Source organism: Mesorhizobium sp. AA22 (assembly GCF_001672375.2).
In the GTDB taxonomy this organism is placed as follows: domain Bacteria; phylum Pseudomonadota; class Alphaproteobacteria; order Rhizobiales; family Rhizobiaceae; genus Mesorhizobium; species Mesorhizobium wenxiniae.
The window spans coordinates 6,568,855-6,611,049 of record NZ_CP048406.1; the positions used below are offsets into that span (position 1 = coordinate 6,568,855).

Here is a 42,195-nt window from a genome sequence, read left to right on the forward strand (position 1 = left end):
CACCAGCGCGGTGTTCAGGTCGCGGCGCTCCAGTTCGTCCAGCACCGTTCCGAAGATCATCGCACCTGTCGCGCCGAGCGGATGGCCCATGGCGATGGCGCCGCCATTGACGTTGATCCTATCGTGCGAAATGTCGAAAGCCTGCATGTAGCGCAGCACCACCGAGGCGAACGCCTCGTTGAGCTCGAACAGGTCGATGTCCGACAGCTTCATCCTAGCGCGCTTCAGCAGCTTCTCGGTCACGTCAACCGGACCGGTCAGCATCAGCACCGGTTCCGAGCCGATATTGGCGAATGCACGGATGCGCGCGCGCGGCTTCAGGCCGAGCGACTTTCCAGCCTTCTTGGAGCCGAGCAGAACGGCCGCCGCGCCATCGACGATGCCGGACGAATTGCCGGCGTGGTGGACGTGATTGACCTCCTCCACCTCGGGATGCTTCTGCACCGCGACGGCATCGAAGCCGCCCATTTCGCCGGGCATGACAAAGGACGGGTTGAGTGCGGCCAGCGACTGCATATCGGTCGAAGGCCGCATGTGCTCGTCGTGGTCGAGGATGGTCAGGCCGTTCTGATCCTTGATCGAGATCACCGAATTCTTGAAGCGGCCTTCGCCCCAGGCTTTGGCGGCGCGCTTCTGGCTCTCGACCGCATAGGCGTCGACGTCGTCGCGCGAAAAGCCGTATTTCGTGGCGATCAGATCGGCCGAGATGCCTTGCGGCACAAACCAGCCCGGCAGGCCGACCGAAGGATCCATGAACCAGGCGCCGCCGGATGCGCCCATACCGACGCGCGACATCGATTCGACGCCGCCGGCGATGACGATCTCGTCGGCGCCTTGCGCGATTTTGGCCGCGCCGAAATTGATGGCGTCCAGGCCAGAGGCGCAGAAACGCGAGATCTGCATGCCGGGCGCTTTCGTGTCGTAACCCGCCTCGAAGGCGGCAGCACGCGGAATGACAGAACCCGCCTCGCCGACCGGGTCGACGCAACCGAAGATGATGTCGTCGACGATGCCGGTATCCAGCCCATTGCGGTCGCGGATCGCCTCAAGCACCTTGGCGCCGAGCCGCACCGCCGGCACCTCGTGCAGCGAGCCATCCTTCTTGCCCCTGCCGCGCGGCGTTCGCACTGCGTCATAGACATAAGCTTCGGCCATTTTCCTGCTCCTTGGTTTGCCGAAAAGTCGATCAGAGAGAGCGTCCAATCAGCAATTTCATGATCTCGTTGGTGCCGCCGTAGATACGCTGGACGCGAGCGTCGCGGAACATGCGGGCGATCGGATACTCATTCATGTAGCCATAGCCGCCATGCAATTGAAGGCACTCGTCGACGACTTTTCCCTGGAGGTCTGACAGCCAGTATTTGGCCATCGAGGCCGTCGCCGGGTCGAGGCCACCATTGATATGGCGTGTGACGCAGTCGTTGTAGAAGACCCGGCCGATGGTAGCTTCGGTCTTCAGTTCGGCGAGCTTGAACTGGGTATTCTGGAATTCGATAATCGCCTTGCCGAAGGCTTTGCGCTCCTTGACGTAGTCGATGGTCAACGCCAGCGCCCGCTCGATCATGGCGATGGCGCCAGTGCCGATCTGCAGCCGCTCCTGCGGCAATTGCTGCATCAGCTGGACGAAGCCCTGGCCTTCCTCGTGGCCGAGCAGATTGGAGGTCGGCACGCGCATATCGTTGAAGAACAGTTCCGACGTGTCGTTGGCCTTGAGCCCGATCTTGTCAAGGTTGCGGCCACGCTCGAACCCTTCCACCTCGTCGGTCTCGACGACGATCAGCGAAGTGCCCTTGGCGCCCTTCTCCGGATCGGTCTTGGTGACGACTATGATGAAATTGGCGAGCTGGCCGTTGGTGATGAAGGTCTTCGAGCCGTTGAACTTGTACTGGTTGCCATCTTTCTCGGCTCGCGTCTTGACGCTCTGCAGGTCGGAGCCGGCGCCGGGCTCGGTCATGGCGATGGCGCCGATCAGCTCGCCGGTCGCCAGTTTCGGCAGCCATCTCTTCTTCTGCTCCTCCGAGCCATAATGGAGGATATAAGGGGCGACAATCGAATTGTGCAGGCCGATGCCGAAACCGTCGACGCCGACGTGGCCGATCGCCTCGATGATGGCGCTCTCATGCGCGAATGTCCCGCCCGAACCGCCATATTCCTCCGGCATCGAGGCACAGAGCAGACCGGCCGCGCCCGCCTTCAGCCAGCACTCGCGGTCGACCATCTCGTTCTTCTCGAACTCGTCATAGCGCGGCGCGATCTCTTCCGACATGAAGCGGTGCGCCATGTCGTAGAGCATGCCGACCTCGTCTGCCGCCCAGGCGGGTTTGGGCAAAGCAAGCACTTCGGCGGGATTTGTCGCCACGATTTCCTCCGCGTATCGACAGGTTAAGGCCGGCTGTACCGACGCTGTCGAGCTTAGAACGCTTCCGCCGGCAGTGCCATCAATGTCTCGGCGCCGCTGGAGATGCGGGCGAGATGCGCCGACGTCTCCGGCATAATCCGCTCCATGAAGAAGCGCGCCGTCACCAGCTTGCTGTCGTAGAAGGTCGAAGCCCCATTGGCGCCATTCGCCAATTTCGCCCCGGCTGCCTTGGCCATCTGCGCCCACATGTAGCCCAGCGCCACCAGGCCGAAGAGATGCATGTAGTCGGTCGAGGCGGCGCCGGCGTTGTCGGGCTTGGCCATGCCGTTCTGCATCAGCCACATCGTCGCCGCCTGCAGATCGTTGAGGCCCTTCTTCAGCGCCTTGGTGAAAAGCGCCATCTTCTCGTCGGTGCGGTTCTCCTCGCAGAATTCGCCGACCTCCTTGAAGAAGGCCTGCACGGCGCGGCCGCCATTCAAAGCCAGCTTGCGGCCGACGAGGTCGAGTGCCTGGATGCCGTTGGCGCCTTCGTAAATCATGGCGATGCGGGCATCGCGCACGAACTGGCTCATGCCGTGCTCTTCGATGTAGCCGTGGCCGCCGAACACTTGCTGCGCCATCACCGCATGGTCGAAACCCTTGTCGGTGAGCACGCCCTTGACCACCGGCGTCATCAGGCCGGTGTAGTCGTCGGCAGCCTGGCGGTCCTTGTCGTCACTGGCACGGTGAGCGATGTCCGACTTGATCGCCGTCCACAGCGCCAGCGCGCGGCCGGCCTCGTTGAAGGCCTTCATGGTCATCAGGCTGCGGCGGATGTCGGGATGGACGATGATCGGATCGGCTTTCTTGTCCGGCGCCTTCGGCCCGGACAACGAGCGACCCTGCAGGCGATCCTTGGCATAGGACACAGCGTTCTGGTAGGCGACCTCCGACAGAGAAAGCCCTTGCAGGCCGACGCCGAGCCGGGCCTCGTTCATCATCGTGAACATGGCCTTCAGCCCTCCATTGGCCTCGCCGAGCAGCGCGCCTTGCGCCTCGTCATAGTTCATGACGCAGGTCGAATTGCCATGGATGCCCATCTTCTCCTCGATCGAGCCGCAGGACACGGTGTTCTTCTCGCCAGGATTGCCTGATGCATCGAGCTTGAGCTTCGGCACGATGAACAGCGAAATGCCCTTCACGCCTTCCGGTGCGCCCTCGATGCGGGCCAGAACGAGGTGGACGATGTTGTCCGACATGTCGTGCTCGCCGGCCGATATGAATATCTTCTGGCCTGAGATCCTGTAGGTACCGTCGCCATTGGGAACCGCCTTAGTGCGCAGCAGGCCGAGATCGGTGCCGCAATGCGGCTCGGTCAGGTTCATGGTGCCTGTCCAGGCGCCCTCGACCAGCTTCGGCAGCCAGATCGCCTTCTGCTCGTCGGTGCCGTGAGTAATGATCGCCGCGATCGCGCCCTGCGTCAGGCCGGGATACATCATCAGCGACATGTTGGCCGAAACCATATATTCGGAAACAGCAGTATGCACCGCGTAAGGCAGACCCTGGCCGCCAAATTCGACGGGTGCGGCCAGTCCCATCCAGCCGCCATCGCGATACTGGTCGAAGGCCTCCTTGAAGCCTTTCGGGGTACTCACCGAGCCATTGTCATGGCGCGCGCAACCTTCCATGTCACCGACGCGGTTCAGCGGCTGCATGACGTTTTCGGCGAGCTTGGCGCCCTCGGCGAGGATGGCCTCGACCACATCCGGCGTCGCGTCGGAAAATCCGGGAAGGTTGGAATAGCGTTGGTAGCCCAGTACCTCGTTCAACACAAACAGTGTGTCCTGGACCGGCGCCCTGTAGATCGGCATGCGTTTCCTCCACCATGCGGCCTTGGCCCCGAAATCAAGCCCCAAGATGAAGTCAGGGACAGCATGCGGACCAATGTTCAGGTCGGGGATAGCAAAAGTTGACGTTTGCGTAAACGTCAATTTTTTGATGCGACAAATTTTCCCGAAGTCTCACCCGTGAGCGTAGCGGCGCTACACCGTTGAAGCCAGTGCGGAACAGATTGAAATGTAATCCTCCCGACGCAGCCGGAAGACAGAAAGAGCCGCGCGGCCAAGGCCACACGGCTCTCATTCGTCAGAAGCCCGGTCACCGGATCCGGCGAGATCGAATTATCCGGCGACGCTGGCCTGCGGCGCCGCACGTTCGCTCAGCATCTGACGCACCGCCGCCATCGAGTTGCTCAATTCGTTGATGGCATCGTCGATCAGCGCCCGCTGCTTCTGCAGACGGGCAAGCTGCTTCTGCGACTTGTCGAGCGCCAGTCGCAACTGCTTGGTGTTAGAGCCTGTCGGGTCATACAGATCCATCATCTGCTTGACGTCGCGCAGTGAGAATCCGACCTTGCGGCCGAGCAGGATCAGCTTCAGCCGCGCCTTGTCGCGGCGCGTGTAGAGACGGGTCGAGCCGTCGCGCTGCGGATTGAGAAGGCCCTTGTCCTCATAGAAACGCAGCGTGCGCAGCGTTACTCCGTATTTCTTGGCCATTTCGCCGATGCGGACAAGATCCTCGCCGGCTTTATCAGACATGTCATTAGTATTGGCCGCGGCTGCGCCGGGCGAAACGAGTTTCATGGTCACTGGCTTTCCCCATCTGGTGGCGTCGCAGTCCCGGACCTTGCGTCGCCTGAGTGGAAGCGGGGGCGTGCTTCCACTCGTGGTTTCAACAAACAAATCGCAAAGGGCACAGTCTGTGCACCCTTACGTTTACGTCAATTCTATACCGATAGCCGCCTCACGAAGCAAGGGCGTTGTGGGGAGGAACTTTTTGCCGCATCCGCCAGCGCATGGCCCGGTGGCGCTTTGGGCGGCCCGCCAACACGTTGTAACTTCTTAAGCTTAGTTAACGCGTTGTTTACCACGTTGGGCGAAATGTGCGCATGTCGGTTACCCGTGTTTATCCTGTAGCGAATTTTTCACGGTTTTTCGGAGCGCGGGTGAAACCCGGGAAGTTGGTCTTCCGCCGCAGCAAAGCCGCGCGGCCGCCTTCGTTTCCGGCAGGACTTTGGGACACTGGTCATAAGCCAGCAGTAATTCTGAACGGGCGCATCGATGAACAGCAAGCGGTCCTATCTCGATACACTCAACGCCGGCAGGCAGCGCAGGCCGCACACCACGCTTGAACAGCTCAACCGTTCCCTGGAAACGCTGGAGCAGCGGCTGGAGCGGACGCGCGAGGACATGAGCGAGCGTCTCGATCCGCGCCGGCCGAGCGCGGAGCCGCGCTATGCCAGCGCCCGACCCTATGAGGATCCGCGCCTCGCACAGCCGCCGAAAAGCCCGGCGCCGGCTGGCTTCGACCAAAGTTACCAGGCCATCGCCCGCGATATCGACCGCGTGCGCGGCCAAGAAGACGGCGTCGCCGTGGTCGGCAAGATCGCCGGCGAATTGCGCGGTCTGCGCGAGGAACTGCGCCACCAGATGACCGCCGGCCTGCAGCGCGAATTCGAAGCGCTGCGCAAGGACATCGAGCGGGCTTTCCAGGCAAGCGCCCAGCCGGGTGGCCAATCGGGGGGCGGCAAAGGCAGCGCCGAACTCGGCGTCGAGTTCGAGCGGCTTTCCAGCGCCATCCAGACCCTTGCCGAAAAGAGCGACGACAGAAGCGTCAACATGCTCCGGCTCGAGCTGGAGCAGGTCAAGGCCGCGCTCGACACGTTGGCGCGCGAGGAGAGCGTGCAGGCGGTCGGCCGCCGCTGGGACGATTTCGACCGCCGCTGGACCGCGTTCGAGGATCGTGTCGATGCCGATCAGCGCAAGCGGTCGGACGCACCCGGTCTTTCGATGCTGACCGACCGGCTCGAACAGATCAGCAATGCCGTCAACAATTTGCCGGAATCACTGTCGCTGCGGTCGCTCGAAGAAAAGGTCCGCACGCTTGCCGGTGCGGTAGATCATTTCGCCAGGCAGCAGGACAATCGCGGCAGCAGCACATTCGGTATGATCGACGAGCGGCTGGACGAGATTTCCCGCGCTATCGTCGCATCCACCGTCGCCGCGCAGGCCAATTCATTCGACCCCGAGCCCTTCGAACGAATCGAGAAGCGAATCGCCTCGCTTGCCCAGCAGATCGAGGAAGTCACGCAAGTTCACCCCAGCGGCGAGGTTATCGACCGCCTCAACATGCTGTCGAGCCGGGTCGACGATCTTGCCGGCCGGGCCAATTTGCCGGAGCAGGCGATGGAGCGTCTCGACAAGCAGATCGCGCTCATTGCCGACAAGATCGACAGGGCGCCTGCCATGCCGGATGCCGACTACATCTTCCAGGGGCTGGAGCAACGTTTCGACGTGCTGTCCGGCATGATAGAGCGCCGCCAAGGCGACGCGATCGAACAAGGCAACATGCTGTTTCGTGATCTCGAGCGCCGGCTGGACGAAGTCGTCGACAGGCTGGACCAACGTGTGCCGCAGATCGACGGGGCCGGCATCATGGACGCCATCGACGCCCGCTTCAGCGCGCTGGCCCAGCGCATGGAAACGCGCGTTCGCGATTCCGCAAGCGAAGCGGCGATCCGTGGCCTGGAAGGCCGCCTCGAAGATATTTCAAGCCGGCTGGATTCATCCGCGGCACAAGTCGCCGGCATCGACCCGGCCCTGATCCGCAGCTTGGAGGCGCAAGTCGCGGGTCTGTCGGCGCATCTTTCGAAGCCCGGCACGCCACTGCCGGAATTCGAGGACATCAGCCCTCGTCTCAACGAAATCGAGAAGTCGCTGGCTGGCACCCGCGATTCCATCCTCAGCGCGGCGCGCGAGGCCGCCGAGAGCGCCGTCCGTTCGCTGGCCGGCTCCAGTGCCAACACGGCCGCCGTCTCTGGCCTCGCCCAGGATCTGAAGACGCTCGAAGCACTGACGCGCCGTTCCGACGAGCGCAATTCGAGGACCTTCGAGGCCATTCACGACACGCTGCTCAAGATCGTCGACCGACTGGGCTCGCTGGAAACCGGCGAGGCGACCGAAGCCGCGAGCGAGTTCACGCAGCCTGCTGCGCCGGTGCGCGCGCGGGCGGCACGAGCCTCCAAGATCACGGTCCAGGACGCGCCGTCCATGGATATCGACCAGCCATTACCGCTGACTGGAGACATGGCCGACCTTGACAGCCGTGCCAATGCTATCATGCGCAATGAGCCAGACCCGCGCACGCCGGCCGAAGCCGCTGCGGCCGCGGCCATGGCGGCGCTTGGTGCGGATACGGTGACGGAGAAAAGTGAGCAGCCCGCTGGCCGGAAGTCGATGTTCGGCGGACTGGCGCGCGCCTTCAAGGGTAAGAAGGAGGCAGACGTTCCACCGCTTGCCGGCTTGGCGCCTGATGTCGAGATACCGAGCGCCGATCTCGACGAGCCGCTGGATCCGAAGGTTGCCAACCGGCCGCTGGAGCCCGGCTCGGGCCCCCCCGACCTCAACGCCATCATGAAACGCGTGCGCGACGAACGCGGACCGCCGGTCAGGGCCGGCAATGCCGATGCATCGAAATCCGACTTCATCGCCGCAGCCAGACGCGCGGCGCAAGCGGCCGCTGCCGAGGCCGACGCTCTCAAGCGGCAATCGACGATGAGCGGCCCGGTGAAGGCGCTCAGGATCGGCGACCTGCTCAAGGCGCGGCGCAAGCCGATCCTGATGGCGGCCGCCGCAGTCATGCTAGCGCTCGCCGGCTTACAATTGGGCAAGGCCTTCTTCTCGGATCCCGTTGAAATAGCCAGCAATGATGCGGCGCCGGTCGTGTCCGCGCAGCCGGCGGAAACCGTGTCGGCCGGTACCGCCAGCGAGCCGAAGACGGATGCGCAAACTGCAGCACAGGACAGCGCGCCGGCTCGTGCCGTCCGGCAAGCAGAACCGTCCGAATCGATAGCCGAGGACGACATGCCGGCACCGGCCGCTCGCGCCGCGCTGTCGGACGCCGGAACGACGATGGGCACCGCACCCGAGGCTGAACCCGTTCCTGCGCCCATGACACCAACGGCGCCGCCCGATCCGGCGGCGGCGAACGTGACAGCCTTGGCACCTGCGGGCCCGACGGCTGCGGACACCGAGCCAATGGCCACAGCGCGGGCCGCCACGCCCGCGACCCAAGAGATGACCGGCACGGTCACACCTGCGGATGCTTCGACAGCGGCGGCCACTGCCAACATCGACATCCCAGCCGATGCCGGCTCAGCTGCCTTGCGTGATGCAGCGGCCGGCGGCGACGCCAAGGCGTTGTTCGAGATCGGCTCGCGCTACGCCGAATCGCGCGGCGTCAAGCAAGACATGGCGGCGGCCGCCAAATGGTACGAGAAATCAGCCGAACTCGGCTTCGCACCGGCGGAATACCGGATCGGCAACTTCTATGAGAAAGGCACAGGGGTCGCGCGCGACGTCAAGAAGGCGAAGACCTGGTACCAGCTCGCCGCGGCTCAGGGCAACGCCAGCGCCATGCACAATCTCGCCGTGCTCTTTGCCATGGCTGCGGACGGAGTGACCGACAATGAATCCGCCGCGCACTGGTTCCAGGCCGCCGCCGAGCTCGGCGTCAAGGACAGCCAGTTCAATCTCGGCATCCTGGCGGCGAAGGGCGTCGGCATGAAGCAGAATCTCGAAGAATCCTACAAATGGTTCTCACTCGTCGCCAAGACCGGCGACAAGGATGCGGCGGCAAAGCGCGACGAGATCGCCAAGGCGCTCAGGCCCGAGCAGCTCGAACGCGCACGCGCCGCCGCCGAACTGTGGAAGGCAGAGCCGATCGATCCTGCGGCCAATTCGGCCGACATTCCCGAATCATGGCAGGACGGTACGCCGCAGACGACCGCCAGCGTCGACATGAAGAAGGTCGTTCAGAATATCCAGCGCATTCTCAACAAGAACGGCTATGAGGCCGGCAATGCCGACGGCGTGATGGGCCAGAAAACAAAGGATGCCATCATGGCTTTCCAGACCGACAACGACCTGCAGGCGACGGGCGCGGTCGACGAAAAACTGGTCAAGGCGCTGCTTGCGCGCAAATAACGTCAGATGCGTCGTTTCCGCGACGCCGTTGCCACACATTTGCCTGTTAACTGATTGAGTTGTTTTTTGTTTCGGCGGCGTGGCGAGGTTTGACTTCGCCGCCCGGTCGGCGCAAGAACGAGATAGGCTTTTTGGCGCGAAATGCCCGCAACGGTTGCATTCGCCGAGAGGCAAACTGATCGAGACTGACGGGTGGGCATCTATCTCCCGATCGCGGAACTTTCCGTCAACATTTTCGTGCTGCTGGCCATGGGCGCGGCAGTGGGCTTCCTGTCGGGCATGTTCGGAGTGGGCGGCGGCTTCCTCATAACGCCGCTGCTGATCTTCTACAACATACCGCCGGCGATCGCGGTCGCCACCGGCGCCAACCAAGTCATCGCCTCCTCCTTCTCCGGCGCATTGTCGCATGTGAAGCGCGGCACGCTCGACTTCAAGCTCGGCGGTGTGCTTTTGGCAGGCGGCATCGTCGGCTCAACCGGCGGCATCTTTGTCTTTGGTTTCTTGCGCCGACTCGGCCAGCTCGACCTGTTCATCTCCCTGCTCTATGTCGTGCTGCTTGGCACCGTCGGCGGGCTGATGCTGGTCGAGAGCGTCAATGCGCTGCGCGCCACCCGCAGCGGCGCGGCACCGGTGCTAAAGAAATCCGGCCAGCACAACTGGATCCACCGCTTGCCGCTGAAAATGCGGTTCAGGGCCTCAAAGCTTTTCGTCAGCGTCATCCCGGTGCTCGGCCTCGGCGCTGGCATCGGCTTCCTGTCGTCGATCATGGGCGTCGGCGGCGGTTTCATCATGGTACCGGCGCTGATCTATCTCTTGAAAGTGCCGACCAACGTCGTCATCGGCACGTCGCTATTCCAGATCATCTTCACCTCGGCCTACACGACGCTGGTCCACGCCGCCACCAACCAGACAGTAGACGTTATGCTCGCCTTCCTGTTGATGGCGGGCGGCGTCGCCGGCGCGCAATACGGCGCCAAGGCCGGCCAAAGGCTGCGTGGCGAGCAGCTCAGGGCGCTGCTGGCATTGCTGGTGCTGGCGGTCGCAATCCGGCTCGCGATCGATCTGTTCGTGACGCCGCCCAACCTCTATTCCCTGTCCGGCGTGGATCCGACCTGATGGCGGGCTTGAGGGCGTTCTTGGTCGTTGCCTCGCTGTCGCTGTTGGCAGTCGCGTCACCCGGAAAAGCGCAGACGCCAGCTACCGAAAATATCCAGATCGGCCTGTCCACCGACCATGTCTCGATCACCGCCGGCTTTTCCGGCGCCGATCTCACCATCTTCGGCTCATTGGAAAATGCCGACCCGCTTGTCGCGCGCCAGGGGCGCTACGACATCATCGTCGTGCTTGAGGGTCCGGCCCGGCCGGTCGTCGTGCGCCGTAAGGACCGGGTGCTCGGCATCTGGATCAATCTGGAGTCCGAGACCTTCGAGAATGTGCCGGTGTCCTATTCGGTGGCGACGACGCGCCCGCTACAGGACGTCACCGACCCCAACAGCTACAAGCAACTGTCGCTCGGCGCCGCCAACATCTACATGCAGCCGGCCGACGATGGCGACAGTCCAGCGACAATCCAGGAATTCACCGCGGCGCTGCGCGAGCGCAAAACGGCGACCGGCCTCTACAGCGAGAACGTTGGCGGCGTGCAGTTCCTGTCGCAGAACCTGTTTCGCGCCACCGTCAGGCTCGCCCCCAACGTTCCAGTCGGCACCCACAAGGCCCGTGCGTTTCTGTTCAAGAGCGGCCTGTTCATCAAGGAAAGCTCCGCCCAGCTCGAAATCCGCAAGTCCGGTTTCGAACAGTCGATCTTCCGCGTCGCCCACGATTATTCCTTCCTCTACGGCGTCTTCGCCGTGTCGCTAGCCATGCTGACAGGCTGGCTCGGAAGACTGGTCTTCCGAAAGGACTAGGCCTCTTCCGAAAGGTGGTTCCCCTTTTGGGGTTCATGGGTTAGACCGCGACCCCGGCCCGACTGGACACGAGCTGTCGCTCCCACATCAGAATACAGGACTTACGATGCGATCAGCATTCGGCGGTATCGACTTCGGCACTTCGAATTCCACCGTGGGCGTGGTCAGGAACGGGCAGCCGCGGCTGGTGGCGCTGGAAGACGGCGAAGTGACGCTGCCGAGCGCCGTATTCTTCAACTTCGAGGACAACCGCAACTATTTCGGGCGCCGCGCCATCGCGAACTATACCGACAGCATCGAAGGTCGCCTGATGCGCTCGCTGAAGAGCGTGCTCGGCAGTTCACTTGTCCATGAAAAGACGCGGATCAAGGCCCGATCGATCGCCTTTACCGAGATCATCGGTCTGTTCGTCGGCCATCTCAGGAAAAAGCTGGAGGACAATGCCGGCCATACGGTCGAGAGCGTGGTGCTCGGTCGTCCCGTGCAGTTCGTCGACGATGATGCCGAGGCCGATGCCAAGGCTGAAGGTGAACTCGAGAACGCGGCACGCGCCCAGGGCTTCAAGCATATCGCCTTTCAGTTCGAGCCGATCGCTGCGGCGCTCGATTACGAGCAGAAGGTCACGCGGGAAGAACTGGCGCTGATCGTCGACATGGGTGGCGGCACATCCGACTTCTCGATCGTGCGGGTGTCGCCGCAGCGCGCCCGCTCCCTCGATCGCAAAGACGACATTCTGGCGAGCCGAGGCATCCACATCGGCGGCACCGACTTCGACCGGCTGTTGAGCATCACCCATGTAATGCCGCAGCTCGGCTACCTCTCGCCGACCAAGGACGGCAAGCGCAACTTGCCGGCCAGCTACTTCATCGACCTGGCGACATGGCAGCGCATCAATCTGGTCTACACCCCGAAGGCGATGACGCATCTGCGCCAGATCCGCTACGAGGCGGAACGCGCCGACCTGGTCGACCGTTTCATCCATATCGTCGAGCATCGTTACGGGCACGCGCTGGCTGCTTTGGTTGAAAATGCCAAGATCGCGCTGACGGAGCAACTTTCTGGTGATGTCGTAGTCGCGCTGCCCGGTGCGAAGTTCGCGGCAGAAATTTCGCGCGCCGGGCTCGAAGCCACGATCGTTAGCGAGATCGAACGAGTGGCGGCGACGGTTGGTGAGACCATCCGGGACTCGCAGGTGAAACCTTCCGACATCACCGCGGTGTTCTTGACCGGCGGATCGACCGCCATCCCGCTGGCAAGGCAGCAGATATTAGCCTTGTTGCCGCAGGCGTCCGTCATCCAAGGTGACATGTTCGGCTCGGTCGGGCTTGGGCTGGCGCTCGACGCGCAGCGGAAATTCGGCTGACCCGGCTTATTCCCGGACGGTTTCGTCGGCCCTCGCGCTCAGATGCACCTTGAGTGCCATCTGGGCCAGGCTTGCCTGCCGGTCACGATGCGTGATCATCGCGAAATCGCGCTTCGGCAGTTCGATTGGCACGGACCGCAAGCTGCCTTCGGCAACGGCTCGTTCGACGACGAGCCTCGAAATGATGGTGGCGCCGGCGCCGGCCTCGACCACCTGACGAACCGCCTCGTTGCTCGGCAGTACTAGGAATATCCGCAGGTCCGCGAACGAGATCCCTTCGCGGCGGGCAAGATCTTCCAGCACCTCGCGCGTGCCTGATCCGCCTTCCCTGATGATCCAGCGGAACTCCCTGATATCCGGATGCCCGCGCGAGACTTCAACGATCTCGGGATGCGAATGCGCCACGACCAGCATCAGTCGATCCACATCGACCTTGGCGCGCCGCAATATGTCGGATTCAGTGCGCCCCTCGACCAAGCCAAAATCCGCCGTACCGTCCAGGACATTGGTCTCGACCTGCCTGGTGTTGCCGATGGTCACGCTCAGCCTGACGGCGGGATAGGCCTCGTGGAAGGAGGCCAGGCGGCGCGGCAGCCAGTAGCTGGCAATAGTTTGGCTGGCGGCGATCGAAAGGCTGCCGGTGATCGTCTGGGAAACGTGCTCCAGCACATTGTGAGCGGCCGCCGCCCGCTCGAGCACGGCCTTGGCCTCAGGCAAGAACCGGTGCCCGGTCTGCGCGAGCTCGATGTTGCGGCCGACCCGGTTGAACAGCCGGACGCCGTGCTGCTGTTCGAGCGAGCGGATGGCGGCCGACGCCGCCGACTGGGAAATGCCCAGCAGCTCGGCCGCCTTGGTCATATGCCCTCGCTCGGCGACAGCAACGAAGATCCGCAATTGGTCTAGGGTCATGAGAGAATTAAGAAACAAATTCGATTGAAGTTACAAGAGCAACTTGTTAGACGGATCGATTGCTTTGTTCTAAGTTTCTGAAAGAAATTGGAAAAATATCGCGGCCAAGCCGCAAAGGGTAGAATGTGATCGGGCGGTTAAAATCCCTGTTTGCCCATTGGACCCGCAGCCTACGGCGCCGGCTTGCCGGCGATCGCTATCATCCGGAAGAGCACTACATGCGCGGCCCCGGGCCGAAGACGAGAGCCAAATTCACGGCTTACAAAAGCACCGGATCATGAACCACCGAACGCTGCGCGGCGCCAATTCCGCACCGTCCCAACGGCCCCTTGCCGACACACGCGCGCCCGACGAGGGCGATGGCGTCGATACTTCGCCCGATGTCTCCGACAGCATCGCCAAGACCACCTGCTACATGTGCGCCTGCCGCTGCGGCATCGACGTCCACATCAAGGACGGCAAGGTCCGCTACATCAACGGCAACAAGGACCATCCGGTCAATCGCGGCGTGCTGTGCGGCAAGGGCAGCGCCGGGATCATGCAGCACTACAGTCCGGCCCGGTTGAAGAAGCCATTGCTGCGCACAGGTCCGCGCGGCTCGGGAGAATTCCGTGAGATCGAGTGGGAGGAAGCATTTTCCATCGCGACGGAACGGCTTTCGAGGATACGCCAGACCGATCCGAAGAAACTCGCCTTCTTCACCGGGCGCGATCAGTCGCAATCCTTGACCGGCTGGTGGGCGAGCCAGTTCGGCACGCCGAATTTCGCCGCCCATGGCGGCTTCTGCTCGGTCAATATGGCGGCCGGCGGGCTCTATACCATCGGCGGCTCATTCTGGGAGTTCGGCGAACCCGACTGGGACAACACCAGATACTTCATGCTGTTCGGCGTGGCCGAAGACCATGATTCCAATCCGATCAAGATCGGTCTCGGCAAGCTCAAGGGGCGCGGCGCCAAGGTGGTCTCGATCAACCCGTGCCGCACCGGCTACAACGCCATCGCCGATGACTGGATCGGCATCCGGCCCGGCACCGACGGCCTGTTCGTGTTTGCCCTCGTCCACGAATTGCTGAAGGCCGGCCGCGTCGACCTCGATTATTTGCTGCGTTACACCAACGCCCATGTCCTCGTCATCCAGGAGTCGGGTGCGGCCGATGACGGGCTGTTCGCGCGCGACAGTGACGGCGATCCGCTGGCCTGGGACAGGGCGGCGAAAGTGCCCATCAGCGCCACCGACACTGATGCAAAACCGGCGCTGACCGGCAACTTCCAGGTCGACGGCCACCGCTGCGTGCCGGTCTTTCAGCTCATCGCCGACCGCTATCTGCAGGAGAGCTATTCTCCCGATGCGGTTGCCGAACGCTGCGGCGTTCCCGCCGACACCATCCGCCGGATCGCCGCCGAACTGGCGCATGTCGCTTTCGACCAGGCGATCGAACTGCCGGTGGCGTGGACGGACTGGGCCGGTCGCCGGCACGAGACGATCAAGGGCCGGCCAGTGTCGATGCACGCGATGCGCGGCATCTCGGCCCATTCGAACGGCTTTCACTCTTGCCGCGCCATTCATCTGCTTCAGGTGCTTCTCGGCACAGTGGACGTGCCGGGCGGCTTTCGCTTCAAGCCGCCCTACCCCCGCTCGGCGCCGCCGGAGCTGAAGCCGGCGGGCAAGGACGTCAGGCCGATGACGCCGCTGGAGGGCATGCCGCTCGGCTTCGTCTGCGGGCCGGACGATCTGCTGGTCGATGATGACGGCGCGCCCATCCGTATCGACAAGGCTTACTCCTGGGACTCGCCGCTCGCCGCGCATGGACTCATGCACACCGTCATCCGCAACGCCTGGGCCGGCGATCCCTACAAGATCGATACGCTGATGATGTACATGTCCAACATGGCCTGGAACTCGTCGATGAACACCGTCGAGACCATCGCCATGCTGACCGACAGCGACGAGGCCGGAAACTACAAGATCCCCTTCATCATCTATTCCGACGCCTATTATTCCGAGACCGTGCCGTTCGCCGATCTCGTGCTTCCCGACACCACCTATCTCGAAAGGCATGACTGCATCAGCCTGCTCGACCGGCCGATCAGCCATGCCGACGGCCCGGGCGACGCCATCCGCCATCCCGTCGTCGAGCCGGACCGCGACGTCAGGCCATTCCAGTCGGTGCTGATAGAGCTCGGCGCGCGGCTCGGCTTGCCCGGCTTCGTCGACGACGACGGCTCGGCCAAATACCGCGACTATGCCGATTACATCGTCAATCATGAGCGCTCGCCGGGCATCGGCCCGCTCGCCGGCTGGCGCGGCAAGGACGGCGCCTCGATCGGTAAGGGCGAGGCCAATCCCGACCAGCTTCAGCGCTACATCGACAATGGCGGCTTCTGGCACCATGATTTTGCGGACGACCAGCGCTACTACAAGATGGCCAACCGCTCCTATCTTGATTTCGCCGAGAATATGGGCTTTATCCCGAAGGCCGAGCCGATCGTCTTCCAGCTCTATTCCGAGCCGATGCAGCGCTTTCGCCTCGCCGCGCGCGGCCATGGGAGGGTGCGGCCGCCGGAGGCAGAGCGCAGCCGCATCGAGACCTATATGGATCCGCTGCCGTTCTGGTATGCGCCCTTCGAGGAGGCCGCTGTCGACCTCGAGAAATACCCGCTGCACGCGCTGACACAGCGGCCGATGCATATGTACCACTCCTGGGGTTCGCAGAACGCGTGGCTGCGGCAGATCACCAGCCAGAACCGGCTGTTCGTGCACAACCGGACCGCGGCCGGCCTCGGCCTTGCCGATGAGGACTGGGTGTGGATCGAGAGCATCAACGGCAGGGTCAAGGGGCAGATCAAGCTGGTCGACGGCGTCAACCCGGATACGGTGTGGACCTGGAACGCGATCGGCAAACGGCGCGGCAGCTGGGGGCTGAAGGACGACGCCGCCGAATCGAATCGCGGCTTCCTGCTCAACCATATCATCGGCGACCAGACCTCCGCCGATGCGAACGGCAAGCGCTATTCGAATTCCGATCCGGTGACCGGCCAGGCGGCATGGTTCGACCTGCGCGTCCGCATCGTCAAATGCGCTGAAGAAGCAGGCTTCACCGAGCCGCAGTTCGAGCGCTTCCGGCAGCCGCCGCATTTCGAACCCTCGGCTGACAAGCTCAGTTTCGGGGCCGAGTTCCGCCGGGAAAGAGAGGCTGCCAGACCATGACCTGCCTTCCCGCCCATACCGACAAGAAGCTCGGCCTGGTCATCGATCTCGACATCTGCGTCGGTTGCCAGGCCTGCGTCACCGCCTGCAAGGAATGGAACACCGGCGGTCACATGGCGCCGCTGACCGACATCGATCCCTATGGCGGCGATGTCGACGGGGTCTGGTTCAACCGCGTGCACAGCTATGAGCACATAACGGAGATGGGTGGGCGCACGGTCAATTTCCCACGCTCCTGCCTGCATTGCGAGACACCGGCCTGTGTCACCGTCTGCCCGACCGGCGCCTCCTACAAACGGGCCTCGGACGGCATCGTGCTGGTCGACGAGGACAAGTGCATCGGCTGCAAATTATGCAGCTGGGCCTGCCCCTATGGCGCGCGAGAATTCGACACCGATGTTGGCGTGATGAAGAAATGCACGCTGTGCGTCGACCGCATCTACAACGACAATCTGGCGGAAGAAGACCGTGTGCCGGCCTGCGTCGCCGCCTGCCCGACCAGCGCGCGGCATTTCGGCGATCTCGGCGACCCGGCATCGGCCGTGTCGCAGCTGGTGGCCGAGCGCGGCGGCGTCGACCTGATGCCCGAACTCGGCTATCACCCGACCAACAAATATTTGCCGCCGCGCGCCCATACCACACGCGCCGCATCGGTGCCGGCGCCGGCGCTCGAAGCGGTGCGGGCCAAGGGCGGTTTCCTCGGCTGGGTCGACCGCATGCTTTCGAACTGATCCGCACATCCATGCATCCAGCTTTCTCGGTCGTCTTTTTCACCACCGCTACGGGGGCCGGTTACGGCCTGCTCGCGCTGCTCGGGGTGCTGGCCGGACCAGGGTTCGTCCCGCCTGACTTCTGGCTCGGCCTCGTCGGCATGGGGCTGGCGCTTGGACTGATCTCGGCCGGCCTGTTGTCGTCGGCCGGCCACCTCGGCCGGCCAGATCGTGCCTGGAGGGCATTCTCGCAATGGCGCAGCTCCTGGTTGTCGCGCGAAGGCGTTGCGTCGGTCGCGACCTTCGTGCCGGCGGGGCTGTTCGCCATGGGCTGGGTGGTCCTTGGCCGCACGGACGGCTGGGTGGCCGTAGCCGGGCTGCTGGCTGCGGTCGGCGCGGTCATCACGGTCTGCACCACCGGCATGATCTATGCATCGCTGAAGCCGATCGCCCAGTGGCACAGCCGCTATACCTTGCCCGGTTATCTCATTTTTTCCGCGATGAGCGGCGGCGCGCTTCTCAACGCGCTGCTGCAGGGTTTCGCCATCGGTTCGACTATTCTTCTGGCAGGTTGCATGCTGCTGACCTTGCTCGGCTGGGGCTGGAAGCTGGCAACCTGGCGATACAATGACAAACTGGAAATTGCGACAACCGTCAACACCGCGACCGGGCTTGCCGGCGGTACTGTGCGGTCGCTGGAATGGCCGCACACCGAAGAAAACTACCTGCTCAAGGAGATGGGCTTTCGCATCGCACGCAAGCACAAGGCGCGGCTGCGCCAGATCACGCAAGTGCTGGCCTTCGCTCTGCCCGTCTTGCTGCTGGTTGCCGTGTTCGCCTTGCCATGGCCCTATGCGGCGGTGCTGTCGACACTCGCCGCAATCGTCCAGTTCGCCGGCATGCTGGTCGAGCGCTGGCTGTTCTTCGCCGAAGCCAAGCACACAGTCACCCTCTACTATGGCAGGTAGAGCACCTCAGCCCGGCCTGAGCATCGCGTGGGAAATGGCGAAGATGCGCTCAGCGCCGAGCATATAGGCCATCAGCGTTTCGCGGCGGAACAGCCCGGCATAGGCGCGATCGAGCACATTGAGCGAGCCGGTATAGGCGCCGAAGGCCGGCATGATCATGCGGCCGCCATCGCCGGCAAAGCAGCGGCGCCGCACCGAGCGGCCTTGCTGCACGATGCGGGCGCAAGGGTGCAGATGGCCGGCGACCTCGCCTTCCACTCTCAATGCGGAAGGTTCATGCCGGAATACGAGAGAGCCTATGGCCAGCTCGCGCACCGTCTCGCCGGGCAGGTCGGCCGGCGCGTCCGGGTCATGGTTGCCGGCGACCCAGAACCAGTCGCGGCCGGCCATCAGTCCTTCCAGCCGCTCGCGAAAGCTGGAGTGCATGCGCGCGGCGCCGCCGCCGTCATGAAAGCTGTCGCCGAGGCTGACGACGATCGCCGGCTGATAATCGGCAATCACCGCCTGCAATCGGAGCAATGTCGCGCCGGTATCGTAAGGCGGGATCAACGTACCGCGCCGTGCCAGCGACGATCCCTTTTCCAGATGCAAGTCGGACACGGCCAGAAGCCGAAGCTCGGGAAAATAAAGCACGCCGCGCCGATCGCAGATTGCGCGCTCGCCGGCGATGCCGATACGATCGGCATCCGCCAGGGGCCCAGTCATGGCGAGCGCAAGTGTCATTTCGTCCCCATGGCCTCCTCGACCAGCGTTGCCGCATCCATCAGCAGCGTATCATCGGCCTCGCCATGCACCGGCATCTTGCCGATCTCGAGCATGATCGGCACGGCGAGCGGCGAGATCTGCTCAAGGTTCTTATGCACGATTCGTCCCTGGATGCGCGAGAGCATCTCGGCAAGTCTGCTGACATCCAGCAGACCGGTGGCCGCATCGGCACGCGTCGCCTGCAACAGGATATGGTCGGGCTCATGGCTGCGCAGAACGTCGTAGATGAGATCGGTCGACACGGTGACCTGACGGCCGCTCTTCTCCTGGCCCGGATGACGTTTTTCGATCAGCCCCGAGATCAGCGCGCAATTGCGGAAGGTGCGCTTCAAGAGCCAGCTGCCGGCGAGCCAGGCTTCGAGGTCATCGCCCAGCATGTCCTGGTCGAAAAGTTCGCCGAGCGAAGGTTTCTTCGCCCCGAACATCCTGCCCATATCAGCAAGCGACCATATGGCAAGTGCGTAGTCGGTGGCGACGAAGCCGAGCGGCCTGGCTCCCGCCCTGTCGAGCCGGCGGGTGAGCAGCATGCCGAGCGTCTGGTGCGCCAGCCTGCCCTCGAACGCATAGGCCACCAGATAGTGCCGGTTGCCGCGCGGAAAGGTCTCGATCAGCAGGTCGTCGCGTTTCGGCAGCACCGATTTGTCGGCCTGGAAGCGTAGCCAGTCGGCGACCTGTTCCGGCAGCTTTTTCCATCGCTGCGGGTCGTCCAGCATGATGCGGACCTGTTCGGCGAGGTAGGTCGAAAGCGGAAATTTGCCGCCGCCATAATAGGGCACCTTGGCATCGCTGCCGGGCGCATTGGACACGAAGCACTCGTTCTCGCGGATGCCTTCGAAGCGCAGCACCTTGCCGGCAAACATGAACGTGTCGCCATGCGTCAGTGTTTCGAGGAAGGCCTCCTCGATTTTGCCGAGAACGCGGCCGCCGCGCGACGCGGACCCCTTGCTGCCGGCCTGGACGTAACGCACGTTGAGCGCCGGCACCTCGATGATGGTGCCGACATTCAGGCGGTATTGCTGGGCAACCCGAGGATTGGACACGCGCCACAGCCCGTCCTTGTTCAGGCGGATGCGGGCATAGCGCTCATAGTTCTTCAGCGCATAGCCGCCGGTGGCGACGAAATCGACGACACGGTCGAACGTGGGCCGATCGAGGCTGGTATAAGGTGCAGCCGTTCGCACTTCCTCGAACAGCGCATCTGCAAGGAATGGCGCGCCGCAGGCGCAACCCAGCACATGCTGCGCCAGCACGTCGAGCCCGCCATTGACCAGCGGCGGCGTGTCCTGGGCGCCGAGATAGTTGGCGTCGAGTGCCGCCCGGCATTCCAGCACCTCGAAGCGGTTGGCCGGGATCAGGATGGCCTTCGAAGGCTCATCCATGCGGTGGTTGGCGCGGCCGATACGCTGCGCCAGCCTGCTTGCCCCCTTCGGCGCGCCGACATGCACAACCAGGTCGACGTCACCCCAGTCTATACCGAGGTCGAGCGTCGAAGTGGCGACGATGGCGCGCAAGGCATTCTCGCCCATCGCTTTCTCGACGCGCCGGCGCTGGGCGACATCGAGCGAGCCGTGATGCAACGCGATCGGCAACGTGTCCTCATTGACCCGCCACAACTCCTGGAACAGCAGCTCGGCCTGACTGCGTGTGTTGACGAACAGCAGGGTCGTCTTGTGTCGCTTGATCTCGCTGTAGATCTCCGGTGTCGCGTAGCGAGCCGAATGTCCAGCCCACGGCACGCGCTCCTCCGAATCGAGAATGGAGATCTCCGGCTTGGCGCCGCCGGTGACGACAATAAGTTCGGCCAGGCCGCCTGGTGGATTCTGGCTGACCAGCCAGCGCCGCAGTTCGTCCGGCTCGGCGACCGTCGCCGACAGGCCGATCGTCTGCAAGCCGGGAACAAAGGATCGCAGCCGGGCCAGCCCGAGCGCCAGAAGGTGCCCGCGCTTCGACGTCACCAGCGAATGCAATTCATCGAGCACGACATAGTGCAGATCCTCGAAAAAGCGCCTGGCGTCGGGCGCCGCGATCAGCAACGCCACTTGCTCGGGCGTGGTCAGGAGAATGTCGGGCGGCGCCAGCTTCTGCCGCTGGCGCTTATGCGCGGGCGTGTCGCCGGTGCGCGTCTCGATGGTGACAGGCAGCCCGATCTCTTCGACCGGCTTGCCGAGATTGCGCTCGATGTCGACGGCCAGGGCCTTCAGCGGCGAGATGTAGAGCGTGTGGATGCCGCGACGCGCCTGCCCCGGCTTTCTCTTTGGCCGCTTGGCCAGCTCGGTTAGTGAAGGCAGAAACCCGGCCAGCGTTTTGCCGGCGCCGGTCGGTGCGATCAGCAACACCGACTGCCCGGCTTGGGCGGTCGCCAGCAAGTCGATCTGATGGGCGCGCGGCGACCAGCCCTTTTGCGCGAACCATTTGAGGAATGGCTCGGGCAAGTGCACGGCGGCATTCTGTTCGGCGAGGCGCGGCTGCTCTGTCACGCGCCAGAGGTAACGCGGCGGCGCGCAATCGCCAAGAAGAATTGGAACAAAAGGTGATCGAGCGGTTCCCTTCTCCGCTCTGGCGCTACGGCCGCCGAAACCCTGTCGGCCCGCCATAGAGATAGCCGATGCGGGCGACGGTTTCCTTGAACCCTTCACGCGAGACCAGCATGGTGTGGCCATTGGCGTGGATCATCGTTTCCGGGTCGGTCATGATCGCGACATGGCCTTTCCAGAACACCAGGTCGCCGCGCCGTAGCCCTGCAAAATTTGGTCCGGGCTCGAGCGCCTCACCGATGGTCGCCGCCTGCATGTCGGAATCGCGCAGCACTTGCCTGCCGGCCATGTGCATCGCCAGTTGCACGAGGCCGGAGCAATCGATGCCGAAGCCGGAGGCGCCGCCCCACAGATAGGGTGTGCCGAGAAACATCTCGGCAACCGCGACATAGTCGGGGGCAGCCTCGGCGACAGGCCTGATATGGCCTGATATGACCGCCTCGCCTGACGGCAGCAGCGCATAATGCGTGCCGCGTGTTTCAGCCGCGCCCGTCACCGTTACCGCCGATCCCATCGAGAGTTGCCCGCTCGGCGGAAACCGCAAATCCGGTCCGGGATAAAGGAAGGTGCGCGGCACCGAGACGACATGGGTGGGCGCTTGGCTCCGCGCGCCCAGCACAGTGTCGACGACATAGCCGACATAGCCGTCGCGCTCGGCCTGGATCCAGGCCCAGCCTTCCGCATCCTCGAAGACAAGGACGTCGTCGCCGAACAGAAGCTGGGTGTTGACGCCGGCATCCGGGCGCGGCTCGTTGCGGATATCGGCCACTGCGGCTGAAATCCGGGCTGGCCGCCCGGCGACGAAGCGATCGGCGGCGACCTCGCCTTTCAGCCTGGCATCGGCGAGATCGGAACGGAAGGCGTGAAGGCGGGCATCCCTGGCGGTCAAATCGGCAACTCATTCAGAAGGACAGTTCGGGTCAAATGGGCAATTCCTGGGCCTTGGCGATGATAACATCGCCGAAGCGCTCGACAAAGAGAGCACCTTCGACGGTGCGCTTGACCAACACGTTGCGCTTGTCGAGTTCGTCGCGATGGCGCGAAACCAGCTTCAGTGCGCCCATCGTGTCGAGCGCGCGGGTGATCACCGGCTTGGTAACATTGAGCCGGGCGGCGAGCCCGCGCACCGTGTGCGGCGGCGGGTCGAGATAGATCGTAAACAGGATTGCCGTCTGGCGCATGGTAAGGTCGGGCATATCGTCGCGCACCTGGGACAGCATCACCTGCTGCCACAGTCGCAAGGCCTGGCTCGGGCGCATGGAAATCGACATCCGACCAGAATGACGGCAAATTGTTTCGGTTCCGTTTCAGTCTTGAGATCTTCCTGTAGGACCGGAACCGTCAGGCGTGGCGTTTCGAGATAACCCTTTCCAGCGCTCGGATGCCTTGCGCGTCGCCGCCGGCGAGACCATACGGACGATCGGATGGGTTCCAGGCGAAGATGTCGAAATGCGCCCAGGCGGCGGTCTTCTCGACGAAGCGCTTGAGGAACAGCGCTGCGGTGATCGAGCCGGCGAAACCGTCTGACGTGACGTTGTTGATGTCGGCGATCTTCGACGACAGCTTTGCGTCATAGGGCTTCCACAACGGCATGCGCCATAGCGGATCCTCGACCGCGGCGGACGCAGTCGCCAGTTCGGACGCCAGCGCTTGATCGCCGGTGTAGAAAGGCGGCAGGTCGGGGCCGAGCGCGACGCGAGCAGCCCCCGTCAAGGTCGCCATGTCGATCAGCAGTTGCGGCTCGTCGTCGTCGGCCAGCGCCAAGGCATCCGCCAGCACCAGCCGTCCCTCGGCATCGGTGTTGCCGATCTCGACGGCGATGCCCTTGCGGCTCACCAGCACGTCGCCAGGCCGGAAGGCGTTGCCGGCAATCGAATTCTCGACGGCGGGGATCAGCACACGCAGCCGGATCTTCAGCCCGGCGGCCATGATCATTGAGGCGAGCCCCAGGACGTTGGCGGCGCCACCCATATCCTTCTTCATCAAGAGCATGCCCGAGGACGGCTTGATGTCGAGACCACCGGTGTCGAAGCAGACGCCCTTGCCGACCAGCGTCACCTTCGGGGCGTTCTTCGGCCCCCAAATCATGTCAATCAGACGCGGCGCGCCGACCGATGCGCGGCCGACCGCATGGATCATCGGGAAATTCTTCTTGAGCAGCTCGTCGCCCTTGGTCACCGACATTTCGGCCTTGTGCCTCCCGGCCAGCGTCCGAACCGCCTTCTCCAGCTCGTCCGGTCCCATGTCGCTGGTCGGCGTGTTGACCAGATCGCGCGTCAGGAAGACGCCATCGGCGATGCGGCGAACACGCGCCGCGTCGGTGCCGGACGGCAGCGAAAAACGCAGCGCCTTGCCGGGCTTTTTGCCGTAGCGGGTGAAGACATAGCCGCCGAGCGCCAGTGCGATGGACGCCAGTTCCGGTTCGGCGGGTGCCGAGGCGAAATGCCAGTCGCCTTCGGGCAAGGCTCTCGCCAGCCCGCCGATGGCAAGCGCGCCTTCGCCATCGCCCGTGCCGAACAGTGCTCCGGCAAGCGCGCCGTTTTCGCCGGGTATGAGCAGCGTCCTGCCGGCCTCACCGGAAAAGCCGTTGGCCTTGGCCCAGGCGAGCGTGGACGAGGCAAAATCCGCTGCATCCAGCCTATCCTTCGCCACCAGGTGAACCGGCAGCGCGGTCTTCAGTTTTCTCCCGATGAGTTCGACTGGCATTCGATGGTCTCCGGCTTCCGAGTCGGCGCTTTTTAACTGTCCGTTAGGGTTAACAGAATATTTCTGCGGGAGGGAAGATGGCCACGGAACGGCCACGTTTACGAATGGAGGCCCTGGTGCAGATGCCGACCAACCGCATGACGAACGCCACGGGGAAGCGGCTGATAACCACGGCGTTCATAATAGCGCTCGCTGCAAGCGTTGCAGGCTGCGGGACCAGCAAGCTGACGACCGGCTCGATCGGACGCACCAGCGGAAAGCCACTGGAAACCATGTCTGCCGGCGAGTTGCACAAGGCGACGATCGCGCTCGGTCAGTCCTACGCCAAGAACCCCAACGACAAGCGGATCGCGACGAATTATGCCGCGGCGCTGCAAATGGATGGCGACGTCGACCAATCGCTCGCGGTGATGCGCAAACTGGCGATCGCCCTGCCGAAGGACCGCGACGTGCTCGCCGCCTATGGCAAGGCACTGGCCGCCAACGGGCAGTTCGAGCCGGCGCTCGACGCGGTGCGCCGCGCGCAGACACCGGAATATCCCGACTGGAAGCTGGTATCGGCGGAAGCCGCGATTCTCGACCAGCTTGGCCAGAGAGATGAGGCGCGCCAGAATTACCGCAAGGCGCTTGACCTCAAGCCGAACGAACCTTCAATCCTTTCAAATCTCGGCATGTCCTATGTGCTGGAAGGTGATCTGCGCACTGCCGAAACCTATATGCGCTCGGCCGCCCAGCAGCCGAACGCCGACAGCCGCGTCCGCCAGAACCTGGCGTTGGTCGTCGGCCTGCAGGGCCGCTTCGACGAAGCCGAGAAGATCGCCTCCGAGGAGCTTTCGGCCGAACAGGCGCAGGCGAACGTGACTTACCTTCGCCAGATGCTCGCCCAGCAGAACGCCTGGAGCCAGCTCAAGGACCAAGACAAGGCAAAGCCTGCCACCAATTGACCACGCTGGCTTTGCTCAAACCTGCCAGTTCCCTCAGCTCATCGACATGCTTGAAATACAAAGCCGCGTTGCATCAGCACCGCGGCTTTCGCATGTGTTGTCGCCTGGCGAGGCTATTGGCTGCTCGACGTCGGCTGGTCGCCGAAGATGCCGCGCTGGCTCACCTGGATGCCGGCGGGGCCTAGAATGATGGCAAACAGCACCGGCAGGAAGAACAGTATCATCGGCACGGTGAGCTTCGGCGGCAAAGCCGCGGCTTTCTTCTCGGCGGCGTTCATGCGCATGTCGCGGCTTTCGCCGGCAAGCACGCGCAGCGCATGCGCCACCGGCGTGCCGTAGCGCTCGGCCTGCACCAGCGCCTGTGACACCGACTTGACCGACTCCAGGCCGGTGCGGCTTGCAAGGTTTTCGTAAGCCTGCTTGCGTTCCTGCAAGTAGGAAAGCTCGGCATTGGTCAGGATGAACTCTTCGGCAAGTGCCACCGATTGCGCGCCGATCTCGTCCGCGACCTTACGAAACGCCGCCTCCACGGACATGCCGGATTCGACGCAGATCAGCATCAGATCGAGTGCGTCCGGCCACGCCATCTGGATCGACTGCTTGCGTTTGGTGGCGCGGTTGTTGACATAGAGCACCGGCGCGTAAAAACCCGCATAGGCGACGACGATACAGACGAACAATTTGATGAGAGGCGGCTGCTCCGGCAACCCCCCGAGCACGAACAGATACATCGCGGCCAGCGCAAAGCCGACAAAGGGCAGGACCAGACGGAAGAAAAGAAACCGCGTCAGCGGATTCTGCCCGCGAAAGCCCGCCACCTTGAGTTTCTGCAAGGTGCCTTCATCGGCCAGGGCGCGCCTCAGGTCCAGCCGGTCGACAATGTTGCGCATGCCGATCGACTGTTCCTCGCGCAGGCCCTTGCGGCGGCGATCGGCCTCGATCGCAAGCCGCGCACGCTGCTTGGCGCGCAATTCGTCGCGCTCCAGCGCCACGGATTTCATGCGCGCCTTGAGCTGGTTTCCGCCAAAGGCAGGCAGCAGCGTAAAGACGGTCGCAAACACCGCGATGCCAACCAGCAAGGCAATCAGAAATGCCGGATCGGTAAGGGTTTTGACGACGTTCTCAGTCATGCGCTCGAAATCCTAAACTTCGAAGTTCATCATCTTGCGCATCACCAGGATGCCGATCCCCATCCAGACCGCCGAGCAGCCGAGGATCAGATTGCCGGCGTTGGTGGTAAACAGAGGCATGATGTAGTTCGGGCTTGTCAGGTATACGAGAAAGGCGACGACGAAAGGCAACGCGCCGATTATCACGGCGGACGCCTTCGCTTCCATGGACAGCGCCTGGACCTTGGCCTTCATTTTCTTGCGGTCGCGAAGCACGCGCGAAAGATTGCCCAGCGCCTCGGAAAGATTGCCGCCGGCCTGGGACTGGATCTGGATGACGATGCCGAAGAAGCTCGCTTCCGTGCACGGCATTGTCTCAGCCATGCGCATGCTGGCGTCGGGGATCGACAGGCCCATCTGCTGCGAATCGACGATGCGGCGGAACTCGGTCTTGACCGGTTCAGGGGATTCGTTGGCGATCAGGCGGACGGCGTCGTTCAGCGGCAGACCGGATTTGACCGCACGCACGATGATGTCGAGCGCGTTCGGAAATTCGTTGAGGAACGCCTTGACCCGGCGGGCGCGGCAAAACGAGACGAACCAGCGTGGCAGGCCGAGAGCACCGACCAGCAGCGCACCCGGCAAGACAAACAACGGCGCGCCGATGAAATAGGCAAGAAACGTCAGGGCGACGCCACAAACCGCCGAGTAGAGATAGAAGCGCTCAAGTGAGAACTTCATGCCCGCCTGACGGATCTGAGCCTTCAGTGGCGGCTTTTTGACGATGCTCTGGTTGGTTTTTTGCTTCTGTTCGAGGTCCTTCAGCGAATCCTGGACCGATTTTCGCCGCTTGGCCGCTTCCGCCATGCGATCGCGCGAGGCCTTGACGACGGCACCATCCGTCTCGGCGGTCTTGATCGTTTCAAGCCGCCTGCCGACTTGCTTCTCGGTGCTGATCCGATTGAACAGAAAAGCATAGGCGACCGCGCCGGCGCTGAAGCCGGCGAGCACGATGAATGCCAATACGGTCCCGTCAATTCCGAACATCGATTCCGGCCCCTACGCTTCCAGGCACATCAGTCAGCGCGTTTCTCCATCGCCTCGAGCGCATTGGCGAGGCGCTGTTCCTCGCCATAATAGCGGGCGCGCTCCCAGAAGTGCGGTCGACCAATACCTGTCGACACGTGCTCACCCAGCAGCCTGCCGTTCGCGTCTTCGCCCTTTATGTTGTAGAGGACAATGTCCTGCGTGATGATGACGTCGCCCTCCATTCCAATCACCTCGGTGATGTGGGTGATGCGACGTGATCCGTCGCGCAGGCGTGCAGCCTGGATGATCACGTCCACCGAACCAACCACGATCTCACGCACGGTTTTCTGCGGCAGCGTGTAGCCGCCCATAGCGATCATCGATTCGATACGGTTCAGGCATTCGCGCGGGCTGTTCGAGTGGATCGTGCCCATCGAGCCATCATGGCCGGTGTTCATCGCCTGCAGAAGATCGAACACTTCAGGTCCGCGCACTTCGCCGACGATGATGCGCTCGGGCCGCATGCGCAGGCAGTTCTTGACCAGGTCGCGCATCGTCACCTCGCCCTCGCCCTCGAGGTTGGGCGGGCGGGTTTCCAGACGCACGACATGCGGCTGCTGCAGTTGCAGCTCGGCCGAGTCCTCGCAGGTGATGACGCGCTCCTCGCGGTCGATATAGTTTGTCAGGCAGTTGAGCAGCGTCGTCTTGCCCGAGCCGGTGCCGCCTGAAATGACGATGTTGCAGCGGACGCGGCCGATAATCTTGAGAATCTCGGCGCCGTGCGGCGAAATGGCGCCGAATTTGACCAGCTGATCGAGCGTCAGCTTGTCCTTCTTGAACTTGCGGATGGTGAGCGCTGTGCCGTCGATGGCGAGCGGCGGCGCGATGACGTTGACGCGGGAACCATCGGGAAGACGCGCGTCGCAGATCGGGCTCGATTCATCGACGCGGCGGCCAACCTGGCTGACGATGCGCTGACAGATGTTGAGGAGCTGCTGGTTGTCGCGGAAACGAATGCCGGTCTGCTCGACCTTGCCGTTGACCTCGATGTAGACGTTCTTGGAACCGTTGACCATGATGTCGGCGATGTCGTCGCGAGCGAGCAATGGCTCCAGCGGCCCGTAACCCAGCACGTCATTGCAGATGTCCTCGAGCAGTTCTTCCTGCTCGGCAATCGACATCGCGAAATTCTTGATCGCGATGATGTCGTTGACGATGTCGCGGATTTCCTCGCGTGCGCTTTCGGAATCGAGCTTGGCGAGCTGCGACAGGTCGATGGTGTCGATGAGCGCGGCAAAGACCTGGCTCTTGGTGTCGTAGTAGGTTTCGCTCTTTTGGCGCTGAACCTTTTTCGGCTCCGGCGCCAATGGCGGCGCCTCGACCGCACGGCGCACGGGCGGCAGCGCGGCAGGCGCGCCAAGCGACGGCGGCGGTGCGGGCTTGGCAAGAACCGCCGTTTCCGCAGGGTTTGCCGCCGGCGCGGCAGGCGCAGGTGCCGGCTGACGGAATTCCGGGGTGAACCGGCTGCCGTCGTCGCTGCCTCTTTTACCAAACATGATCGATTACCAATTCCGCTCCGGAAGCATCACTTCTTGCTGCGCGAGAGCTTGCCAAGGAAATTGCCGAGGCCCGCTTTCTTTCTTGCCTTGATTTCGCTGCGCCCGGTCAGCACATGCGCAATCTCGTTGACCGTGCCGACAACCGGGTTCTTGGCATCCATTTCGCCGAGCATGCGCCCGTTGTTGGCGGCGTTTCCGAACAGCAGCGGTTCGAAAGCAATGACCGACATCGGCGACAGGCCGAGCGAATCGGCGAAGTCGGATGACGAAATCTCCGGACGCTTTGGCACGCCGGCCTGATTGATGATCAGCTTCGGCGGGGGATCGTTCGGGCGAAGCCGTTTGAACATGTCGACCAGATTCTTGGTATTGCGCAGATTGGCCAGCTCCGGCGTCGCCGTGATCACGATCTCGTCGGCCTTGACCAGTATGTTCTTGGTCCATCCCGTCCAGACGTGCGGAACATCGAGCACCAGAAGCGGCACGCTGCGCTGCGCCGTGTCGATAAGCTGCGTGAAAGCGTCGGGATCGAAATCATAGACCCGCTCGAGCGTTGAAGGCGCTGCAAGCAGCGACAGATGCTGGGCGCACTGGGCAAGCAGCCGATCAAGATAGACCTCGTCGAGGCGCTCCGGTGAGAAAACGGCTTCGGCAATGCCTTGCGCGGGATCCTGATCGAAATTGATGTTGGCCGTTCCGAAAGCGAGGTCGAGATCGGCGACAACCACTTCGGACTTGAACAGCGACGACATCGCCCAAGCCACATTGTGGGCAATGGTCGAGGAGCCGACGCCACCCTTGGCGCCGATGAAGGCGATCGAGCGGCCGATCGGCTCGGCTTCCGGATCAACGAAAATCGTCGATATCACGCTGACGATATCGGCCATCGACACCGGCGCGATGACATATTCGGAAATGCCGGAGCGGATGAGCTCGCGATAAAGCCCGACGTCATTGTAGTGGCCGATGACCACGACCTTCGAGGTCGGATCGCAATATTCCGAGAGCTGCGTGAGCTGCTCAAGCAATTGCGTCGGCTCGCTGCGCGATTCCAGCAGGATCAGGTTCGGTGTCGGCGCCGATTGGTAGAATTCGATGGCGGTGGCGATGCCGCCCATATGGACCTTCAGATGGGCCTTCGCCATGCGACGATCCTCGCCGGCGCGCTCGACCGGGTTGGCAACGCCCTCGGTCTCGCAAAATGCCTGAATCGAAATGCGCGGAATCGGCCGCAACGCCTGCATCGCGGCGATGTCCTGCTGCGAGGTTTCGCCGCCATCTACAGGAGTGTCGTAGGCAAGATTGCTCATCGTCATTTCTTTCCGTGACTTGCGCGGCTCAAGCTCAATACTCAACTTCCGAATTGCCGAAGAACTCTTCCGAAATGCCTCTCTGGCGGTAGACGTCGATCACCGCGCCGCGATTTTCCGCGTCGATATCGGATTGCTTGCGCGGCCCGATCAGATCGGCCGGATTAGCCATCTGGGCAGCAAGATTGTTCTGATACGAGCAGCCGAAATCGGCGTAGTGCTTGTTTTCCGATGTCTGCAGCAGGTCTTCGGGCCAGCGTCCGCATCTGTCGGTCTGCGCCTTCACCGAGACATAGGCGACGCGGATCGGCGCGGACGCTTCGGCCGAAACCGACTGGTAGGTGGTCATGACGATCCGGTTCCGGCTGATGCCGCTGGCAATCGCAAGTCTGGCGAAATCGCGACCGGCCGCGGTCGCGGCGATCTCGTTGGCTGAACCGCGCGGGATCGAGATCGTCAGGGTCGGAGCGGCGTTCTTGTCGTAGCCATCCAGGAAGCCCAGAAGGGTGTCGCGCTGAGAGCCGGTCATGCCGCGATCGCCGGCGCCGACCGGAAGGTCGATCTTCAGGTTCTTCTCAGCAATTACGATCGGATGGGTGGTGCGATAATCGTCCGGAACAGCGCCGACCGTGATGCTGTCCCGCTTGAGATCGGCGCAGCCCGCCAGCAATGCCGCGACCGCAACCGTCAGGACCGGAATGGCTGGCCTGTAGATACGCGAACGGCCGGACCGCATCGCTGCGGTGTTCGTCCTTGCCTTCAACGCTGACTGAGACATGTCCGCTTCCCCGCTTACTTGTAGATGAAGCCGACAACGCCGTGGTAACGGCCGTTGGGCTTGTCGGTCTGCATGGTGCCGTAGACGCGATTGACACGGCCAAGGAACATGCCGGCGCCATCGCTGGCGGCGTTGAAATTGTCGTCCGGCTTGGCAAGAGCGTTGCGCGTCACCGGCTTCACCAGGTAGGGCGTGATGATGATGACGAGCTCAGTCTCGTTGCGGACGAAGTCCCGGCTACGGAACAGCGTGCCAAGCACTGGGATCTTGGTCAGCCCGGGCAGCCCGGCGACCGCCTGCCGGATGTCGTCCCGAACCAAGCCTGCGATCATCATCGAACCTCCGGAAGGCAGTTCAACGGTGGTGTCGGCCAGCCGCTTGCGGATCGACAGCAAAGTGGTGCCGGGCAAATCACCGGCCGCTTCGAGCACTGTGGCGCCTTCCATCGTAGGCTCCGAAACCGACGTCCTCACTTTAAGGCTGATGCGGCCGGCCGAGAGCACGACAGGCTGGAATTCGAGGCCAATTCCATATTCGAGCTTTTCGTTAGTGTAAGTAACCTGGCCCGTTTGATTGTCACTTGAAACGTTGTTCGTTCGGCTTGTGATTAGATTGAATTCACCGCCGACTTTGAACGTCGCTTTCTCGCCCGAGACCGCGGTCAGTGTCGGTTCGGCCAGCGTCTTCATGACACCGCTTTGCTCCATGGCGTTGATGTACGCTTGAAGCGCCGAGGAGCCGATTGAAAGTCCCGAAAATTGCGACAGGGGTTTTCCCAGTCCGTATGCAGGGCTGGTCAATGCGCTCCAGCTGATGCCATTGCTGTCGCCGTTTCCGATCAGATTGACGCCAAGCTGCTTCATCACCGAGCGGCTGACTTCCGCGACCGTCACCTTTAGCGTCACCTGGTCGTCACCGATGATCTGCAAGAGGTTGACGATCTTGCTGACACGACGCTCGGAATCCGGATTGTCGATGTCGACACCGGCTTCGGCCGAGCCGCCGGAGGCGGTCTGCGAATATTGTCCCGTGGTCGCTTCACCGCCGGACACGAAGATGGTGGCCAGATCGACCGCGCGCTTGGCATCCAGGGGAGTGTCCACGGTTCCGGTCAGGACGACGTTGTCGTTCAGCAATTCGACAGTGATGGTCGATGATGGGATGAAGCGCCTGATATAGTCTTCCAGTCCGGCGACGTCGCGTTCGACTGCCAGATCCAGGCTGACGATCTGTTCGCCATTGGGGCCGAAGACGAAGATGTTGGTGTCGCCCACCGCCTTTCCGAACAGATAGATGCGCCTGGCGGTGCGGGTCACCGCATCGGCGACCGCCGGGTTGGCGACGAGAATATCATAGGCATCGCTCGGCAGGTCGATGACCACCGATTTGTTGAGGCCGAGCTTGACGCGCTGGGTGGCGGTCGTAGCCGACACCTCGGCCTTCCTGCCTGCCGCATTCGCCTCGACAGGGCCTTGCGCATTCGTCCCAAGGAGGAACAGGCCGATAGCCGCAGCCAGGGCGGCGACCGGCAGTCTAGCGTTTAGCCTCATTGCCTTGCCCCCACTTCGGAAACTTCGCCTGACTTGATCAATCGTACTGTTCCGCGCCGCCCATTGCCGGAAACGAGATAATCGGCCTCGCCCAGATTCTTCTCCTGGGTGTCGCTGATCGACCGCAGCGCCAATGTCAGGCGATCCGCCATTTGCTGAGCGACGGTGATGATTTCCGCCTGCTGCGATGTCAGTTCCAGTGTCGCGGTCTGGCCGACCCTGGTCCTCTTGCCTTCCTCGTCCTCCTGAATGGTCTGGTCGATTGCCAGGACGCGAATATTCTTGAGGATGGTTTCGGTCGTAAAACCGCTGCCGCCGCCCGCGGCATCGGCTCTGCGGGTCATGATGACATCGACGAAATCATTGGGAAGAATGAAGCCGCCGGCCGAAGTGTCGGCCGATACGGCTGTGGCGACGGCCCGCATGCCGGAGGGCAGGATCGACGACATGAAGCTCTGTCCCTCGCCGATCAGCTTGGACCGCCGCAGCGGCTCGCCGGCATACATCGCGACACGAGCGACGCCGCCTTTCAGCTTCTCAAGCGCATCGGGCTCCGCGGCGCGGGTGATGAAATTTGCGTTGACGCCGTCGGCCGGCCAGGACTGCCAGCTGATGTTGTTCTCGAGCGGGCTGCCCATCGGAACGTCGCCTGACAGGACAAGCACGTCCTGCAGCGCGATTGCCGGCGCCGTGGGGCCGGAATCGACGATTTGAGGCGGCGGAGCCGCCACCATGTTTTTTGCAACATATCCTGCGCCACCCGCCGCGGCCACCGCCACGCCTAGAATGATCAGTCGGGATGCTGGCATCTGTCCGAACCTCGCCTTGGCAAACCACGTAGCCAAGCCGGACCTTGCAGCGGCAATCGTCAAAACAAGGTTAATTTAATACTTACGATCGTGATTAATTTAACGTTTACATAAATTTGAGGCATCGCTCCGGGCCGCAAAAAAGGCTGCAAAGCTGCCTGCTTCAACGCCAAATTGAAGAATGGCAGGCATGGTCTGACGAGAAAAATGTTGGCGGCGAGAATCAGACCGCCAGCCTTGCAAGTGCCCACGCCATCAAGGGGGAATTCGGAAAGGTGAGCAGGCCGCCAATGCCAAGCGCGATGCCATAGGGAACGCCTGATGTCTCGTCGGCGAAATGGCGTAAAAACGGATTATGGCTTGTAACGGCGGCAAGCGGCGATTTCCGATAGACGAGGATTGCGAGCGTCAGCAGGCCACCGATGAATGTCGAGACCACGAGATATTGGATGAGATGGACGTTGAGCCCCATCCACACGGCAGTGGCGGCCAGCAGCTTGGCGTCGCCGCCTCCCATGCCGCCGAGCGCGAACAGACCGAAGGTCACGACGAGAACCAGGCCACCGGCGGCGAAATGCCAGCCATAGGTTGCCCAGTCCATTCCCGTCAGCGGCGCGACCAGGGCGAAGACGGCCATAAGCAGCACCGGCACGCGATTGGCGATCGTCATCGACAGCATATCGGAGATCGCGGCGAAAAGCATGCAGAACGGAAAGACGACGAGGATCAGGGCTTCAAGCATCTGCGCGGGCCTATGGTCACTGTACCTAGCCCCAGCCTAGATATATCCGATTAACGATTGATGAGGCCGAAATTTCAAAATCCCCTGACCCATTCAAAATCGCCTGACACAATGATCAAGGGCCGCCGATAAGGCGGCCCTTGATCCGAAAAACGACCAGACGCTATTAGCCGGCGGTGTTGAGCGTAGTGGCGATCCCGTTGAACTTCGCGTTCAGCGCGTTGCCCAGCGAGCCGGCGCCGACCATGATGGCGAGCGCGATGAGAGCGGCGATCAGACCGTATTCAATAGCGGTCGCGCCGGATTCGTCCTTCACAAAACGTGCAATGAGATTAGACATTCGAGAGCTCCTACTCCACGTGTTACAGCAGTTCCGTCAACTTCTCTTGGCGGCTGATCGGATACTGCCAATCTACGGAGAAGCTCTTTCGATCGGCTTAATAAACAGCCTTACCGATTCCTTTCCGGCTTCGATGACATTGCGTGGTTAACCGTAAACTAAGTGACGCTATGGCCCGACAGGCACGTCAAGGCCCGCGAACGGTGCAATTTAGCGATTGGGAAAGGGGCGGCCCGCTCCAGGCAATCACGATTCCGATCCCGACATCATCACGGCACTCCTCCGCTTAACCGTTGGTTCACCAATCTCGTTCATGTTCCGTTGAGCAGTTTGCCGCCGTGGAGCGCTTCAATGACCGGGCCGAGATCGTCCTTTCCGATTGCCGCGCTCCTTGCCGCCACGGCCTTAGTTGTGCCGGTCAAGGCTGGCGCCGGCATCGAGGTCACGATGAACCAGGCCAAGATCGTCAAACTGTCGCGCGCCGCCGATACGATCGTTGTCGGCAACCCGGCGATCGCCGACGCCTCCGTGCAGGATGCTTCGACGATCGTGCTGACGGGCAAAGGCTTCGGCGTCACCAACCTCGTCGTCCTCGATCAAGAGGGCCGTCCGATCGTCGACGAGCAGATCACCGTCGTGCGACAGGACGCGTCGTCGGTGCGCATCTACCGGCGTGCCGAAATACAGACCATGTCCTGCACGCCGTATTGCGAAAGCTCGTATAAAAGCGATGCGGAGAAGGCCTCGGAAGCCGAGATGAGCGCCGGCCGGTAACGAGCGGATTGTTCTCACCCCGCTGAAATGCCGCTTCGGTTATCGGCCTGTTAAAATCTCTTCCTCAAATTTAACGATCGTACAAACCGCACTTCAATGGGTTTCCGCTAATATTCCCTCCGACACCCCTTCAGGATCGGCAGACACGGGACATGATCAGAGCAGGACTAGCAGGCTTTTCCGCGCGCTTCCTTTGCGACCGGCGCGGCAGCACGGCTTTGGAGTTCGCGATGCTTGCCGTGCCATTTGCGCTCCTCATCTTTGCCATACTGGAGAGCTGCATTTCATTTGCCGGGCAAGAGGTGATGGCCAACATTACCGACGATGTCGCGCGCCAGCTACGGACGGGCCAGGTAAGGCAGGCCGATGTGACCGAGGCCACGCTGAAGACCATGATCTGCAGCCGGCTGGAGATCATGGTCACCAAGGACTGCCCGGGATTGGAGGTGGACCTGCGCGAATATCCGACCTTCGCCGCCGCGGCCCAGGCGGGCTTCAAGATCCAAGACCGCGAAATCGTGCTGACCGGCACGGACCCCGCGGCTTTTACGGTGTCCCCGGGCCTCGCTGAATCAATAAACATGCTGCGGGTTTTTTACAAATGGCCTGTCATGACCGATTTCATGGCCAAGTCGATGGCCAATCTGAAAGACGGCAACACGCTGCATTTCACATCGGTGACCTGGCAGAACGAGCCGTTCGACAATTGAAAACGCACCGTTGCGTGGGTGGGAAAAGGACGGAGGCATGGGGCGTGCGGGGGCACATATGAGGATCGCTGGGATATGCACGAAAACCATCCGGTTCTGCTCCGATCGCCGCGGTGTCGCGGCCGTTGAGTTTGCCTTCATCGTGCCCGTCCTGCTGATCATGTACTTCATGACCATGGAAGCCTCACAAGCCATCGAGACCAGCAAAAAGGTCAGTCGCATCGGCAGCATGGTGGCGGATCTCGTTACCCAGCAGCAGACCATCACGGCAGCCGATCTCGATGCGATCATGCAGATCGGCAACTCCACCCTTCGACCGTACAACCGATCGACCCCGGAAATCATCATCACCGCAATACAGGTCACGGACGAAACGACGCCGAAGGTGATGGTCGTGTGGTCACGCAAGATGGTCGGTAGCGCCTTCAGCGCCGCCACCGCCAAAAACTCCATAACCAAGGTTCCACCGGCGCTCGAGATCAAGGGCACCTTTCTCATTCGCGTCGAAAGTAATCTCGCATACCAGCCTATCATCACCTGGTCGGTGGACAGTGAGAAGCGGCTCGGATTGAGTTCGGCTTTCGACTCGATATCGATGGGCGAAACCTATTATCTCAGGCCCCGCAGGAGCCCGACGATTCCCTGCAGCACCTGCTGAACGACCGCGCCCGACTCCGGCCGCCATTGCTATCGGCCGTTACCTGACACCAGGCGCACGATGGCTGCAGCCATCGCGTAATCCTTCGGGCCAGCGACGGCGAAGCCGCCGGAATGTTTCGATTCCAGAAGATCGTAGACATCCGGCGACATCGATTTGAGATGATGAGAAACACGGTGAGCCGCCGTTTGGCTTCGGGACCGAGATCGCTGCGGACGGCATGGGAACCATACCGCAGCAGGCCGGACGTCCACATGACCTGAAGTGCTGCTTTCGAAAGCCCTGCCATTTCCAGCCTGGCGACCGTGCCGCCCGCAACATCCGGCTGGCCATCGGCCACCGCCGGCATCCAGCCGAAGATCGCATCGGCCTCGCCATCGACCAGCATCGTTTCAGCCGCCGCAGCCGAATTGGCGTGCGTCAGAAATGGCGCATCCTCGCCGATCTTGACGAATTCGGCGGCCAGCCCGGCAAGCGGCAAGAGAACCGCCGACACTGTCCGGAGGCACCATGGCGACCCGATGTGCCTCCATCGCGGCCAGATCTGGGACCTTGCCGTCCCGCGTCAGCCAGACGGATCGGATGCCGATAACGCCGTCGGAATCGACAGGCGCCACAAGAGGCTCGACGCATTCGCAGCGTTCGGATGCGATGGCGTAGGCGGTCGCCGAATAGACCGCATATTCGATGGGGCGTTGGCTTGCGCCTCGATAATCAGCGCCGCGCAGTTCATGCCGAGCGCCTTGGTGTAGGCGTCGTCAACAGCGCCAGACCCGGAACGGTGTTGCCGGCGCCGGGCTCGGCGACGATGCCGACACGAAACGTGCCGATGTCATCCCGCCAATCGGCGCGCACCGGGTTTGACCAGGCCGCACCCAGCAGCGTCATGATGGCTGCGGAGGCCTTCAAGGCATGCCTGAGTTCCCTGCTGGTTTTCGTCGATCCACGCCGATGCCGGCATTTCGACACATCTCAACTATCGCGCCAAGCCGTCTGCTTCCGAATTGCCAATGGCGGCGCGGCCCCCTATGTCTGGGCGGACAGACAAACGATAATAATGAATCCCTGCAATGGCGCGCGCCTTCCTTTTTGTTCTCGATTCCTTCGGCATCGGCGGCGCGGCCGACGCTGAGCGCTATGGCGACACCGGTTCCAACACGTTTGGGCACATCGCTAGAGCCTGCGCCGAAGGCCGGGCGGATCGCGAGGGGCTGCGCAAAGGCCCGCTTTTCGTACCCAACATGCTCTCGCTCGGCCTGGGCCACGCGGCGAAAACCGCGACAGGATTCAGCATCGACAGCGGCGGCGAGGCCCATCTCGCCTCCGCCTTCCATGGCGCGGCGCAGGAGATTTCGAGCGGCAAGGACACGCCATCGGGCCATTGGGAAATCGCCGCCTTGCCGGTTCGCTTCGACTGGGGCTATTTCCCGGACACGGTTCCCGCCTTTCCAGCCGAACTGACCGAAGCGATCATCCGCGAAGGAGAGGTGCCGGGCATTCTCGGCAATCGCCATGCCCCGGGCACCGAGATCATCGAGCGTTTCGGGGAGGAGCATATCCGCACCGGCAAGCCGATCTGCTACACGTCGGTCGACTCCGTCCTGCAGATCGCCGCGCATGAAGTTCACTTCGGCCTGGAACGGCTCTACGAATTCTGCAAGGTGGTGCGCAGGCTGGTCGATCCGCTGAACATCGGACGGGTGATCGCGCGGCCCTTCATTGGGGAAACCGCCGCCAGCTTCGAACGGACGCACAACCGCCGGGACTATTCGGTCCCGCCGCCTGAACCGACCCTGCTCGACCGGTTGACGGCGCGCGGCAGCCGGGTCATCGCGGTCGGCAAGATCGGCGACATCTTCGCCCATCGCGGCATTTCGGAAGTGCGCAAGGCCGCCGGCAACATGGCGATGTTCGACAAGGCGCTCGGCGCGATGGCTGACGCGGGCGACGGCGATCTCGTCTTCGCCAATTTCGTCGATTTCGACACAGAGTTCGGCCATCGGCGCGATGTTGCCGGCTATGCCGCCGCGCTCGAGGCCTTCGACCGGCGGCTGCCGGAGGCGCTTGCACGGCTGAGGCAAGGCGACCTTCTCATCCTCACGGCAGACCATGGCAACGATCCGACCTGGCACGGCACCGATCATACACGCGAACGCATTCCGGTGATCGGCACGGGACCAGGTTTTGGCGGCAACATTGGGCTCAGAACGACGTTCGCCGACATCGGTGAAACCGTCGCCGAGCATCTTGGTCTGGCACGCGGCCGTCACGGCACCTCCTTCTATGCATCGATAGGCGGCCATGCCTGAGTTGCCTGAGGTCGAAACGGTGCGGCGGGGCCTGCAGCCGGTTCTGGAAGGCGCCCGTATCGCCCGCGTCGAGGCACGCCGGCCCGACCTGCGCTTTCCGTTTCCCGAAAAATTCTTGGAGAGGCTGACCGGCAAGACAATTACAGCGCTCGGCCGCCGGGCCAAATACCTGACGATGCATCTGAAAGGCGGTCCGGTGCTGATCTGCCATCTCGGCATGTCGGGTTCGTTCCGCATCGAAACGTCCGATGACAGCGAAATGCCCGATAGCAGCGAAATGTTGGGCGCGTTTTATCACGAGCGCTCGAAAAGCGCGGTACACGACCATGTGGTCTTCCATATCGTCTCTCCCGAAGGCGCCCGGTCCCGCGTGACCTTCAACGATCCGCGCCGTTTCGGCTTCATGCTATTTTCCGAAGGGGCACCCGACACGCATCCGATGCTCGCGGGGCTGGGCGTCGAGCCGACAGGCAATGCGTTGGACGGCGAGTTGGTCGCCTCGCTGCTGAAAGGCCGGAAGTCGCCGCTGAAGGCAGCACTTCTCGATCAGCGGCTGATCGCCGGGCTCGGCAATATCTATGTGTCGGAGGCCCTGTGGCGCGCCGGTCTGTCGCCGTTGCGCGAGGCGGGCACCATCGCAAATCCTGGAAAGAAGGCCAAACAGCAGCGCGACGCCCTGGCCGAAGCCATCCGCGCGGTGATCGCCGACGCGATCGCCGCCGGCGGATCGTCGTTGCGCGACTATATGCAGACCGACGGGTCTCTGGGCTATTTCCAGCATTCGTTCGCGGTCTACGATCGCGAGGGCGAACCCTGCTCCAAGCACGGCTGCGGCGGCCATATAGAGCGCATCGTGCAAAGCGGGCGTTCCACCTTCTATTGCCGGACCTGTCAGTTGTGAGCTAGGTGCCGGGGTGTGTCCCAGATGCAGAGTATGAGCTGGACGCCAGATGTAAGTTAGATGACCGAGTGAGGAGATTCAGTCATGGCCTATGAAACGATCATCGTAGAAACCCGCGGCAGGGTCGGGCTGATCACGCTGAACCGGCCGAAGGCGCTCAATGCGCTGAACTCACAGGTCCTGGCGGAAATGGTAGCGGCCGTGAATGGCTTCTGCGCGAATGCCGACATAGGCGCGATGGTCATCACCGGCTCCGAAAAAGCCTTCGCGGCAGGTGCGGACATCAAGGAAATGCAGGCGATCTCCTTTGTCGACGCTTATGTGCAGGACTTCTTTGTCGGCTGGGAAGAGTTCACCCGGGCGCGCAAGCCTGTTATCGCGGCGGTGGCCGGCTATGCGCTCGGCGGCGGCTGCGAACTGGCGATGATGTGCGATTTCATCATCGCCGCCGACAACGCCAAGTTCGGCCAGCCCGAGATCACGCTCGGCGTCATGCCGGGCATGGGCGGATCGCAGCGCCTCACCCGCTTCGTCGGCAAATCGAAGGCGATGGACATGTGCCTGACCGGACGGATGATGGATGCGGCGGAAGCCGAGCGTTGCGGTCTGGTGTCGCGTGTGGTGCCCGCCGCCGAGCTGCTTGAGGAGGCGTTGAAGGCGGCGGCCAAGATAGCCGATTTTTCGCTGCCGTCGGTGATGATGGCGAAAGAGGCCGTCAACCGCGCCTATGAAACGACACTGGCCGAAGGGCTGCGGTTCGAGCGGCGGCTGTTTCACTCGCTGTTTGCGCTCGATGACCAGAAGGAAGGCATGGCGGCCTTTGCCGAGAAGCGGAAGCCAAATTTCACGAACGGATAGATCGTGACGACAGCGGCCAGAAGCGAGCGACAGCAGCGGCCAAAAAGAAGACGAAGCAGCGTTGACGCGCCGGAAAAGCTGAACTATAAGCCGCACCAACCGAGGCGGCCCTGTGGCTGCCCGTTTGTTTTTGCGCCCTGCGGCATCCCGCATGCGCCCACCAGATCAGAAGAGAGGCATCATGGCCAATACCTCCTCGGCCAAAAAGGCAACGCGCAAGATCGCCCGTCGCACGGCGATCAACAAGAACCGCCGCTCGCGCGTGCGGACCTACATCCGCCAGGTCGAAGAGGCGCTCGCCTCGGGCGATAAGGCTGCCGCGCAGGCTGCTTTCAAGGTGGCGGAACCGGAATTGATGCGCGCCGCGAGCAAGGGCGTGGTGCACAAGAATACGGCGTCCCGCAAGGTCTCGCGCCTGGCGCAGCGACTCAAGGTGCTGTCGGCCTAATATACCTTTACTGATCTTGTCCTCTTCAAGCCCGGCCGCTCGTGCCGGGTTTTTTCGTTTGCCGGCAAGTACTTAAAAAGAAATCTCGCAAACGGACACTCCGCACGATTTCAATGTTCGAAATGCTTTGCCGGCATATACATGCCTGCTGATAGGCGCAGCCGCTGAAAGCGTTCACGGCGAAGATATCGGCTGTCAAAAATCAGCTATATTTTTCAATAAGTTATTGACGGTCATCCACAGCTTGTTCACATCGGGCGCGGGGGATGGGGAACATTTGCCTGTCAAGAAAATTATTTCAGAAAATTTCGCGCGATGCGGCCTTTTTCATATTCGCCGGAAAAGGGTTTGAATCACAATGGCTTTGTCAAAACATGCCAGTGCAACGCAGGCTCCGAACCCGTCTGCGCTAACCACATTCCTTAAAAATCCGTTAGGCGTGGCCTTGCCCTATCCACAGCGATTTCGTTAATGTCGGTCTATCGAGAGGGACGGGCCGTTGGCCCTTAACCCAGCCTGAATCGGCCAGCAAAAAATGGCAGAATTCGTGACGTGGATCATTTCCGCGTACGGGCTTGGTTTGTCTTTTCGATACGGTAGGGGATTGGCGTAATTGTACATGGCAGATCAATAACGCGCCGGCGTTTTCGCCGGAGGGAGTTGTATGCCCTGACATGACCAAAGCGGGCTGGCTCTGATGAGGCGGCGCCGGTTCCCTGACAATGAGGCGACATCATCTGCCGGCGGCGGCGATGGTGTCGCAGCGAGGACACGGACGCCGGAAACATGGATGCAGGAGGCGCATTCCCGGCGGAAAAGGTACAAAAGGACAAGGAACTCGATCATGCAGAGCGGCATCGAAAGGGAGCTTACGGGCGACCTCCCATTCCCTGGAACCTTAACCGAAGGGGACGAT

The 42,195-nt window shown here is 62.4% G+C and carries 36 protein-coding genes (1 of these 36 only partly in view); 15 read left to right on the forward strand and 21 right to left on the reverse strand.

What is annotated here, in order from left to right; genetic code table 11:
• The 4 genes from A9K68_RS31020 to A9K68_RS31035 form a co-directional block, all read right to left on the reverse strand.
• A protein-coding gene (locus A9K68_RS31020; protein ID WP_029356856.1) for an acetyl-CoA C-acetyltransferase crosses the window boundary here: on the reverse strand, positions 1-1,155 show its 5' portion. The gene continues 54 nt to the left of window position 1, outside the view; the window shows 1,155 of its 1,209 coding nt (coding positions 1-1,155); it begins with the start codon at positions 1,153-1,155; the stop codon falls past the left edge of the window.
• Between the two features lie 31 nt (positions 1,156-1,186).
• Positions 1,187-2,359 (reverse strand): acyl-CoA dehydrogenase family protein, encoded by a 1,173-nt coding sequence (locus A9K68_RS31025; protein WP_082982087.1) that lies wholly within the window; start codon positions 2,357-2,359, stop codon positions 1,187-1,189.
• A gap of 53 nt (positions 2,360-2,412) precedes the next feature.
• Positions 2,413-4,209, reverse strand: coding sequence for an acyl-CoA dehydrogenase (locus A9K68_RS31030; protein WP_065005852.1), 1,797 nt, complete (start codon positions 4,207-4,209; stop codon positions 2,413-2,415).
• 309 nt (positions 4,210-4,518) lie between these two features.
• Positions 4,519-4,980, reverse strand: coding sequence for a MerR family DNA-binding transcriptional regulator (locus A9K68_RS31035; protein WP_082982088.1), 462 nt, complete (start codon positions 4,978-4,980; stop codon positions 4,519-4,521).
• A gap of 477 nt (positions 4,981-5,457) precedes the next feature.
• On the opposite strand from A9K68_RS31035, the gene A9K68_RS31040 reads away from it, so the two are divergent.
• From A9K68_RS31040 to A9K68_RS31055, 4 genes are all read left to right on the forward strand, one after another.
• Positions 5,458-9,381 (forward strand): SEL1-like repeat protein, encoded by a 3,924-nt coding sequence (locus A9K68_RS31040; protein WP_065005854.1) that lies wholly within the window; start codon positions 5,458-5,460, stop codon positions 9,379-9,381.
• A gap of 192 nt (positions 9,382-9,573) precedes the next feature.
• The gene (locus tag A9K68_RS31045) at positions 9,574-10,497 is read left to right on the forward strand and encodes a sulfite exporter TauE/SafE family protein (RefSeq protein WP_065005855.1); all 924 of its coding nucleotides are present in this window, start codon (positions 9,574-9,576) and stop codon (positions 10,495-10,497) included.
• Complete coding sequence (locus A9K68_RS31050; RefSeq protein WP_029356874.1) at positions 10,497-11,288, forward strand: TIGR02186 family protein; 792 nt, start codon at positions 10,497-10,499, stop codon at positions 11,286-11,288. The genes A9K68_RS31045 and A9K68_RS31050 overlap by 1 nt, the downstream gene beginning before the upstream one ends.
• Before the next feature lie 106 nt (positions 11,289-11,394).
• On the forward strand, positions 11,395-12,651 hold the full coding sequence (locus A9K68_RS31055) for an Hsp70 family protein (protein ID WP_065005856.1): 1,257 nt from the start codon (positions 11,395-11,397) through the stop codon (positions 12,649-12,651).
• Positions 12,652-12,657: 6 nt separating this feature from the next.
• On the opposite strand, the gene A9K68_RS31060 is transcribed toward A9K68_RS31055, so the two are convergent.
• Positions 12,658-13,560 carry a LysR substrate-binding domain-containing protein gene (locus tag A9K68_RS31060; protein ID WP_065005857.1) on the reverse strand — a complete coding sequence of 301 codons (903 nt, stop codon included), beginning with the start codon at positions 13,558-13,560 and terminating at the stop codon, positions 12,658-12,660.
• Between the two features lie 277 nt (positions 13,561-13,837).
• On the opposite strand from A9K68_RS31060, the gene A9K68_RS31065 reads away from it, so the two are divergent.
• Genes A9K68_RS31065 through A9K68_RS31075 form a run of 3 tightly spaced genes read left to right on the forward strand, consistent with a single transcriptional unit; the run spans position 13,838 to position 18,446 of the window.
• The gene (locus A9K68_RS31065) at positions 13,838-16,768 is read left to right on the forward strand and encodes a molybdopterin oxidoreductase family protein (protein ID WP_065005858.1); all 2,931 of its coding nucleotides are present in this window, start codon (positions 13,838-13,840) and stop codon (positions 16,766-16,768) included.
• Entirely contained in the window at positions 16,765-17,499 is a 735-nt protein-coding gene (locus A9K68_RS31070; protein ID WP_065005859.1) for a 4Fe-4S dicluster domain-containing protein, read from the forward strand. The genes A9K68_RS31065 and A9K68_RS31070 overlap by 4 nt, the downstream gene beginning before the upstream one ends.
• A gap of 11 nt (positions 17,500-17,510) precedes the next feature.
• Positions 17,511-18,446, forward strand: coding sequence for a DmsC/YnfH family molybdoenzyme membrane anchor subunit (locus A9K68_RS31075; RefSeq protein WP_065005860.1), 936 nt, complete (start codon positions 17,511-17,513; stop codon positions 18,444-18,446).
• Positions 18,447-18,452: 6 nt separating this feature from the next.
• On the opposite strand, the gene pdeM is transcribed toward A9K68_RS31075, so the two are convergent.
• The 5 genes from pdeM to A9K68_RS31100 form a co-directional block, all read right to left on the reverse strand.
• Entirely contained in the window at positions 18,453-19,169 is a 717-nt protein-coding gene (gene pdeM, locus A9K68_RS31080) for a ligase-associated DNA damage response endonuclease PdeM (protein ID WP_065005861.1), read from the reverse strand.
• Positions 19,166-21,688 carry a ligase-associated DNA damage response DEXH box helicase gene (locus tag A9K68_RS31085; protein WP_065005862.1) on the reverse strand — a complete coding sequence of 841 codons (2,523 nt, stop codon included), beginning with the start codon at positions 21,686-21,688 and terminating at the stop codon, positions 19,166-19,168. The genes pdeM and A9K68_RS31085 overlap by 4 nt, the downstream gene beginning before the upstream one ends.
• Positions 21,689-21,773: 85 nt before the next feature.
• Positions 21,774-22,634: an NlpC/P60 family protein gene (locus A9K68_RS31090; protein ID WP_065005863.1), complete on the reverse strand. Its 861-nt coding sequence runs from the start codon at positions 22,632-22,634 to the stop codon at positions 21,774-21,776.
• A gap of 31 nt (positions 22,635-22,665) precedes the next feature.
• A complete protein-coding gene (locus A9K68_RS31095; RefSeq protein WP_065005864.1) occupies positions 22,666-23,016 on the reverse strand; it encodes a MarR family winged helix-turn-helix transcriptional regulator in 351 nt (116 codons plus the stop codon).
• A 70-nt stretch (positions 23,017-23,086) separates the two neighbouring features.
• The gene (locus tag A9K68_RS31100; protein ID WP_082982090.1) at positions 23,087-24,451 is read right to left on the reverse strand and encodes a leucyl aminopeptidase family protein; all 1,365 of its coding nucleotides are present in this window, start codon (positions 24,449-24,451) and stop codon (positions 23,087-23,089) included.
• Positions 24,452-24,573: 122 nt separating this feature from the next.
• Between A9K68_RS31100 and A9K68_RS31105 the strand changes: the two genes are divergently transcribed.
• Complete coding sequence (locus A9K68_RS31105; RefSeq protein WP_065006123.1) at positions 24,574-25,395, forward strand: tetratricopeptide repeat protein; 822 nt, start codon at positions 24,574-24,576, stop codon at positions 25,393-25,395.
• Between the two features lie 113 nt (positions 25,396-25,508).
• Here the strand turns inward: A9K68_RS31105 and A9K68_RS31110 are convergent, their stop codons facing one another.
• The 9 genes from A9K68_RS31110 to A9K68_RS31150 all read right to left on the reverse strand — a co-directional run bounded on the left by A9K68_RS31110 (position 25,509) and on the right by A9K68_RS31150 (position 34,621).
• On the reverse strand, positions 25,509-26,525 hold the full coding sequence (locus A9K68_RS31110) for a type II secretion system F family protein (RefSeq protein ID WP_065005866.1): 1,017 nt from the start codon (positions 26,523-26,525) through the stop codon (positions 25,509-25,511).
• Positions 26,526-26,537: 12 nt separating this feature from the next.
• Positions 26,538-27,551: a type II secretion system F family protein gene (locus A9K68_RS31115; protein WP_029356892.1), complete on the reverse strand. Its 1,014-nt coding sequence runs from the start codon at positions 27,549-27,551 to the stop codon at positions 26,538-26,540.
• Between the two features lie 29 nt (positions 27,552-27,580).
• On the reverse strand, positions 27,581-29,089 hold the full coding sequence (locus A9K68_RS31120) for a CpaF family protein (RefSeq protein ID WP_065005867.1): 1,509 nt from the start codon (positions 29,087-29,089) through the stop codon (positions 27,581-27,583).
• Between the two features lie 29 nt (positions 29,090-29,118).
• Positions 29,119-30,402: a CpaE family protein gene (locus A9K68_RS31125; protein WP_029356896.1), complete on the reverse strand. Its 1,284-nt coding sequence runs from the start codon at positions 30,400-30,402 to the stop codon at positions 29,119-29,121.
• Positions 30,403-30,436: 34 nt separating this feature from the next.
• The gene (locus A9K68_RS31130) at positions 30,437-31,180 is read right to left on the reverse strand and encodes a CpaD family pilus assembly protein (RefSeq protein WP_065005868.1); all 744 of its coding nucleotides are present in this window, start codon (positions 31,178-31,180) and stop codon (positions 30,437-30,439) included.
• A gap of 14 nt (positions 31,181-31,194) precedes the next feature.
• Positions 31,195-32,730, reverse strand: coding sequence for a type II and III secretion system protein family protein (locus A9K68_RS31135; protein ID WP_065005869.1), 1,536 nt, complete (start codon positions 32,728-32,730; stop codon positions 31,195-31,197).
• Positions 32,727-33,539, reverse strand: a complete 813-nt coding sequence (cpaB, locus tag A9K68_RS31140) for a Flp pilus assembly protein CpaB (RefSeq protein ID WP_065006124.1) — start codon at positions 33,537-33,539, stop codon at positions 32,727-32,729. The genes A9K68_RS31135 and cpaB overlap by 4 nt, the downstream gene beginning before the upstream one ends.
• Before the next feature lie 223 nt (positions 33,540-33,762).
• The gene (locus A9K68_RS31145) at positions 33,763-34,281 is read right to left on the reverse strand and encodes a prepilin peptidase (RefSeq protein WP_065005870.1); all 519 of its coding nucleotides are present in this window, start codon (positions 34,279-34,281) and stop codon (positions 33,763-33,765) included.
• A 166-nt stretch (positions 34,282-34,447) separates the two neighbouring features.
• A complete protein-coding gene (locus tag A9K68_RS31150; protein ID WP_029356905.1) occupies positions 34,448-34,621 on the reverse strand; it encodes a Flp family type IVb pilin in 174 nt (57 codons plus the stop codon).
• A gap of 351 nt (positions 34,622-34,972) precedes the next feature.
• Here A9K68_RS31150 and A9K68_RS31155 point away from each other — a divergent pair, with 351 nt between their 5' ends.
• From A9K68_RS31155 to A9K68_RS31165, 3 genes are all read left to right on the forward strand, one after another.
• The gene (locus tag A9K68_RS31155) at positions 34,973-35,395 is read left to right on the forward strand and encodes a pilus assembly protein N-terminal domain-containing protein (RefSeq protein WP_029356907.1); all 423 of its coding nucleotides are present in this window, start codon (positions 34,973-34,975) and stop codon (positions 35,393-35,395) included.
• A 152-nt stretch (positions 35,396-35,547) separates the two neighbouring features.
• Positions 35,548-36,105 carry a TadE/TadG family type IV pilus assembly protein gene (locus A9K68_RS31160; protein WP_065005871.1) on the forward strand — a complete coding sequence of 186 codons (558 nt, stop codon included), beginning with the start codon at positions 35,548-35,550 and terminating at the stop codon, positions 36,103-36,105.
• Positions 36,106-36,142: 37 nt separating this feature from the next.
• Positions 36,143-36,763: a TadE/TadG family type IV pilus assembly protein gene (locus A9K68_RS31165; protein WP_065005872.1), complete on the forward strand. Its 621-nt coding sequence runs from the start codon at positions 36,143-36,145 to the stop codon at positions 36,761-36,763.
• On the opposite strand, the gene A9K68_RS32605 is transcribed toward A9K68_RS31165, so the two are convergent.
• Positions 36,720-37,259 carry a hypothetical protein gene (locus A9K68_RS32605; RefSeq protein ID WP_348640699.1) on the reverse strand — a complete coding sequence of 180 codons (540 nt, stop codon included), beginning with the start codon at positions 37,257-37,259 and terminating at the stop codon, positions 36,720-36,722. The two genes, A9K68_RS31165 and A9K68_RS32605, sit on opposite strands and share 44 nt — an antisense overlap.
• Before the next feature lie 233 nt (positions 37,260-37,492).
• Positions 37,493-37,672 carry a hypothetical protein gene (locus tag A9K68_RS32610; protein WP_348640700.1) on the reverse strand — a complete coding sequence of 60 codons (180 nt, stop codon included), beginning with the start codon at positions 37,670-37,672 and terminating at the stop codon, positions 37,493-37,495.
• A 161-nt stretch (positions 37,673-37,833) separates the two neighbouring features.
• On the opposite strand from A9K68_RS32610, the gene A9K68_RS31175 reads away from it, so the two are divergent.
• The 4 genes from A9K68_RS31175 to rpsT all read left to right on the forward strand — a co-directional run bounded on the left by A9K68_RS31175 (position 37,834) and on the right by rpsT (position 41,279).
• Positions 37,834-39,072 (forward strand): phosphopentomutase, encoded by a 1,239-nt coding sequence (locus tag A9K68_RS31175; RefSeq protein WP_065005873.1) that lies wholly within the window; start codon positions 37,834-37,836, stop codon positions 39,070-39,072.
• Positions 39,065-39,973 (forward strand): bifunctional DNA-formamidopyrimidine glycosylase/DNA-(apurinic or apyrimidinic site) lyase, encoded by a 909-nt coding sequence (gene mutM / locus A9K68_RS31180; protein ID WP_029356917.1) that lies wholly within the window; start codon positions 39,065-39,067, stop codon positions 39,971-39,973. The genes A9K68_RS31175 and mutM overlap by 8 nt, the downstream gene beginning before the upstream one ends.
• An 84-nt stretch (positions 39,974-40,057) precedes the next feature.
• Positions 40,058-40,831 carry an enoyl-CoA hydratase gene (locus tag A9K68_RS31185; protein WP_065005874.1) on the forward strand — a complete coding sequence of 258 codons (774 nt, stop codon included), beginning with the start codon at positions 40,058-40,060 and terminating at the stop codon, positions 40,829-40,831.
• A 181-nt stretch (positions 40,832-41,012) separates the two neighbouring features.
• A complete protein-coding gene (rpsT, locus tag A9K68_RS31190) occupies positions 41,013-41,279 on the forward strand; it encodes a 30S ribosomal protein S20 (RefSeq protein WP_023802137.1) in 267 nt (88 codons plus the stop codon).
• The last annotated feature ends 916 nt before the right edge of the window (positions 41,280-42,195 follow it).

Bases quoted from the DNA above. Each gene is read 5' to 3' on its own strand.
- A9K68_RS31030 (WP_065005852.1), bottom strand. From the start codon at position 4,209: ATGCCGATCTACAGGGCGCCGGTCCAGGACACACTGTTTGTGTTGAAC.
- A9K68_RS31035 (WP_082982088.1), bottom strand. From the start codon at position 4,980: ATGAAACTCGTTTCGCCCGGCGCAGCCGCGGCCAATACTAATGACATG.
- A9K68_RS31040 (WP_065005854.1), top strand. From the start codon at position 5,458: ATGAACAGCAAGCGGTCCTATCTCGATACACTCAACGCCGGCAGGCAG.
- A9K68_RS31050 (WP_029356874.1), top strand. From the start codon at position 10,497: ATGGCGGGCTTGAGGGCGTTCTTGGTCGTTGCCTCGCTGTCGCTGTTG.
- A9K68_RS31055 (WP_065005856.1), top strand. From the start codon at position 11,395: ATGCGATCAGCATTCGGCGGTATCGACTTCGGCACTTCGAATTCCACC.
- A9K68_RS31060 (WP_065005857.1), bottom strand. From the start codon at position 13,560: ATGACCCTAGACCAATTGCGGATCTTCGTTGCTGTCGCCGAGCGAGGG.
- A9K68_RS31065 (WP_065005858.1), top strand. From the start codon at position 13,838: ATGAACCACCGAACGCTGCGCGGCGCCAATTCCGCACCGTCCCAACGG.
- A9K68_RS31070 (WP_065005859.1), top strand. From the start codon at position 16,765: ATGACCTGCCTTCCCGCCCATACCGACAAGAAGCTCGGCCTGGTCATC.
- A9K68_RS31075 (WP_065005860.1), top strand. From the start codon at position 17,511: ATGCATCCAGCTTTCTCGGTCGTCTTTTTCACCACCGCTACGGGGGCC.
- pdeM (WP_065005861.1), bottom strand. From the start codon at position 19,169: ATGACACTTGCGCTCGCCATGACTGGGCCCCTGGCGGATGCCGATCGT.
- A9K68_RS31095 (WP_065005864.1), bottom strand. From the start codon at position 23,016: ATGTCGATTTCCATGCGCCCGAGCCAGGCCTTGCGACTGTGGCAGCAG.
- A9K68_RS31100 (WP_082982090.1), bottom strand. From the start codon at position 24,451: ATGCCAGTCGAACTCATCGGGAGAAAACTGAAGACCGCGCTGCCGGTT.
- A9K68_RS31105 (WP_065006123.1), top strand. From the start codon at position 24,574: ATGCCGACCAACCGCATGACGAACGCCACGGGGAAGCGGCTGATAACC.
- A9K68_RS31110 (WP_065005866.1), bottom strand. From the start codon at position 26,525: ATGACTGAGAACGTCGTCAAAACCCTTACCGATCCGGCATTTCTGATT.
- A9K68_RS31115 (WP_029356892.1), bottom strand. From the start codon at position 27,551: ATGTTCGGAATTGACGGGACCGTATTGGCATTCATCGTGCTCGCCGGC.
- A9K68_RS31120 (WP_065005867.1), bottom strand. From the start codon at position 29,089: ATGTTTGGTAAAAGAGGCAGCGACGACGGCAGCCGGTTCACCCCGGAA.
- A9K68_RS31125 (WP_029356896.1), bottom strand. From the start codon at position 30,402: ATGAGCAATCTTGCCTACGACACTCCTGTAGATGGCGGCGAAACCTCG.
- A9K68_RS31130 (WP_065005868.1), bottom strand. From the start codon at position 31,180: ATGTCTCAGTCAGCGTTGAAGGCAAGGACGAACACCGCAGCGATGCGG.
- A9K68_RS31135 (WP_065005869.1), bottom strand. From the start codon at position 32,730: ATGAGGCTAAACGCTAGACTGCCGGTCGCCGCCCTGGCTGCGGCTATC.
- cpaB (WP_065006124.1), bottom strand. From the start codon at position 33,539: ATGCCAGCATCCCGACTGATCATTCTAGGCGTGGCGGTGGCCGCGGCG.
- A9K68_RS31145 (WP_065005870.1), bottom strand. From the start codon at position 34,281: ATGCTTGAAGCCCTGATCCTCGTCGTCTTTCCGTTCTGCATGCTTTTC.
- A9K68_RS31150 (WP_029356905.1), bottom strand. From the start codon at position 34,621: ATGTCTAATCTCATTGCACGTTTTGTGAAGGACGAATCCGGCGCGACC.
- A9K68_RS31155 (WP_029356907.1), top strand. From the start codon at position 34,973: ATGACCGGGCCGAGATCGTCCTTTCCGATTGCCGCGCTCCTTGCCGCC.
- A9K68_RS31160 (WP_065005871.1), top strand. From the start codon at position 35,548: ATGATCAGAGCAGGACTAGCAGGCTTTTCCGCGCGCTTCCTTTGCGAC.
- A9K68_RS31165 (WP_065005872.1), top strand. From the start codon at position 36,143: ATGGGGCGTGCGGGGGCACATATGAGGATCGCTGGGATATGCACGAAA.
- A9K68_RS31175 (WP_065005873.1), top strand. From the start codon at position 37,834: ATGGCGCGCGCCTTCCTTTTTGTTCTCGATTCCTTCGGCATCGGCGGC.
- mutM (WP_029356917.1), top strand. From the start codon at position 39,065: ATGCCTGAGTTGCCTGAGGTCGAAACGGTGCGGCGGGGCCTGCAGCCG.
- A9K68_RS31185 (WP_065005874.1), top strand. From the start codon at position 40,058: ATGGCCTATGAAACGATCATCGTAGAAACCCGCGGCAGGGTCGGGCTG.
- rpsT (WP_023802137.1), top strand. From the start codon at position 41,013: ATGGCCAATACCTCCTCGGCCAAAAAGGCAACGCGCAAGATCGCCCGT.